Raw genomic sequence first — 54288 nt, 5'->3', positions numbered from 1 at the left:
GATCCAACACCCGTAACACCAACACCTGTAACCTCAACAGATCCAACACCTGTAACTCCAACACCTGTAACCTCAACAGATCCAACACCTGTAACTCCAACAGATCCAACACCCGTAACACCAACACCTGTAACCTCAACAGATCCAACACCTGTAACTCCAACACCTGTAACCTCAACAGATCCAACACCTGTAACACCAACAGATCCAACACCCGTAACACCAACACCCGTAACACCAACACCTGTAACACCAACACCTGTAACACCAACACCCGTCACTCCAACACCTGTAACACCAACAGATCCAACACCCGTAACACCAACACCTGTAACACCAACACCTGTAACACCAACACCCGTCACTCCAACACCTGTAACACCAACACCTGTAACACCAACACCTGTAACACCAACACCCGTCACTCCAACAGATCCAACACCTGTAATCCCAACACCCGTCACTCCAACACCCGTAACACCCGTAACACCAACACCTGTAACCCCAACTGACTCTCCAAGTACATAAAAATTGCTAATGGGGGTAAACAATGCTATGCAAACACCGAAGGCAGTACGTTTTGTCATAATTTTGCGTAATTCCTGTGGAACTTAGCTGCTCCAATGCAATAGCACAGAATTATGCTCGATTAAGGGCAGAACTATACAACTGTTACTGGCCGCCAAAGCAAAAAGTGATATTCCCTACGACCAGATAGCATCTGCTAACGCTAGATTAAATCAAGGACAGGACTTACACAGCGTTTCACCGGATATCCTTCTTATATACTTCAATCACGTTCTGTGTGTAAGTTCCCAGGAACTCACTTGTTGCTAAAGAGAACATAAACTTATGACTTTTGATTACGACCTGTTTGTAATTGGTGCGGGTTCTGGAGGTTTGGCGGCTTCCAAACGAGCGGCTAGCTACGGCGCAAAAGTGGCGATCGCTGAATATGATTTAGTTGGTGGCACTTGTGTGATTCGCGGTTGCGTTCCCAAAAAACTCATGGTCTATGGCTCTCACTTTCCTGAACTGTTCATTGACGCTTCAGGCTATGGCTGGAAAGTGGGTAAGGCTGAGTTTGACTGGGAATATTTCATTACATCTATAGATAAGGAAGTTCGGCGACTGTCGCAACTACACATAAGCTTCTTGGAAAAATCCGGAGTAGAACTATTTTCTGGTCGCGCCACATTGGTAGACCCCCACACTGTAGAAGTTGATGGACGTAAGGTTACAGCAGACAAAATTTTAATTGCTGTTGGTGGGCGTCCTGTCAAGCCAGATTTACCAGGGATGGAACATGGCATTACCTCCAACGAAATTTTTCATCTAAAAGAACAACCGAAACACATCGTTATTATTGGCGCTGGTTATATAGGCACGGAATTTGCTTGTATTATGCGCGGTTTGGGTTCTGAGGTGACACAAATTACCAGAGGTGAAAAGATTTTAAATGGTTTTGATGAAGATGTCCGCATAGAAATCGAAGAGGGTATGACGAACCACGGAATTCGTTTGATTAAGAATAATGTGGTGAAAGCAATTGAACGTGTCCCAGAAGGGTTGAAACTGACTTTATCAGAGGATGACCAAGAACCACTAATTGCCGATGTATTCTTAGTAGCAACTGGTCGGACTCCCAATGTAGATGGATTAGGTTTAGAAAACGCTGGGATTGATGTTGTGGCTAGTTCTATCGAAGGGCCTGGATACCCAACCACAAATGCGATCGCAGTCAATGAATATAGTCAAACTAGTCAACCGAATATTTTTGCTGTTGGTGATGTCACCGACCGAATCAATTTGACTCCCGTGGCCATTGGCGAAGGTCGTGCCTTTGCTGATAGTGAATTTGGGGATAACCGCCGCGAATTCAGTCACGAAACTGTACCCACAGCAATATTTTCTACCCCAGAAGCCGCAACAGTCGGCTGGACAGAAGCCGAAGCACGGGAAAAACTTGGTGATGCCGTCAAAATATTTCGCACTCGGTTCCGCCCCATGTACCACAGTTTGACTGGTAAGCAAGAGAAGACAATGATGAAGTTGGTGGTTGATGGCAACACCGACAAAGTTCTAGGCGCTCACATGGTAGGTGAAAGTGCCGCTGAGATTATCCAAGGTGTAGCGATCGCAGTCAAAATGGGCGCAACTAAAAAAGACTTTGATGCCACTGTGGGTATCCATCCCTCATCCGCAGAGGAATTTGTCACAATGCGCTAATAAAACTTAGGAGTAAGGAGTTCTGAGTTATGAATTATAAGTGATGCACAAAAAATGATAAATAAAAATTTATCAACACTCAATAATTTTTAACTCCTAACTATTTACAACTTTGGACTACATATATCTTCACGGATTTGCTTCTAGCCCTAAATCTGCTAAAGCACAGGATATAGGCGATCGCTTTACCCAAATTCAGACTAAGCTGAAAATTCCCGATCTCAATGCTGGTGATTTTTCCCAATTAACAATCACTCGTCAGCTCATTCAAGTTGCCGCAGAATTCAGCAATGATTTTACACCAGTAACACTAATTGGCTCAAGTTTGGGTGGTTTGACCGCTGCCCACTTGGGACAACAAAATTTGCAAGTGCAACGCTTAGTTTTGCTAGCACCAGCTTTTGGGTTTTTATCCCATTGGGTGCCCAAGCTAGGAGATGAAGAAGTACAGCGTTGGCAGCAAGAAAAATCTATCATGGTCTACCACTACGGGGAAGAGCGATTAATTCCTTTAAGTTACGATTTCGTCATAGATGCTGCCCAATACCAAGAAAAACTTTTGCAACGTCCTATCTCGACGCTAATTTTGCACGGCAAAAAGGATGAAGTCATTCCTGTCGAAGCTAGTCGTGACTTTGCGCGAGCGCATCCTTGGGTGGAGTTAGTCGAACTAGACAGTGACCACGCCTTGGGTAATGTTATGGAAGAAATTTGGCAGGCAATTCGCCTCTTTTGCCAATTACCTTAAAGTTGTAAAATATTAGACTCACACATAAATAATGTCCTTAGTCATTTGTCCTTTGTTAGTTACTAATGACCAATACTTCGACTACGCTCAGTACAAGTGACTAATGACCAATGACTAATGACTAAAACTATGCTTCCCTTCATCCGGTCAGATTTAGCCCAATTCACCGCCTATAAACCTCATCCTAGCAGCGATACAGCCAATTCTGTCGCCACACAGTTCGATCGGCTAGATACAAATGAAAGCCCCTACGATTTACCATTTGAGTTAAAAGAGAAGCTGGCGTGGACGTATCAGCAAGTCATTGAAACAAATCGTTATCCTGATGGCGGACATGAAATACTTAAGGATGCGATTGCTGAGTACGTTAATCAGTCAGCCATCCTCTCATCATCGTTATTTACTGCTGCCAATATTTCTGTTGGTAATGGTTCAGATGAACTAATCCGCTCTTTATTAATCGCCACCTGTCTAAGAGGAGAAGGGTCAATTCTCGTTGCTAATCCCACTTTCTCAATGTACGGGATTTTGGCGCAAACTTTGGGCATCCCTGTGGTGGCGGTGGGGAGAAATGAAACAAATTTTGAAATTGACATAAGCACCGCACAATCTGCGATCGAACAAACTCAAAATCCCCCTATTCGCGTAGTTTTCGTAGTCCATCCTAATTCGCCGACTGCTAACAGCTTAACTGAGGCAGAGTTAACTTGGTTAAGAAGCTTGCCACAGCATATTTTAGTAGTAATTGATGAAGCTTACTTTGAATTCAGTCAAACTACCCTAGTAGGTGAATTAGCACAGTATCCTAATTGGGTAATCTTACGCACTTTTTCTAAAGCTTTCCGATTGGCATCTCTCCGTATAGGTTATTGCGTCGCTCATCCCGAAGCGATCGCCATTTTAGAAAAAGTTCGCTTACCCTACAATCTCCCCAGTTTTTCCATAGCAGCGGCCTTAGTTGGTTTACAAAATCGTACACTCTTGCTGGAATCAATTCCCCAGACCTTGAGTGAACGAGCTAAACTCATCGAAATTTTATCCCAGCAACCGGAACTACAAATTACTCCAAGTGCTGCTAACTTTATATACCTGCGTCTTAAACTAAATGGCTTTAATTCACAAGAAACTGCTTTAAAAACTTTCCACCAGAAACTTAGAACACTCGGCACTCTTGTACGGCACATTAGCGGAGGATTACGAATTACTGTCGGAACGATAGAAGAAAACGCCCGCACCGTTAATCGAGTAAAAGCTGCTCTGGCAAATTTGTCATCTTAGCAATTTACTCAGTAATTAAACCTACTATTTACCTCACTGCCCAAACGGCGTACTACTCCCACTGTTTGCGGCAGCACACCTACTAAAAGAGCAAAAGCAACATCCGGCAAAAGAGCCACTATTTCTGGTGGAAAGTATTGTTCAAATTGATCGAGAATCTTTTGTACTCGCTGTCCAGGCAGTGGATTTTCTGTAATTTGTTTGATCAATCGAATCCACTGTCGCCTAATCAAGTAAGCCTTCTGGCGTTCTTCATTAGATTCAGGAGTTAATAAAGAAAGATTACCTATGGGCAGTGCCCTTTGGCAATCACAATCGTAATCCCCACCCACAGCAGCCCCAGGCCCAGCAAACTCTGCATGGTAGCGTTTAAAGAGTATTAATCCATTTCGCCTCCGACTATTGACGATGAAAACTTCTCCACTGTGCAAACGTGTAAGGATATCCGAGCCTTGCGATTGCTCAGTTCCGTCTGACATGACAACAGAGTCAAGGAAAGTAGTTTCAGGGTAATAAGTTGATACCATAGAGGTCTGATAGCGTCGATGCTGTTCGCTATCCATGTTTTTTAAACTTTTAATGAATGTTGTTGTAGTATGCACTTCAAAACGGAACTAGCTGTTATATCAAATCAAGTTTTTGAATTCTTTTATTATTCAGAACCTTTCTGGTCAATCCAAGTAAAAATAGCAATATATAGGCGTTGTTTGAGTAATTGAGTGATTATATTTTATGAGATATAACTAGATTTGTCTGTAAACTATACTAGTGTTTTCTTAAAGTTTTTATAAAGATGAATATATGAATTACAAAGTTATTATGAGGAAGTAATGATTTCTTTCAACGCGATTTTGCGTATATTCCCATTATAGTCCATTCTCATCTATATCGAATGCTTTAAAAAATTTTTTAACCATAAATAAATCCCAAAAGCTAAATTTAACATTTTTTAATATTAAAAATATTTACCAAAAAGGATAATTTGTTTATAGGGACGAGGGGATCTTTGGTAAAAAGTTTAAATCAAATATTCTTTTGAAAAAAAATATCAAAAGCTTTTTACTCACTTCGTAAATTAACAAACATGTTTGAGTTTTGATTTATTAAGACTCCTATTTGATTGCGTGAAAAAACTCAGTATAACTCAAAGATCCTTCTTTATCATTAGCTCTTGCCTGCTAAATCAAATAAGTCTTGGAAATCAAAGCGGATTTATATGGATATTTAGCTAATATAGGACTTACGCATTGACAAAAAGAATCATCTATGAGGTCTAGATAATGCCATCACTGCTAAGGTTTGCAAAAATATGCTCACGTACAACTAACGTGAACATATTCCGTTGTACTTCGTACCAATTGCTAATTATTTTTTCAGACCGCATAAACTCCAATCTAATAAAAGCTTGAAGTGAACAAAATACGTGAGTCTTGATTGCATAGGTATCTCTAACCATGAACCGACAAATTCCACATACTTGTTTTATAGCTCGAGAAAAGGTTTCAATCCCCCAATGGGTATCATGAATTGTGATAAATTCATTTCTGGTTATCTCCTTGATTTTTTCCTCATCTGGAATATACAAAATATAGTGCGGAGCCGGAGACGCTCCGCCTCCGATCTAAAGTCTTCTTTCTTGAAGTCTTTCCTAAACAACTTTATAAATCCAAATTCTTTCAGATGAGTTCTTAATCCTGACTCTGGAATCACCAAAGTAGTTACCTGGCAATACTTATGCGGCTCATTGAGACAGTTCTGTTTTTTTCAATCCCGAATTATTACCCAGTTTCTGGTTTTTTAGAAATTTTAAATTTTCTACTCCTGAATACCAACTATCTCCTGTTCTAATTCTTGGCTTGACTCCCCAGCTTATTATTTCACTCACCATTTCTCTAAAATAATCGTTTTTTGTTTTCTCCTCCTTTTTGTCATATATTCTGTAATTGATTGGGACTGAATTACCATTAATATCGCTGTAATATAAAGTAATTAAATTTAAGCCAACAATAGTTTTATGGGCTTTCCCTGACCAAAAATAACTGATTAATTCGGCATTTTTTGGGTCGCTGTAAATCTTTTCTATCACTGTATCGTCTACACTTAGTATTCCTCTTACCAAATTAATGATTTTCTCTATTATCTTGAATAAATCTTTCGATTCATATCTCTTTTTCAATAAAAAGCGATTCACACTATCATGTGAAACGTCTCCCAATATTTCTGCCAAACTACTGCACCCTCCAAACTTTGGCTCTGACAGCAAAAATAAGCTGTAGAGGTCTAGATTGCATTGTCCTGTCGATGGTTTAGTAATTTCTCTAATTGTCCGATACCTGTAAAGTAGACGACCCTTATTTATGAATTCACTATTTTGTTATTCTGTCAATGCGTAAGTCCTATAATATTGGCTAAATTTATAATTAAACCCCGTTCATTTGAAAATCTAGAGTTCTTAATAAGAGTATATTATCTAGTCCTGGCTTGAGTTTTGAGCTTTCTCTGAGTCTAAATAACTATGGTTCTCAAGGTAGACGTGGTTTAGCCTAGTTTGTGTTTGATTACCGTCATAAGTTACAGATTTTATCGAATTAATTGGAGCAAAATACAAAACTTGACAATTACCAAAACAAAACTCAGATAATAGAGTCAGCACTCAGGTGCTTGTGCAATAACATCTGGCTTGAGCGTCTTAGAAGAAATGTATTCCAATTAGATTCGACTTTATGCACTCGATATCCCAGCTTGAAATAAAGCTGTCGTGCTTGATGGTTATTTTCTAAAACATGGAGATATAAGTCTTGAAATCCCCACTCGCGAGAGACTTTTTCACAGCTAGTAAGTAATCCTGAAGCCACACCATGTCTACGGTATTTTGGGTGAACCGCTAAATTAGATAAGTAAGGAAAACCTACACCAACCTGGCTCCATGAATCACTACTGTAGCGTACACCCATTTCCACACTTCCTACTAAGTTATTAGCCTCACCAGTAGTAGCTTCAAGGGCAACTAAGCAAAGATGACGGGGCGCAGGTGATGCCATTCGATGCCTTAAGTCTTCGTAAATACCCAGACGTAGCAACGGGAAAGCCCATCCCCATATACCCTTGTGGGAGTGAAAGCTTTCAGTAATAATTTGAGCAACACCAATCAAATCAGCAGGTGTAGCTGTACGAATTTGGAATTGGCAGGAAGCTGGATCGATTGGCTGTTGGTGGTATGGGTGAAAAAACCGATATTTCAAGGCTAGTTTAGTATTGATTTTATTCAACAAAAATTTTCTCAAATATCCTAAAACAAGATTTAAACTAAATCAGAACTTATAGAGTTGCCCAGGAGATTTAACTGAACCAGTATTGCTAATTCGCTTTTGCTTGTAGATTAAACAAATTTTGACACTTTAGTTTGGAGTTTTATAACCTGCATTTTTAAAAGAGTATTAGGAGTTACAACTTCATAAATCTATAACCTTAAATTCAGTATATTCATTGCATCCCTTGTTTTAGGTAGGCAGAATCTCAAACTGATTGCCACAAAAACATTTGTAAAGTGATAGAGCTTTGAGCCAGTGGGCAGAAGAATAGCATAACTTGTCTGTAAGCAGCATCTCCAAAATTGTTAAGTAAGTACACTATTGGCAAACTCTGGTTTAAGACCACCCTTGGTTACACTACTTAACTTGTTTTTTGCAGTTACCGTTACACTAATACTACTTTGCTACTAAGTCATCCAAATAGGCTGTACAGTTACTGGGACAAGAATCTGTAAGGCTCCCTAATCCCTAATCTCTAACTCCTTAAGCACTACCACTTGTCTTAATGATAGTTCTGATTGCTAAATTAGAAAGAGGTATTTGTCTAATAGTATACTTTGGCTTTAAATCTTATTGTTTTAATTTCGCTGACTCTACCATGACTACCATAAATAAAATTTACCTGCAAGTGTTATTACAACAGCTGTGGAGGGAAAACTTAATATGCAGCTTTATCTGGATTTTTCAGCTGGCTATGAGCGCTGTATGTATTATCAGACATTGCTCACAGGAGGTGAAAAAGGATTTGGCAAGCAAGCGTCGACTCTGTAACACTAAAACTGACAATGAAAGCAATTACACTGCACCAACGCAAACGGTAATCGGCACAAGCAATTGAGACGAATTACTGTGAGTAAACGCTCCTACACTCAGCAGTCATGTAGCCAAGCAGCCCTATTGGTCGAAATGCTCTGCTCTTACCTGACTCAGAAAAATCCTTACCTGATCAGATTATTCTTTATCCGACTGCCGTTGCAGCAGGAAAGCGGTGCATGAAATCCCAAGCAAACAGTAAGCCTAAAATTTTGGTTGTCGATGATGAACCAGACAACCTTGACTTGCTTTACCGCACTTTCTATCGTGATTATAAGGTGCTAAGGGCAACCTCTGGCCCTGCGGCCCTCGATCTGCTGGCTCAAGAGGGAGAGATCGCGGTGATCATCTCCGATCAGCGGATGCCGATGATGAGCGGTACAGAATTTTTGAGCCTAACAGCAACCCAATATCCAGATATTATCCGGATTATTTTAACTGGCTACACCGATGTCGAAGACTTGGTGGAAGCAATTAACGCTGGTAAGGTATTTAAATATGTCACTAAACCGTGGGAAGCGGAGGAACTAAAAGCAGTGGTACGCCAAGCTTTGGACACCCACAATGTCCTCAAAGCTAGAACCCGCGAACTTACCCGCACACTCCGTCAAGAATCGCTGCTGAATACCGTTACCAATACGATTCGCAGTGCTTTAGACTACAGACAAATTTTGCAAGCAATTGTAGACACAGTGGGTCACATGTTGGAAGTGGATGTTTGTCTGCTACGTCCCTTCCAAGATGAGCAGTTGGCGGATAAAGGGTTTATCTATCAGAAGCCTCTTTCTGAAGAAACAGAGGTGCAGGAGATCGGAGCAGAAGTAGGAGTAAGTCTTTCCTCTGTGCCCGCTATATCCTCTGCAACTCCTCTGCCTCTTTTGGCTCAGACAGTGTGGGAAACCCGCGAAGTTCAAGTGATTCACGATGTGATTGATGATGAGCGCATTCACGGTAACACTCCCGAACTGCGTGAGCGGGGGCAAGCTTTTGCTGCTGCTAACATTTGTTCTAGTTTAGTTGTGCCATTGATCTGCCAACAAGAACTGATGGCAGTGCTAGCACTCCATCAGTGTTCTGTTCCTCGCTTCTGGGGTGAGGATGAGGTGCAGTTAGTGTTGATGGTAGCGGATCAGGCAGCCTTAGCTTTGTCTCAAGCTTATGCTTACGAACAAGTACGTGCTCTTGCCAAGCGGGAGAGCTTGATTAACACGATTACTAGTGCAATTCGCTCTAGCTTAGATCCTCAAGACATCTTTGCGGCAATTACCCAACAATTGGGACAAGCTTTACAAGTTGATGGCTGCGTGTTGTCTTTGTGGACAGAGGAAGATGAGTTTGTTGAGTGTGTGGGTTTGTATGACAGTTTTCAACATCTAGAAAATTTAAGAGCGCCAGCCCCAGACAATAATTCAAGTAGCAATCATCACCTACCAAACCAGAGATTACCCTATTCTCAGGCATCTATACAGGAGAATCCCATCCTCCAACAAATGCTACAGACACATGAACCTGTGGTAATTGGTAATGTGAGCCATTCTCCCTCAGATGTGCGGGGTTTTGATTTGCCTTTAAAAATGCCAGCGCGATCGCTAATGTTTGTACCATTATTAGCTGATGGTAAATGCATCGGTAGTATTACGTTGCATGAAGGTAAAAAAGTTCGCCAATGGTTGCCATCTGATATTGATTTGGCGAAAGCAGTGGCAGCGCAAGCCGCGATCGCTGTGCAGCAGTCACACTTATATCAAAAAACTCGCCAACAAGCTGAACGCTTACTGGAATTAGACAAACAAAAAACTGAATTTTTTCAAAATATTTCCCATGAGTTTCGCACACCGATTACCTTGATTCAAGGGCCTTTAGAGTCGGCAGTAGCGGCTGGTGAAGGATTATCTTACTCTCAAAGTGCGATCGCCCTACGTAACTCCCGTCGCCTGCTGCGACTGGTAAATCAACTCCTGGATTTACAACGCCTGAATGCCGGGAGAATGCAGCCTAGCTTCCATCCTTGTGATTTAGTCGAATTTGTCAGCCAAATAGTAGAATCTTTTCGTCCCTACTGCGAGAAAAAGAGACTGCATCTCGTCACCCAGCTAGATGAATGTTCGACGGTGTACTTGGACATGGAAAAATTTGACAAGGTGGTTTATAACCTCTTGTCAAATGCCATGAAGTTTACTCCCGAAGGTGGCACGATCGGTGTCAGACTAAAATCTGAGCGCGATCGCTGCATATTACAAGTGCAAGATACTGGAATTGGTATTGTTAAAGAACAAATTCCCCACCTATTTGAGCGCTTTCGCCAAGCTGAAGGTTCAGCAAACCGCTCCTATGAAGGCAGTGGTTTGGGTTTAGCTTTAGTTAAAGAATTAGTAGAATTACATGGTGGTCAAGTTACTGTGGAATCAGTTTATGGTGAAGGTACTACTTTTAGTTTATGGCTGGTGACTGGAAATGCTCATTTACCTGCACAGCAAGTACTAGAAACGCCTACCGAACTGAATACAAGCCGCGCTAGCGTAGAATTAGCTGATTTAGAACTAGTAGAGTCAACAACAGACAATATTGAAGATATTACAATAAACCTCTCCCCCAGTGTTGATACTCAAGACTCAGCACATAAGACTCAGCACTCAATTTTAGTTGTAGATGACAACCCCGATTTGCGAACCTATGTATCTGAAATTTTCCGCCGTAATGGCTATCATGTACAGACAGCTCGTAATGGTCATGAAGGGCACAGTAGAGCTAAGGAAATTCTACCCAGCTTGATTGTGACTGACTTAATGATGCCGTTAGTGAGCGGACTAGAGATGATTCAGATGATCCGCAATGAGGAGACATTGAAAGGAACACCAATCATTCTGTTGACAGCGAAAGTAGATGAAGAAACCCGCATCGAAGGTACAGAACATGGTGCGGACGCTTATTTAGCAAAACCATTCAACGATCGGGAACTTTTGGCAGAAGTTCGGAATCTTTTAGCATTGAAAGAAAATGAACGGCGAATTGTGGAGTTAAACACTTATCTAACAGAATCGGTGCTAAAGCGCTTTTTGCCTGCTGTATTGGTGCAAAAAGCCGCAACCGGAGATTTAACGTTAGATTTACGCCCAGAACCACGCTTAATTACAGTTTTGTTTAGCGACATTGTGGGTTTTACACAGCTAGCAAATACTCTCAGATCCCGACGAGTTGCAGAGTTGCTAAATGAATATTTAGAAGCCATGACCAAAGTTGTCTTTAGCAATGGCGGCACTGTAGATAAATTTATGGGAGATGCTATTTTAGCTTTATATGGAGCGCCGGAAGAACTAACCCCTAATGAACAAGTGCGTCGTGCCATTAATACAGCAAGAGCAATGCACCGCTCACTGGCTGACTTAAACCAGCGCTGGCGAGAGCAAGGTGTATTCGATAGCGACAAACTTACTAGCGTACAGTTCCGGTGCGGTATTCACCAAGGTACTGCTGTTGTGGGGATGTTTGGTAGCGCTGAACGCGCCGATTATACTGCTATTGGCCCAAGTGTGAATATTGCCGCAAGGTTGCAAGCTGCTGCTGTTCCCGGTACAATCCTGGTTTCTGCTGCCGTAGCAGATTATTTGCAGGAAGGAGAAATTACTAAAGGGAGTCCGCTAGAACTTAAAGGAGTAGATGAAACAGTTTTGACTTTCGCTGTTTCACCAGAGGTAATGGTTAATCGCTAAAATTTAGACTGGTATTTTAAAGCATTACCAATGAGTAAAAGTGCATAATCATATCCAGTTTATATAATATGACACCATCGGTTGCAGACAAAACTCCAATTCCAGCCAAGGTCTGGAGACGACACACCGATCCACCAGGTTTGTGGATTTTTGTCGTTGTCAGTTCAGTCTCTCTGCACTTGCTGGTGTTCTGGCTGATGCGCTCATCTAATGCATTTAGTCTGTGGTTTCCCCAGCAAAATCAATCTGCTGTTCCCGTTGAATTGATAGACATTGCTCCTAAAACAAAATCAATAATCAAATCAAAATCAACAGCCAAAATAATTTCGTCAAAGCCACCATCCTCTATTCAAAAGTCTGTACCAGCACGTTCATCACAAACAGCACGAACTACGCCTATAAATCAAGATTTTGGTGCAATAAATTCCCCTAAGAATCTCCAGAAAAAGAGCCCAATTTACGCCTCTCAACCTAATAGCGAACCTTATAGACAGCAGATAGTCCCCACGCCAATACCGAAACCTATAGCTAAAGCGACACCGAAACCGACACCGACATCGACACCTAAAGCCACGCCGAAACCTATAGCTAAAGTCACACCGACACCTACAGTTCCAGTCGGTAATTTACCTTGGAACCGTCGTCAAGAAATAAAACTGGGAAAGGGAACGCAACTACCAACAGGTATTCCATCAAATCGACCAATTTCAGAACCTGAAGATAGAGGAACTCCAGCGACTTCCAATAGAGAAACTCGACCAGTTTCCGAACCTGAAAATAGAGAAACTCCAGCGACTTCGACTAGAGAAACCTCACCGACTTCGACTAGAGAAACTCCAGCAACTTCGACTCGAGGAGCATCGGTAGCAATAGTAGCTCCCTTATCTAGAGATGAAGTGATTAGCTTGATACAATCAAAAGGATTCCGACAAGATGCTTTACCCGATGTTATCGCTTTATACAGGGGAAGCAACACAAAACAATTAGACCCAAGTTTTCTTGTCCAGAATTCGGAACTTGAGCCAGCACAACTCTTGGCTAGCTTGATAATTGATCAGAATGGCAACTTTCAACAGGCTGTAGTTCTAGAAATAGAACCAGCAAAACTGCAAAGTGAAAAAAGTACATACGAGCAAGTCCTGAGCGAAGTTTTCAAAACAGAAAACTTTCTTGCTGCCCACAATAACGATGGTAAAAAACCAGAATTGAGCAATTTGTATGTGAGGATCAAAATGCAACCCGCAAATTCCAACTAAATGCTTGAATTTTTACAGAAGCTGTGTTAGGCTTATAGGGTTGGAAATTTGCGGGCGTAGTTTAGTGGTAAAACTATAGCCTTCCAAGCTATTAATGCGGGTTCGATTCCCGCCGCCCGCTTAGAAAAAACTCTTAAATATACGAGTGCAAAAACCTAAGCCTAAATCTTAGTAAAATAATTATTTAAACAGCAATTCACAATTTTTTGCAGCGTGCAGAAATAGCTTGAAACTGAGAGTAGCCAAATTTAAGATATGATCAGGAATAAGCAACACTTTCTTCAACAACATCCGCACTCTGGCTACCCTTTATTGTTTGATAGTTGACAGGACTCTGAAAAACGCCTAATAAGTTTTGATTTTTTGAATTTAGAATTGCTACTAATTGAGATTTTCTAGACGAATGCGTGGATCGGCTGCTTTGAGCATCAAGTCGGCGATTAAATTGCCAACAATCAGCAGTACTGCACCCATTATCAAGCTTGCCATTAATAAATATAAATCTTGAGCTTGTAAAGCTTGTAAAGCCAATCTCCCTAAACCTGGCCAGTTGAAGAAAAATTCGGCGATGAAGGCACCATTTAATAAACCAGCTAATTCAAAACCTAATAAAGTAATTAAGGGATTTATAGCGTTGCGGAGTGCATGAACGTAGATGACGCGGTTTTCTGGCAAACCTTTGGCACGAGCGGTTTGGATGTAATCTTGACGCAGCACATCTAATAATTCGCCGCGAGTGATGCGTTGCAAACCAGCAAAACTAGTAATTGAGAGTGCGATGGTGGGTAAAATCATGTGCCAGCCGATATCTAAGATTCTGCCAAACCACGACAGTTCTGAGTGATTGATGCTAGTCATGCTACCCACTGGGAAAAATGGCGAGGTGATTTGGGCTAAAACCAGCAGCGCTAAGGCAGTGATGAAACTAGGAAAGCCTTGTCCTGCGTAACTAATCACCTGTAAAATCCGGTCTGCTGGCTTATTTTGTTTAACGGCGGCAAAGATCCCTAGAGGGATAGCGATCGCCCATGTGACAATTAGAGATGCGATCGCTAATAGCAAAGTCGCTGGTACTCGTTCCCACAACAGCGATGCCACTGAACGTTGATAAATAAAACTCGTGCCAAAATCCCCTTTGGTCAAGATTCGCCATAGCCACAGTCCAAATTGCTCTGGCCAAGACTTATCTAGACCAAACTGCCGTTTGATTTCCTCAATTCTTTCTGGGGATATCTTCGGATTTTGCCGCAGCGTATCTACATAATCACCCGGAGCGAGTTGAATGATGAAAAACGACAACGCTGACGCCAACAACAAAGTTAGCAGTGCCTGCAATAGTCGCTTTGCCACATAAACAAAAGTTTCGCTCGTGACTAGCCCGATTAGCCAATCCCGACCTGTTTCCAAGGGAATTTTCGTAGCTGTCATTTATATTTTGTCCTTTGTCATTTATATTTTGTCCTTCGTCCTTTGTCCTTCGTCATTTGCCAATTGTTTTTCTATTGACCAATACTTCTCTACGAGAGGCTGCGCCAACGACTACGCTCAGTACAAGTGACTAATGACTAATATTCAATTAAAGAGATAATCGGCACGTCCGGTAAATGTGTACGCCCTTGTAAATCCCGTAGCTCGATAATAAACCCAAATCCTACTAGTTCGCAGCCAATTTTCTGCACCAATTTAGCTGTGGCACTCGCTGTTCCACCTGTGGCAATCAAATCGTCCACAATCAAAACTCGGCTACCTTGATGTAAAGCGTCTTGATGCACTTCTAGGCAATCTGTACCATACTCTAGTTCATATTCAATTGAGTGAACGGCTGCTGGTAACTTTCCTTTTTTGCGGATGGGAATAAAACCAGCTCCTAATTTATAAGCCAGAGGTGAACCAAAAATGAATCCTCTCGACTCCATACCAATGACATAATCAGCTGTTATTTCAGCTTCATTGCATTTTTGTGTTAAAAAGTCAATAGTATAGCGCAGTCCCTCTGGATCGCGCAGTAACGTAGTAATATCCCGAAATAAAATTCCGGGTTTCGGAAAATCTGGAATGTCACGAACGAGAGACTTTAAATCCATAAAATGGGGAATAAAGGAGTAGGGAATGGGGAATGGGGCATGGGGAATGAGGTAAAAAAAATTAATAAGCAATGCCCAATGCCTAATGCTCAATACTTCTCTACGAGAGGCTGCACTTCGACTACGCTCAGTGACCACGCCAACGACTACTCTTTGAGACGCACTCGCGTTCGCGGTAGTTGAATCTCGACTTCGCTCGATTACCGCGCAGCGATGCACTGAGCGCAGTCGTTGTGTCGAAACTCAGTACAAGTGCCCAATTTCAGATACCTGAAAAATCGTACACTATAATGTCATACGCTGGGGGTCAAGTGAGGATAAAGGCTAAAGCTTCGCTCTTCATTGACGATAATTAGAATCTAAACCAAGCTATAAAAGGTATTTCACTAATAAATGAGGTGAATTTAGTTATGTTTTAAAATTTTGATTTCAATATAGGGAAAACTTTGAGTAGAAAGAGTTAAGTAATGTATATATCAGGTAGTCATGCTACTGGCTACCGATCTTAAATTTGTTTTATCTAGTCTGTTGGAACCGCACAAGGTATTTATAGAATGAATGTTTCAGCAAGTTTAACGCCGTTCAACAGTTCAACCCAAGACTCGCTGCCGATGATTTTGGATACTTTACCAGATCCTGCGATCGCTTCCAAAACGTGTCCTCGGAGAACTAGGCTGCAAATTGACCTGATTTTACTGGCAATTGAAGCTTTAGAACTTGGTGGTTCGGAAGCAATCCTGGCTTTTGCTCAAGAGTTGGATCTTAAAGGAATTGTTAAAGACAGAGTAAATTTATGGCGGATGCGTAGCTCTAACCCGCTACGAAGAGCGCACATGCGCCGTCCCTTAACTATTATGGAAGCAAAAGCTTTGGTGGTCATTGCTTGCTACATAGCACGGCGTTTAACTGTTGTCATCCGCCAGTTATTAATGATATGTCAACAAATGGAAGAAAAACAGATTCCATTAGAACAGAATTTGCGGCTATCTAATTATTTAGAGCGGTTTAGAGCGCATTTTAAAAGCCGGATGAATGCTCGACGTTCTGGTGTACTAGCATTAACCTCTGATGAAAAATTAGATGCGCTAGCAATAAATTTGTTAGGACAATTACTATTTTGTACTGGTACTGCTGGAATGCAGCGGTTCTGGATTAGTCTTTTTGACGGTGAAGTGGAATGAATATTCAACGTAAGTACAGTCTACCTAATTGTACTCTTCTTTTAGAAGGGTTAAGTGATGTCACTAGGGCTGCACAGTTCCAGGAAATGCGCCCAGAATTATCAATATTGGTAAATGCAGAATGCTATTTATCTGGTTACAATCAACCCCTAACCGGAGGGCGAGAATTTTTTGAAAGTTTGGTGAGGGCTGTTAGTGGTTACGCCCAAGAATTTCTAAGTACTGTACCCAATCCGCAAGCACACAACCAGGAATCGGAGCTAGTAGAGTTTCAAAAAATTGACGGCAACCGCCACAGGTTAATCATACATTCAGAGAATGCTCCAGAGGGGTTCGAGTCTCACTCTAATAATTCTAAACGTCCGCCTATTGAAATAGATTTGAATACGGTGCAGTTGTTTGATTTGGTAGAAGCAGTGGATCAGTTTTTTGCTGATACCCAGACTTTACCAGAATTATCTCTAGAGCTACAACCAGTTACTAGACGCTATGGCGGTGCTAGTCAGGCTGTAATTAGGCAAGCTGTTCCTGCGGCTGTGGGAGTATCGAGTTTAGCAGTAGCAGCGATCGCATTTAACTTGATTCCACCTCCCCAAATTCGTCCACCGCAGCCTAAGCCAGATGAGCAAACTAACTCTACAACAAAGAGCCTAAATCCTCCAGCATCAGCAGCTGCAACACCCATCGAGGCTGCAACACCTACAACACAACCCACAGCTAATGAAAAGCCAGTAGTTAAAGATTTAGAAGCACTTTTAAATACAGTTCCAGAAATTACCGATCCATCCCAGCTGCGTGCATTGAATCGTCAAGTGTATAATCAAGTTCATCCAGCTTGGACTAAGCGTTCAGGATTGCAACAGGATTTGATCTATCGTTTGGGTGTAGCTGCGGATGGAGCGATCGTTGGTTATAAAGCGGTGAATAAAGAGGCCAATCAAGGAGTCGGGCAAACTCCTCTACCTAACCTACTTTACAATCCTGCTAATCGCGCTCCCATTTCTAATGAACCGATAGCCCAATTCCGAATAGTGTTTACTACAAATGGTGTACTGCAAGTTAGCCCTTGGCGAGGATATGCTAAGACACCAGAGGTAGTCGGTGCAAAAATTACTGACTCTAATATCACTAAAGGTTTAAATAAAAAACTTTATAATACAGTTCGTCAAACCTGGAGTGGCACCCCCACCTTTACGCGAGATTTGAAATATCGGGTAGCAGTCAACAAAGATGGTGTAATTGCTGACTATGAACCACTCAATCAAGTAGCCTTTGATTATTTCCGAGAAACACCTCTTCCTAAGATGTTTAACGCCATCTATGGTTCTAATGTAGCTGCTCCCAATGACAAAGAACCTCTAGCTCACTTCCAAGTTATATTCAAGCCTAACGGCAAGCTCGAAGTCACTCCTTGGAAGGGATATCAATAATTGGGCATGGGGTATGGGGCAAGAGAATTAACTTGCTATTCCCTGTGCCCTACTCTGAGCAATAACATACCTGACAATTTAATTTTCTACCTATCTCTGTAAGTTTGCGATAATATGGCGCTAACCTGAGAAATTTAGATTTATGACTAGGATTTTGCCCTTTTAAAGTGGATATACAATGCTTTTGACCCATTTGCCCCTTGCCCCCATAAATAGAATTTAGGGGCTTCTACGGCGCCAGAAATTTGGTGAAGTTTAAATTTCCAAAGTAATGAATGCAGGGGAAATAAAGGTATTAAATATAGATACACAACCTCATTCCTAACGTATTAAATCAGCACGGGGTTTAAAGGTTTCAATTTGCCGTAACTTTTCGTAAAGCTCCCGTTCTTCTTGACTAATATTTTTCGGTGTAACTATTTGAATTTCTACTAATTGATCGCCACGTTTACCGTCATCGTTAGGATAACCTTTATTACCTAGTCGAAATTTTTGACCAGACCTAACGCCGGGAGGGGTGGTCATTTTCACAGGGCCATCAAGAGTAGGTGCTTCTACCTGTCCTCCTAAAACTGCCTCGCTGGGGGTAACAGGGACTTGGCAGACGATATTTAAACCTTCTAATTTAAATAATGGATGAGGTTCAACGGTAATTTTTAAGTATAGATCGCCACCACCAACGCCTTGGTTCCGCAAACGGATGGTTTGACCTGTTACCATCCCTGGAGGCATATTAACTTCTAGCGATCGCCCATCTTCTAAACGAATCCGTTCATTACCACCTTGATAGGCTTTTTCTAGTGGAAGCGTTAATCTGGCTTCTATATCTCGACGGGTTGTGCGAGGTGGAGTGTTAACTGTGTAGGCAACTTTTGTTCTGGGGGAACGAAACGGATCGCTATTATTGCCATTACTGGAGTTATTTGCTGCACTCTTATTTTTAACGCCAATAACTTGATTAATAAAGCTTTCAAAGTCGGAGAATTGGCTAGGATCTACGTCTTGGTTGCCGTTGCGATCGCTAGCGCTACTTTGCCAAGTTTTAGCCTTTGGCGTTTGTTTGTTGCCTGCAAAGCCTTTTTGCTTCCAGTAGCGGCTAAACTGGTCGTACTGCGATCGTTTGGCTAGATCGGAAAGAACTTCATAAGCCTCGCCGATATCCTTAAATTTTTCCTCAGATTCTTTGTTACCCGGATTTAGATCGGGGTGATATTGCCTTGCTAACCGCCGATAAACCTTTTTAATTTCCTCAGCAGAGGCATCTTTAGATACTCCTAAAATCTCATAGTAATCGCGAAAGTTCGGCAAATTTTGCATAGTTCAGTTATTTAAATTTTAGATTTTAGATTAATTAAGAGTTATGAGTTATGAGTTAGGAGTTATGAGTTGAAAGATTTATTCTTAACTCCTAACTTCTAACTCCTAACTTTTCTTATAACCAATCATTGTCTTCTTCATCATCCCAGTTATCTTGGTAGCTGGGGCGGGATTTGCGTGGAGGACGGCTTTCATAAGAGGAAGAACGATTATCGCGGCTATAATCTCTGTCATAGTCTCTACCGTAATCTTTGCCATAGTCTTTACTGTATGAGTCGCGTTCTCGATATGTATCTCTGGGAGATTCGCGTTCTCGTTCTTTATCACCGCCAGTAAAGATGTCACGGATAGTTCCAAACAAGTCGTCATCTTCATCTTCAGCATAAGTCTGGCGGACTTCCCGATTTAGCTCATAGAGAGCATCTTGCAAGTCGGCGTAGGCTTGATCGATACCGCGATCGCTATTTTCCTGAAGACTCTCCTTCAGTTGTCGGCAAATATTATCAATTCTTTGGCGGCGGCTGCGGGCAAACTGCATCCCAAATTCCAGGGCCACTTCTCTAAGTTGTCGTTCTGCTTGGAAAATCAACGCCTCAGAACGAGTCCGCTTTTCTATTCTCTCTTTACGTTCGCGATCGACATCGGCGTATTTTTGAGCGTCTTGAATCATCCGATTCACTTCCGACTCGTTCAAGGTGGAAGCGCCTTGAATGGTGATACTCTGCTCACGCCCTGTGGTTCTATCTAGGGCTGTTACCTGTAAAATCCCATTAGCATCAATATCAAATGACACCTGAACTTGAGGAATTCCTCGTGGTGCTGGTGGGATGCCATAGAGCTTGAACCGCCCTAAAGACTTGTTGCTTGCCGCCATTTCCCGTTCGCCCTGGACTACGTGAATTTCCACAGTGTTTTGGTTATTTTCAGATGTGGAAAAAATGTCAGAACGGCGTACTGGAATAGTAGTATTGCGGGGAATAAGTTTTTTCATCACGCCGCCGATGGTTTCCAATCCCAAAGAGAGGGGTGTGACATCCAAAAGCAGCACATCTTTGAGTTCGCCTGCAAGAATTCCTGCCTGGATTGCTGCACCCACTCCCACGACTTCATCAGGGTTTACGTTTTCGTTCGGTTCTGTGCCAATTAAGTCCCGCACAAGCTGCTTCACCATTGGCATTCGTGTAGAACCGCCAACTAATACAACTTCTTCAATATCTCTAGGTGAAAGTCCGGCATCTTTGAGGGCGCGTTTCACTGGTGTCCGCAATCTTCCCACCAAATCACCACACAAACCTTCAAACTGGGAACGAGTTAAACGAGTTTCGAGATGTTTCGGGCCATCTTCCGTGGCAGTGATGAAGGGTAAATTAATGTCGGTGACACTGACAGCAGAAAGCTCAATTTTGGCTTTTTCCGCCGCTTCCATCAGACGTTGCAAAGCTTGGCGATCGCGTCTTAAGTCTACTTCTTCTGTTTCCAGAAATTGCTCTGCTAACCAATCTACGATTATTTTGTCAAAGTCGTTCCCACCAAGTTGCGTATCGCCACTGGTAGCTTTGACTTCAAATATCCCATCGCCAACTTCTAAAATCGACACGTCAAAAGTACCACCGCCCAAATCAAAGACTAAGATAGTTTCCGTGTCACCCCGATCTAATCCATAAGCCAAAGATGCCGCAGTCGGTTCATTGAGAATCCGCAGCACTTCTAAACCAGCAATTCTGCCAGCATCGCGGGTTGCCTGCCGCTGAGAATCATTAAAATAGGCGGGTACTGTAATCACTGCCCCTGTAACTGGTTCGCCTAAATAGCGACTAGCATCGTCTGCCAATTTCTTCAGCACCATTGCCGAAATTTCTTCTGGGGCGAAATCTTTATTCATACGAGGACAGGCAATTTTAATATTACCTACTTCGTCTTTGCGGATGGTGTAGGGCACACGCTTAGAATCTGCATTAAGTTCGCCATACTTCCGCCCAATGAAACGTTTAACTGCAAAAAAGGTATTTTGAGGATTGAGGACGGTTTGTCGCCGTGCCATTTGCCCAACCACCCTTTCACCTTCTTTGCTGAAGCCAACTACGGAGGGGGTTGTTCGCATTCCTTCTGCATTGGCAATCACCACCGGCTTGCCACCCTCCATAACGGCGACTACTGAGTTGGTTGTACCCAAGTCGATGCCGACTACCTTGCCCATGCGTTACTCTTCTCCTAAAGTGTCTTATATATTTATTATGATTGGGCGGAACTACCTCTAGCTTTGTGCTACAAGATAAAAACACCTCAATGTATAATACTCATCATTAAGGCAGTAAGCTAAGAAGTGCAGCTAGAGGAGATAGTTGCAAGACTAGGATAGCATTGAGACGGTTGGTGTGCCCAAGCAGCCTCAATTCTTGATATCCGCCTACTTCTGTTTAAGTTATCTGCAAATTGGTAAGTTAACTTTAATAATGCTTGCTCTGCTTTTTTGAGTGCCTGAAAATTCTAATATTATTGCTACTACTTAAAAGATTTGAATTTAACAGAGCGATTACAGACTTCCCTGAGTGCGATCGCGCGAGAACGCGATCCTTACATGGCAACGGCTGGGCATTTTTTTGTCCAAGAATACATCCGCCAGGAATTTTCTCAATGGGGGAGTGTGGAAATCCACACCTTTGAAGTCAGAGGTAAAACTTGTAATAACTTGATATTAAATTTACCATCCCAAGCTAAAGGGCAAAAAAAGGATTTACTACCAATTTTAATTGGCGCTCATTATGATGGCGTTCCGGGAACAGTTGCGGCTGATGATAATGCTACAGGTGTTGCAGTGTTGCTGGAATTGGCGAGAAAATTCGCTGCCGAACCTGTCAGATATCCCTTAAGACTGGTTGCTTTCGATATGGAAGAATACGGCTTACTGGGTAGTGCTGACTATGCAGCGCTGTTGCATCAACAAAAGCAACAGCTACGCTTAATGATCTCCCTAGAAATGCTGGGCTATAAGGATTCTACACCTGGTTCCCAAAGTTACCCCCCTCCTCTGGAACGCTTCTACCCAGATACAGGTGATTTTATTGCTTTAATTGGTAACTTGCGGACATTGCCTGACTTAATTGGGATGAGCCGTAATATTCGCAAAGCTGGCGTATCTAGTCAATGGCTACCCGTGCCGAATCGAGGTTTAATCGTTCCCCAAACCAGACTTAGCGATCATGCACCTTTTTGGGATTTAGGTTATCCGGCAATGATGGTGACAGATACGGCATTCTTGCGAAATCCACATTATCACAAAGCTAGTGATGCGATCGCTACTTTGGATTTAGATTTTCTGACTCGTGTATGTGAAGGGTTAGAAATTGCGATTAGATGGTTGTGATTTATACATTTGATGCGTGGGTATTGCATTTTTTACCTCAGTTTCTTGTTGCAAACTGCTGTATATTTTTTATTAATCAATATCTTCAAGTTTTTTCAATTGGTTATACTATCTTGTTGATGCGATCGCGCATTAGGAGTCAAAGTAATTAAATCGTCAATATTGCGCTTCATTGTTTCACAAATTGCGTCTAATGGTAAATCATTAGCGTCATAACCAAAGGGGTTTTCTATTTCTAAGCCAATGGCTTCAATGCCAAACAAAGTGAAGCCAACCAAAGCAGAAACTAAACCTGTCCACCAACCGAGACTGTCTACTATTTGAAATGGTAGCAAAAAGCAATATAATATCAGTAATTGCTTCAAATGAATAGCATAAGCAAGCGGCATAGGCGTTTTTAAAATACGTTCGCAAGCACCTAAATTATCCACAAGACTATTCAATAATTCTTGCATTGATGTTAGCTGGTAGCTATTAAGACAATTACGATCGTACTGTTCCTGTAAATAATCTCCTATCCAAAAAGCAACCTCTATAGGAGGATTATTCATAATCTTCAATTTTATGTACTTAGTAGATGGCATTAAGTCTTCTAACTCGCTATTGACACCTTCTCCTCGCAAATGTAGTTTAGTTGTTACAGCAAACGCTACCAATAAGTTTAATGCTGTAATTTTATTGTCTTTATCTCCTGGTGAAATTTCATCAACTGATACCCAAATTTGCCTCGCTAAATTTCGGACGTGATTTACTATAGAACCCCAGCATTTTCTCCCTTCCCAAAATCGCTCATAAGCAGTGTTTGTACGAAAGACAAGTAACAAACCTAAAACAATACTAGGAATCACATTAACTAAAATAGGCTGGGATACAGGTTTTTCAAAATGGTGAAGCAGAGAAATTAAAACTCCAAAAGCTCCACACCATAAAACATGTTTGGAAATTGCTTTTATGACTGAACCTCTAGGTTGTAATGCTGTGCTGAACCATTTAATTTTTTCGTTTATCATGTATCCACCCTAGTAAAATATTTATTGAACTGACAAATTCGGCATTTGTTAGCTTAAAAATAATCATTATAAAAATAGCACAATTAGCAAAGAGATACTTGAAAAACTATTCTTGCTAAGAACATTATGTACTGACGACTATGTATTGTATTCTAGTTGCTGTTATAAAATTTCGAGCCAGGTTAAATACTTATTATTAATACTGAGGCAAAAAGTTTTTTGATCGTCAATTAGGTAAATATTATATAAAAGTCAAAAGCGATGCCTACAAGGCAATTGTAAAGAAATGTAGAGATTTTCCAGTGGTTGCATAAATCCGCCACTTCATCCCGATAAATCTATGGAAGAAAAGGTATATTCCTATCGATAATGTCCATACAACATTAGTCGGTATCATGTACCCCAGTAAATCAAAAAGTTCTAGCCTGTAAAAATCCTGCCCTGTAAATTAATGTCTAGACATAACTTATTTGGTTATGTCTTTTTTATTGTCGTGAGTCTCAAAACGTTGGATTTCAATCAAATAACCATCAGGATCGCGCAAAAAGCAGTGGTAAATATTGTACTTTTCATTTAGTGTAGGTGGCTTTTCAAATTCGACGCCACGTTCTTTGAGATATTTAAACCATTCATCCACCTGCTGTGTTACTAGGGTAAAAATGACACTTGAGTCTTTATCGGTTGGAGGAGTTGATTTTTCGCTTGCTTGACACAATCCTAAGTATCCAGAACCACTAACAGTATAAATTCGACAGGTTACTTGGTCAAGCCATAACTTCAAACCTAGTTTTTGTTCGTAGAATTCTGTAGATACATTGAGATTATGGGTAGAAAGGAAGGTAATTTGCTGGTCTATTTGCGGATAAGTAGACATAAAACACATTTGAGTATATACCCTAACGACATCGAGCGATCGCAGATGTAAAAATTGATTGATGTTAGAAACCTGTTACTGCTCCAGAATGCCTTAAGTGCATCTGGAGTTTCTTTTTGGAAAAAGCCATAAAAATTTTCCCAATCATCCTGATATGGCAAAACATAGCTGAATAAGGATGCATACTGAATTATCTATATTTAAACACGGGCATCACTTATTGATGTACCCTTCCTGCCAAACAACTCTCGCAAAACAGCCTCAGCTTATCTGGGGCTGTTTTGCGTTACTTCCCACAGAGAAGGAATTGTAAACAAGAATCCTCAAACACTTTTATCCACATTTGAGTGTATACCCTGATGACGTAGGATTTTCTCAGGGTGAAAATTTGGTATAGGTAAATGCGTATCTTTCCTGACTCCAGATTTGTCACAAACATTTCTGGAGTTTTTTCATTACTGAAATTTGAAATTAGCAATTTAATCTAAACTCTAATGAATATTTTATTTTGATTATGAACGCGTATGTACTACTAATTAACGATCAAACTGTGCCAGTTGCGTAAGTCTTGTGGAATTAATACCTAAATAGTATTAATTATATATGTATGAAGTTGGATGTAATTAAGAAAAAAATTAAGAAATCAAATTTATCTAATCACTCAAAAGCTTTACCAGTAAAGGTTTAAAATAGGTACAACCATGAAAGGTGATTGCGTGGTCGAAGTCAGCGCAATCACCCTTAGTTTACATATACCAGAACTTCAAATGAGTAACTTCAATTTCTCTTTTTTCAGTTAGTTGGTGAAGAAAGTACAACCAATCTTTCAAATTCGAGCAATCGTCGCTGTTCGTTGGTTAAAAAAATGTACCCAGTGATATAATTATGTCCATTATAAAGTGGGTAAAATCTGCCGCCATTAGACACAGTTTTATCAACTACTTGTAGGATTAAACTAAATAGCCTGCGAACATCGAGCAAATCATCTTTAGACTCAAGCTTTGTACTATATATTTTGCCATTAACTTTAAAAGAAACTTCAGCAGTTTGGTTATTTTTCCATTCAAATAAAATATCAGTTGGAGCAAAATTACCTCGTGAAACATTTGCAAATTTATGGATAAGCCGCTTATAACTATCTTCTCTAGAATTGGCTTCCAAATCAATAGTAGGAACAAAGGTATCAAAAACTTGCAATAATTGATAGTAGTTAGTAATATAACTTTGTCTAATGTTCTCTTTATTTACATTTATTTGTTGAGGTGTTAAGTGATTCAATAATCCAATTTTACCTAAAAATACAATAACTTCTTCTATCCGGTTTGTTGTTAATTCTTTCTCTTGTTCGTTAAAACTATTTAGATTAAAAATATATGATTTATTTAAAAATAATTTAAATTGCTTGTTTGTAAGTGCAATAAATCCAAAAGTATTACTATTTTCTAGCGCTGATAAACCTATTAGTTGGTCACTAACAACTCCTATATCATAAAGTCGATACGACGAACCCATATCCCGCAGTATTTTATTAAATAAGAAAAAAAATTCTCTTGTATCAGCGATAGGTATAGAAAATTCGTTTTTGATAACTGGATATAAATTATATTGATATTTTCTCCTATTTGTATATATTGAAAACATCATTGGCTCATCAATAGAAAAGCTATCAATTTTAATGTTTGCTATGCCTGATTGATGCAGCATACTAACAATGCATTGATAAATGGTTGGTAAGTACTCATATAATTTTTTAGAGTAATCTTTGAGGTCAAAAATTACTGCATTATTAAAATACTTAAATAACTGAATATTACTAGCAATATTTTCTGCTTGGATATCTTGTATTAGTTTGGTATAACCATCAGCAGACAATATACTACTAGAACGCAAGGTTTTAAGGTGAGGTTCTAAATCCTTCAGTTGTAAATTCTCATAAACCCTCATTTGATTTTCAGCTTGCTGAAATAAATCGATATCCATTTTGATATAACTAGCTTTAACCTCTGTTTCTAGTCGTTGATAAACACGTTCGGTAATAACTCCCGACTGTTTGAGACCATGCAACAATTGGAGTAGTTCTAAGCGCATTTCCTCAGTCAACTCAGTGGGGGGTTCAAATACAATAGCAACTCTAAATAACTTAGGAAAATCAGGGCTAAGTCGGCGCTTTCTTGCCTCCTGTGCAAGTTCATCAAGCAACATCGAACGGCTAGGTATTTCACCTTCTGTCATTGAAAACTGTATCTGCTGGTACGTTTCTTCCGATATGAAGTTTAAGTTACGAAGGTTACGTGCTATGTCTGATATAGACACCATATTTTTAGAATTAGCATTATGGGATTGGGCAATTAGTTGATTAAGTGGAAATACTGTAAAAATAATTATTAATAAAACACTAAGCAACTGCTTAATAAACCACCATGTTAAATAATTTTTTTTTGCATTAGCTACAGATTCCAAGTGTATGCAATGTTTACTAATACGTTTATAACCAAGTTTTATTATTACCATTTTTATTATATGGATTTTTATTTTATTACGTGAATAAATCAATAATAGCAATATGAAGTAAATTAGAAGTGAGTCTGCACCTATCCTTATTGATTCGGATCAGAAGAAAATAGTTAAGCGATCGCACTCAAAGTATTGACTAAATCAAAGTGCGATCGCAGTAAATATAAATGTTTATTTCGTTGTATATGTTACAAAAATATCCTTTTTCATTTCAACTTCTGCCGGTGCTTCTGGATCGTAAGCTGGTGATAACAAAAAACTAGCAAACGACGGCAAAGGAACTCCAGTTTTAGAACTACATGAGGGATAAAATAATGTGTAAAATGGCTCGGCAACAGAAGGAGTACCAAGTTTAACTTCCATCGCAGTTGCTAAAGCCTGAGCGCGGCTTTGAGCATCTTTCATGGCTGATTGATAAACTGAACTCTGCAAAGCTTGACAGTTATTTACTGCATACTCAACACCCACACTCTTGACAGAAAGGTTTTCAATTTGGCTCGTGGACTTATTCGCTGTAGCAACAATTTCCTGAACGCGATCGCGCGTTGGTTTTTCTAGTTTCACCAATACCTTGGCGTTATTTTCACTGGAATTCGGATTAATTTGCACTTGAATTTTATCAGCCCTAATGCCTTTAGCAACTAAGCTATCCACTACAGGCTGAAGAGTTGCTTTAGTTAGGGATTTTTTGTTTGGTAAAGGTTCTGCTGCTGTTTTGTCATTTAAGAGTAAAGTTGGTGAGGATAGGCGGCGAGTTTCTGGGAACGCTGATGGTTGCGTTTGTAACTCATCATTGCTACCTCCACTACTGAATACTAACTCAATATCCGCTGTATCGGCTGGCACTCTCACAACCCCTTGACCGATTACCATTAATGAATGGCGATCGCTTGCTGGTGGGTAAAACAGTTGGGCATTAGTGACTTTGGGTGTTAATGCTCCTACTCCGACAGTCACGGAAATACTTAGCATTAGAGCAGTTATTTTTCTCATATCCTGGGAATATCCTTAGAAATTAGTGATTGTCAAAGTTTACACCTCAAGAGGAATCTACTTAAAAAAATATTGAGCTAATCCCACAGCCTTTAGTCGTGGGATTAGCTCAAAAATTCAAAATTCACTGCGGGCGTTATGATATCTCAGTAGAGAGCCAAATCTAGTTAGAACTATTAACCAAACCAGTGAGAAGGTTCACAAGCTGGTTGAACTGTTTCACAAACACGATGGCTAATCCAATCTGACTTTTCTTGAACAATTAGACAAATGCCTTGGTGAATCAAATTCTGTAAATGTAGTTGCTGCTCTAAGGGTTTACGAGGCAATTTGTAATAAGCCAAGCTTCCTTGTTCAGCCTCCGCTGGAATCTGTTCGTCAGACATGACGCTGTAAAAGGAGGGAATGCGGTTGAGGACGAAAGTAATTAGCTCTTGGCGTAAATCAGGAATCGCAAAGGCTTGTTGATATGGATGGGATGGATATGTATTCAAAATACTTTCAATTTCTCCCACTATTGATTGTTGTGTTAAATTGACTACCGTTTTCATGGTTTTTAAACTCCTTTTTTAATCAAATCAATGCTTGGCGGAGAAAATAACTTTTTTAGATGGCAACGTCGTGATGACAATCAGTTAAAAGTAACTCAACTTACAGATGCAATCAATCCCGAAACTAGCCTCTAATCTTGGTACAATCTCAGACATTTGGCTTTGCTTATTTTAGTTAAAGTTTATACTGTCTCACAGCATGACTTATTAAAACAGCGTCCAATAAGCTGGTAATTTACCGACATTTTATATTTATAATCCTAATTATTTCAAATTTCTGCTCTTTTGGCAGAAATCTACATAAAACGCAGCATAAAGGCTAGGGGATCAAGATTAACAGCAATAAAACCACTTGAATTAGGAACAAGTTTTTAATGAAGTTAAGCTTTTTGGCTAATTGGCATCACTTTTTAGGTTCGCAGCAAAATTTGCTATTTCATCTAAAAAACTTATTTGTTGCACTTTGATTTAGTCAGTCAGAAAAATAGCGACTCACGATAGTGCAGGATCAGTCTAGCGACAGATGAAATGATCGGGCAAAAACGTTTAAAAAGTTCACATTATCGAAAAGTAAATGACGTAACTGATTATTAATTTCATCAGCCGCAGCTAATCCAGAAAGCATCGCACCTTCGACAAGATTGCCGCCACACCAATCACCACAGCAAACTAAAGGTAAGGGAGTATCGGTAGACAAAAAAGCTTCGTGCCAAGGACGGCTAGGAAAGGCATAACGCCAACGATGTACTTGCATCCATTCGGGAGTATTCAGCCAAGGAAGGGACAGAGATTCAGCTGCTCGTTGCAACATATATTGTCCGGCAGGTTGTAAATCCTGTGATTCTAGATGACGTTGAGCAAAATCAGCGCTACTTTGCACCACAAAATGTGGTTGTTGAGGGTTAGGACGCTTGCTACTGTCCAAACCAATCCATGCTAAATCAGCATTATCTACAAAAGTTAGGGCTTTCCATTGAGGGAGGGGTTGAGATGTAGAAGGATATCCAGCGATCGCACTAATTGAAGGATAAAATTCTACAGAACGCAAGTTATCCAGAAAGGCTCCATCCAATACACTCTCATCCAAAGATTCCAACAACATCACAGCTTGGGGTGCAGGAATAGCGACAACTATAGCTTTTGCAGTTAATTCTTCATTACTAGATTCGAGAGTCAAACGCCAGCTATTTTCGGGAGTTGGGGTAATAGCTATGACACGCTGATTCAGTAATATTTCTAAACCTGGGGCGAGGGATTTAGCGATCGCACTCATTCCCCCAGGCGCAACATAACGCGGACTGCGGTTTTTCGGTTCAGATAAAGGAGCGCCTGTTGTAAGTTCGTAAACCTCATCTGTCCAAACTTCCAAGATATGGCGATCGCGCAATATCTCCACAAAACGTCTAAATAATTCACCCTTTGGTTTCAGGTAACAAGCCCCATGATCTGCCAAAGTTCCATACAAGCGGCGTGTAGCTAGTCTTCCTCCCAAACCACGCGACTTTTCCACCACTACCACCGAATATCCAGCTTGACTTAACTGCTGGGCGCAGACTAAACCGGCAATTCCGGCACCAATCACTGCAATATCAGTCATGAGTCAATAGTCCTTAGTTAGTTATTGGTCATTAGTTATTATCAAAGGACAAAATTACTACTAATGACTGCTGAAAGCTAATAGTAGAATAAGGTACAGAAAGCTGCACGGAAGGGAGGAAGGGAAATTGGATGAAATGAGGGCGGCGCTAGAGTTAGCGACCGAAGAAGAATTGCAAGATTTAACGGCAATTCTATTTAGTCGTAAGTTCAATCCCTTAGACTATGTACACACACCCGAACCCATCGAAGTACAAAGCCAAGACCGCAAAGCTTGGTTAGACGCACTAGAAGGTCGCTTTCGTTTTTTGGCCGCAGATGGAATAACAGTATTACGGGGACGCACAGGCCAGGTAACTTACCGACAAGCCCTCGTTCAAGTATGTAAGTATCTAAAAATTCCCTATTCTAATCAGCTGGCAACTATTGATTTAGAAGCAGAAGTATTTTTGCATCTACTAGGACAGGTGTGGAAAAAATTGCCAGAACAAGAAAAACAAAAATTGACTATACAGGTGCAGCGCCAGCTGCTTAAATCAGAACTAAAACAACCCCTACCACTTTTATTACAACGTGACCCCTTGGGGTTACTTTTCAAAGGCGGTAGTGCGATCGCGGTTACTTCTCTTCTCCAGCCGCTTGTACTTAAGCAAATTGCCCGTCAATTTGCTATTCACTTTGCTACTTATGAAGTAGCCAAACAAGCGGCAATTACAGGCTCAGAAGCAGCTGCAACGCAATTTCAAAGCTATGTAACGATGCAAATGGCGCAACGGGGTATGACAGTGAGTGCAGCTCGTTATGGAGCAGCCCGGACGATGTTTGCCGTGATTGGGCCAATGATGTGGACTTGGTTTATTGCAGATTTGGGCTGGAGAGCGATCGCTACTAACTATGGTCGAATCATCCCCACCATCTTCGCCTTAGCTCAAATTCGCCTCACCCGTGAGGAATGTTGGGAGCCAGCTTGAACAAGGTTTTTGACTATTTCAAATCTCGTTGGCAATCTTCTTGGAACTACTCTCTATGGGCACTGTTAATCTTCCCATTGAGTCCTTTAGTGGGGGCTGTGACTGTAGGTATTGTCTCATTAATAACTTGGCTGAAACAATCCCGCAAAATTAATCGCCGCCCCCTCAACTGGGGATTTGCCCTGTTGAGTATTTTACTGATCGTGAGTGCTGGCTTTGCCCAAGACAAAACAGCAGCTTTCCTCGGCTTATTTAATTTATTACCATTCTTTTTACTTTTCGCTGCCCATAGCGCTCTGATTCAAACATTTGCCCAATTGCGGCAAATGGCTTGGGCTTTAGTCATTGGTTCCATGCCAGTAGCAATTATGGGCTTGGGACAATTATTTTTAGGCTGGAGTTTCAAGTTCCAGTTTGTGTGGGTTGTGTTTAGTTGGACAATCAGACCAGGCGGAAACCCACCAGGTCGTATCGCTTCACTTTTCTTGCACGCTAACACCTTCGCAGCTTATGTAGTAATAGTTTTCATCCTTAGTCTAGGGTTGTGGATCGAACAATGGCGATTAGGGATGAGGTATTGGGGATTGGGCATAAGAGACAGAGGGGAAAGACTTACTGCGCCCCACTCTCCAGTTCCCTTTCTCTTCCTAACTGTCGCGGTGATTACGAATTTTATTACCTTGATTTTCACCAACTCGCGTAATGGGTGGGCGATCGCTATTTTTGCCTGTTTAGCTTATGCACTCTACCAAGGTTGGCGCATTCTTGTAGGTAGCGTTGCTGCGATCGTTTCTAGTATTCTTTTAGCGGCTTTTGCTCCCTCACCAGTCGCTCACATTTTTCGCTGGGTAGTTCCTGCCTTCTTTTGGGCAAGGTTAAATGACGATATGTATCCAGATAGACCAGTCGCTTTAATGCGAAAAACTCAGTGGGAGTTTGCCTGGTTTTTAGCTCAACAACATCCTTGGACTGGTTGGGGATTGCGCAGTTTTAGTACACTTTACAAAGCAAAGATGCAGATTCCCTTGGGTCATCCCCATAACTTATTTTTGATGTTATCTGCTGAAACTGGTTTTCCCAGTGCTTTTTTATTTTGTGGCTTACTAGCTTGGATTTTGATTATAAGTGTCCAACTACTGCAAAAGTCAAAATATATAAATACAGGAGACAAATTGATCTTTTTCAGTTATCTTCTGTCTTTTGTTGGGTGGATTTTATTGAATACAGTAGATGTAACCCTCTTTGATTTTCGTTTGAATACGCTTTCATGGCTAATTTTGGCTGCCATTGCTGGAGTAGTACATGGTTATCACGAAAAAGACAAGCTTGGATCTCGTGAAAATTAGCTATTAGTTTTTTCAGTGTATGCACTGGGGACATTGAGAGTTTCAAGTTAATAATATTGTTATATTCACGTCTGTGAGTGTGACTAGTACCTAATTAGTCACTGTTGCTGATTGTTGGGAAGGTGTAGGGACACCCATTTAGGGTTTTCCTGCATGACGGGCATCTCTTGTAGATGCCCTTTTGTATATTTATTATTTTTATTTAATTAAACACAATTCAAAGACAGGATTGACTAGGTATATATCAGAACTTAAGTTAACGACAAAATAATTGAGAGAAAGGGATAATATTAAATTAGATATTGTTATTAGAGGCGAGGAAATTTATATTATTAGAACTGGGATAGAAACGAACTCTGCTAAAATTTTTATTTTGGCTGCATCACTAGTTCAGGACTTTTCCAAGCTCATGATTATCGCTACAATTGCTGGTAAAGAAAATGTGGTTTTTTGTCGACTTTACGACGTGACGACTAAAATCAGGATTCGCTCTGAATGGAACAAAGAATGCTGATTGGACGGCAATTCTTGATAGTGTTCAAACTAAGTTGCAGATATCTCAAAATTCCCACATTGTCTCTGCTGAGGCAATACTGTTCTGAATAACTGAGGAATTTGGAAAAGTAATACCAGTTTTAGCTCTGGTAAATCCGAGGGTTGAAGACCGAAAATCTTTATTATGACTACGATCGCGCTCAATATTCTGATTGGCATTAAAGACTACGATAACCCTTATGGTGTAAGCTCTCGGTAAAATGGGTGTGTCGGTAACGAAAAAAAGACGCCTCCATAACCAACCTTATGCTCACAACAGCTAACTTTCTTCAGTACACCCAATGGTCAGGTATAGCTACCTTGGTATTTGCTGCCTTGACATTTTTGGCTTTTATTCTCAAATGGGGCATTCGCTTTCGGTTGGTGGGTACAACTGGCTTTATGCTGGTGGTGACTGCTGGTTTATTTGGACTCTCAATAGTCCCCTTGAGTCGGACTGTGATTCCCGGAGCAGCCCGATACACTCTAGTTTATGACAATGGCTCAACACAAGCGGTGATTGCCACATCACCCCAAATTACACCCACACAGTTAGAAGCAACTTTACGTCAAGCAGCTAGCAATCTCTTTTCTTATGGTCGTTCAGGTACACGGGAAGACGATAATTTGACAGTTCGCGCCCGTACTATTATCCACCCGGAAACAGGGATTTCTGTCCCAGTTTACTTGGGTGAGGTCAAGCGATCGCTCGTTTCTCATCAAAACTCCCCGGTAACAGTCAAAATTTACACAGACAATTTCGCCAAATTGCCAAAACCTACTGCTTAAGAGGCAGGAGGGCACAAGAAGCAGGGGAGCAGGGGAGCAGAGGAGCAGAGGAGAAGTAGCAGTAAGTCTTTCCCCTCTGTCCTTTGGCCACTGAGCGTAGCCGAAGTGATGCCCCTCCGCATCTCTCCTCTTGTGCCTCATGCCCAAAGAACAAAAGTAAATTACCTGTTATCAGGATGACAAACATTATTTTGTATTTACTGATACATTAATAGTTATTTTCAGATTAAGATATTCACACTTTAGTGGTTATACTGTGGGAAAAAGTTAATCAGCGTGGGGTAATGGGTACTGACAGTTGTAATTTGTCAGTTGTTGTCCTAATTGCCCCTGTTGCCATTTTCAAAATTCTTTGCAGCAAATCAAGGGGTTGTAGGGACATATATTTGCATATCTTTACATATATATCTGTAGCTAAAAATTGCATCAAATAGCACGATCGCCTACACGTTATCAATTCTCGATTGCTTTTCTTGAGAATCTGACAATGGTAATGTTAATTAATTATACGGTTATTCAAAACTTTGATAGTTCGGAATTTCAGGTCAATGGGTATTTATAGATTCAAGCAATGTCGTCAAACTACTCAATCAGTCGGCAACAGGACTTGTCTATTTAATTGCTTGGCTCAAATCCAGACGATCTGGGTGTCAGGTTAGAGCCATCCAAAAACCAGTTTGGCAACAAGTATCCTCGATCGCTAGTCTATATTATTAAGAAATATCAAGGTTTTGGTAAACGAGATTATATGCCCAATAATTTTTCTACTCAACCTTCTTTGTCTACTCAAACCTCTAACTCATTCTTTACGCTCACAGTTTCCCCCGCAAAAGTAATCCGTGGTTCTGGGGTGTTGCAAACAGCCGCAGCAGAGATTGCCTGTTTGGGAAGTCGTCCCTTAATTGTGGCAGGTAAGTCCACTCTTGTTATCAGCCAACATAATTTACAACCAGTTTTAGAAGCGCAGCAGTTACATACTGTCCAAGCTTCTTATGGTGCAGATTGCTGCGAAACTAGCCTGAAATCTTTACAGAAAAAGGCAAAAGAACATAAAGCTGATGTAATTATCGGTGTTGGTGGCGGTAAAGCCCTAGATACAGCGAAATTAGTCGCACAGCAGTTACATCTACCAGTGGTGACAATTCCTACTTCCGGCGCTACTTGTGCAGCTTGGAGTGCCTTATCAAATGTTTATTCGGAAGATGGGGCTTTTCTCTACGATGTAGGGCTATCTCGTTGTCCCGATTTATTGATACTCGACTATGACTTGATTAAAACTGCACCACAACGTACCCTAGTAGCTGGAATTGGTGATGCGATCGCTAAATGGTACGAAGCCTCAGTTAGCAGTGGACACTTGCAAGACACTTTAATTATTGCTGCGGTGCAACAAGCACGAGTTTTACGAGATATCTTGTTGCAAAAGTCAGCCACCGCCCTCGAAGAACCAGGTAATGAGGTTTGGCGAGAAGTGGTAGATGCCACTGTTTTACTCGCTGGGGTAGTTGGGGGACTTGGAGGGGCGCAGTGTCGCACAGTTGCCGCCCATGCCGTGCATAACGGTTTAACTCATATTTCGGGACATGGCAGTATTCATGGCGAAAAAGTTGCTTTTGGGATTTTAGTGCAACTGCGTTTAGAAGAAATGCTACAAGGCAATCAACTCGCAGCATCGGCACGACAACAGTTGTTAAAGTTCTACACAGAAATTGGACTACCCCAGAAATTAAGTGATTTGGGATTGGGCAATATTACATTAGGTGAATTGCAAACAGCCGCCGAAATGGCTCTAGTTCCTAATTCTGACATCCATCGACTACCGTTTAAAGTCGCGCCGGAACAGTTGATGGCGGCAATGGTTTCTACCACTGCACCTATAGATAGTAGAGATACTGCAAATCGAGTTTCGCCCAAGGGAATGAGTGACGAGGTTTTATGAGTTTAAATTGGATTGTCCCAGCAGAACGCATACAAAAACTACCACCTTATGTATTTGCCCGTTTAGATGAACTGAAAGCTAAAGCACGGGAACAAGGGTTAGATTTAATTGACTTGGGTATGGGAAACCCCGATGGTGCAACACCAGCACCAGTAGTAGAAGCGGCGATCGCAGCTTTAAAAGATCCCGCTAATCACGGTTATCCTCCTTTTGAAGGCACAGCTAGTTTCCGCCGCGCTATCACTAACTGGTATCGTCGGCGTTATGATGTGGTTCTCAATCCTGATAGCGAAGCCTTGCCATTACTGGGTTCTAAAGAAGGATTAACTCATTTAGCACTCGCCTACGTTAATCCTGGTGATTTAGTTTTGGTTCCTTCCCCCGCTTATCCGGCACATTTTCGCGGCCCGGCGATCGCTGGCGGCAAAATCCATAGTTTGATTCTCAAACCCGAAAATGACTGGTTAATTGATTTAGCTGCCATTCCTGATGAGGTTGCTAGACAAGCCAAAATGCTCTATTTCAACTATCCCAGCAATCCCACCGCCGCCACCGCCCCCCGCGAATTTTTTGAAGAAATCGTCGCCTTCGCCCGCAAATATGAAATTTTGCTGGTGCATGATTTGTGTTATGCCGAGTTAGCTTTTGATGGTTATCAACCCACTAGCTTATTAGAAATTCCCGGTGCGAAAGATATTGGTGTAGAATTTCACACCTTATCTAAAACCTACAATATGGCTGGTTGGCGCGTTGGCTTTGTCGTGGGGAACCGCCATGTAATTCAAGGTTTGCGGACGCTGAAAACTAACTTGGATTACGGCATTTTTGCAGCATTACAAACGGCAGCCGAAACAGCTTTGCAACTGCCAGATGTGTATTTACATGAGGTACAACAACGCTACCGTACCCGCCGCGATTTCCTGATTCACGGGTTAGGAGAGTTAGGTTGGGATATCCCTAAAACCAAGGCGACGATGTATCTTTGGGTGAAGTGTCCCGTTGGCGTTGGTTCCACAGATTTTGCCCTGAACGTGTTGCAACAAACAGGCGTTGTGGTTACTCCAGGTAATGCCTTTGGGGTTGCAGGTGAGGGTTATGTCAGAATCAGTTTGATTGCAGACTGCGATCGCTTAGGTGAAGCTTTAAACCGCTTCAAGCAAGCTGGCATCCGCTATCAGCCTGAAGCTGTAGTCCCTGCTTCAGAAGCGATCGCCGATCTGGTTAGTTGATTAGAGAAAAGAAAACCAATATTACATGACTAAAATTTTGGCTGACGATTTTTGAGATCGCGTAAAAAAGTAGAAAGAGTTAACAATCATTGGTACTTATATTTACATCAGTCAAGAAACTCAAGAATCTTGAATAGAAACTGTTGCTTTAAAAGAAGTATCTGTTGAAGAACTAGCTTCTTTTCTTTTGAGGACTACAGTGTACACACAAGTCCTAAAAACCTTGCTTGATAGAAATTTCCTCGTTCCCAGTTTCGGACTGGGAACGAGATAAACCAGGATATTGAATAAAGACGAAGGGCAGTTCGAGTTTACGGAAGACTGCCTTCTGCTTGCTGTCTTTCTTAATAAATACCTAATCTTAAATCCAAATATCTAATTTTTTTGCTATGGTGATCCCAAAGGAATTGTTAAGTGCTTACGAGATGTAAATTAAGTGATTAATTATTCATTGAGTATAATATAATACAAATAACTATAGATGATTTATCTGTACAATACATCTTTATTGTTACTTAGTAGGTTGGGCAATACGCGTTTCAATATCTTCTAATGTTTGTAACAATAAACGATTTGCCTGCAATTTCCAACCCCATTTCTGAATTCTGTAAGCTAATACAGTTCCAACTACAGACGCTAACAAGCCTATGGGTTGATTTAAAGAAATTCCTAGTAACAAACCCAATCCAGCAATTCCCCAAAATGGTAAGGCTATTGCTTGTCTTTGTTCTTCTACAACTTGGGTAATTATATTAGATTTCATCGTAGCAAGTAATGCCTCTTTTACTTGCTGCTGTTCTGTTATGGATACTGTTAAACCTATTTTACGGCGTAGTTTTTCTATTTTACGGGCATCAGTACTGTATTCAGTTAGTTCATCTTCTGCCATTTTCAGGAGTCTTTCTAGCTGCGCCATAATTTATTACATTCGGTATTTTGATCGAGTTATTAAACTGAATAATTGTTAATTTTTATTGCTTATAGTTTTGGATTTTATCGCCAAATATCAAACTACGCGACAGAACCAAAAATCTCAAGTTGAATATGGGAAAAATAAATATAGTAGCAGTTATGCACTTACAAATTGAGTATAAACTGAAAAGGTAATATTTATGGCTACAGTATCTAAAAGCACTTTATCTCTATCTGCCCAAGAGCGATCGCTCATCTTGTGGTTTGATGAAATTGGGATTGCTGATATACCTGTGGTTGGTGGTAAAAATGCCTCACTGGGGGAAATGATTCAACAGCTAACACCCAAAGGTATTAACGTTCCCACAGGATTCGCCACTACTGCTTACGCTTATCGTCATTTCATTCAATCTGCGGGGTTAGAAGCAAAGCTACGCAAACTCTTTGCTGACTTGAATGTTGAAGATGTCAAAAATTTACGAGAACGCGGCAAAAAAGCGCGATCGCTCTTAATCCACACACCATTTCCTGTAGAATTACGCGAGGCGATCGCCACAGCATACCATAGTCTCTGCAAACAATACCATGCAGACACAGATGTGGCAGTCCGTTCCAGTGCCACTGCTGAAGACCTTCCTGATGCTAGTTTTGCTGGACAGCAGGAAACTTACCTCAACGTTGTCGGTGTCGAAGGAGTTTTAGCAGCTTGTCATAAATGCTTTGCGTCTCTATTTACCGATCGCGCTATTTCTTATCGCCACGCCAAAGGATTTGACCACTTTAGCATTGCTCTGGCTGTGGGTGTGCAAAAAATGGTGCGCTCTGACTTAGCAACCTCTGGAGTGATGTTCTCCATTGATACAGAAACAGGTTTTAAGGATGCCGCACTAATTACAGCCGCCTACGGTTTAGGTGAAAATGTTGTCCAGGGATCTGTAAATCCCGATGAATATTATGTTTTTAAACCGACTTTAAAAGCTGGTTTCCGCCCAATTATCGATAAAAAATTGGGTAGTAAAGAACTGAAAATGATTTATGATGATGGCTCTAAATTTACGAAAAATGTTTCGGTTTCACCCAGCGAAAGAGGTAAATTCGCTCTGAGTGATGAAGAGATTTTACAACTAGCAAGTTGGGCGTGTTTAATTGAAGACCATTATTCCCAAGTCCACGGCATTTTCACTCCAATGGATATCGAGTGGGCAAAAGATGGGATTACTAACCAACTTTTTATTGTGCAAGCGCGCCCCGAAACCGTCCAGTCGCAGAAGACGGGAAATGTGTTGCGGAGTTATCGGTTGGTATTGGGGAATAGAGAATGGGGAACTTGTACTGAGCGCAGTCGAAGTATAGGCAATGGGGAAAATTCCCACTCCTCACTCCCTGATTCCCAATCCTTAATTCCCCTGGTTACGGGAAGTGCAATTGGGGAAGCAATTAGTCAGGGAAAAGCACGCTTAATTCTAGATGTTCAGAAACTAGAACAGTTCCAAGTCGGGGAAGTCTTGGTGACAGAGAGAACCGATCCCGATTGGGAACCAATTATGAAACGCGCCAGTGCAATTGTCACCAATTCTGGAGGCCGCACGTGTCATGCAGCAATTATTGCGCGAGAATTGGGTGTACCTGCGATCGTGGGATGCGGCAATGCTACGGATATCTTGAAACCTGGTCAAGAGGTAACAATTTCTTGCGCTGAAGGGGAAGAAGGAAAAGTTTATGCAGGCTTATTACCTTTTGAAGTTAAAGAAGTCCCTTTAGAAAACTTACCCCGCACCCGCACCAAAATTTTAATGAATGTGGGTAATCCCCAAGAAGCATTGAGTTTATCGGCAATTCCTAACGATGGCGTAGGTTTAGCGCGGACAGAATTTATCATTGCTAACCAAATTCAAATTCATCCAATGGCGTTGATTCACTATGACTCGTTAAAAGATGAATTTGTCAAAGCTAAAATTGCTGATATTACCGCACTTTACGACGATAAACCCCAATATTTTGTCGATAAATTAGCTCAAGGCATTGGTAGAATTGCCGCAGCATTTTATCCCAAACCAGTGATTGTCCGAACCTCAGATTTCAAAAGTAATGAATATGCCAATTTATTAGGTGGACGACAGTTTGAACCCCATGAAGAAAACCCAATGTTAGGTTGGCGAGGGGCAGCGCGTTACTACGATGAAGGCTACAGAGAAGCTTTTGCCTTAGAATGTCACGCCCTCAAACGGGTACGGGAAGAAATGGGTTTGACAAATGTCATCCCAATGATTCCCTTTTGTCGCACTCCTGACGAGGGGCGTTTGGTTTTAGCAGAGATGGCAAAAAATGGTTTAAAGCAAGGTGTTAACGGCTTGCAGGTTTATGTGATGTGTGAGTTGCCGAGTAATGTGATTCTGGCTGAGGAATTTGCTGAGGTATTTGATGGCTTCTCAATTGGTTCTAATGATTTAACTCAATTGACACTAGGGATAGACAGAGATTCAGCGTTAGTAGCGCGATTATTTGATGAACGCAGTCCAGCTGTTAAGCGAATGGTAAAAATGGTCATAGAAACAGCGAAAAAATGCGATCGCAAAATCGGCATTTGTGGGCAAGCACCCAGCGACTATCCAGAATTTGCCCAGTTTTTGGTGGAACAAGGAATTGACTCCATTAGTCTAAATCCTGATTCGGTTTTAAAGACGATGCTAGAAGTGGCAAAAGTCGAGAGTCCTGAGTCTTGATTGCAGTGGGTTTTGGTGTGTTAAATCGAGCGATGTCTACGACAGGCTACGCCTACGCACCGACGCAACAATGGTACTGGATCTTGGGCAATTGTCGAAAAGGAAACTATTCTTCTTAAACAATTGCCCAAAAAATGATGGTTTACCCACTCAAGATTATGAGGTAGGCTGGCACTTGTGGCGAGCTTCTCCTGTTCCAAATGTACCTGAAGAATAGAGGGGATGAGAGATAACGGAGACAAGGGAGCCTAATGCCTAATGACAAATGACCAATGACAAATGACCAATGAATAAAAAGTGGTTCCGAATTGGGATGGTGAGTGTATTTATTCTCTCACTTGCCTTACGGTTTTGGGGACTGGAGCGATTCAACACTCTGGTATTTGATGAAGTTTACTTTGCCAAATTTGGTAATAATTATCTTACGCATACGCCATTTTTTAATGCTCATCCGCCGCTAAGTCAATATATGATTGGCATCGGCATTTGGATTGGCAGTCACATTCCTTTTGGGCACGATACGGTAAATGGACTGACAGGTTCATTGCGATCGCCTTGGACTTATCGTTGGTTAAATGCCCTCACAGGCTCATTTATTCCTCTAGTTGTGGCTGCGATCGCTTATCAGTTAAGTTATCGTCGTACCTTTGCAATACTTGCAGGATTATTCACAGCTTGTGATGGTATTTTTCTAGTTGAGTCTCGGTATGCTTTAAGTAATATTTATATCGTCATTTTTGGTTTATTAGGGCACTGGTTTTTATTATTGGCATTAGATAACCAAAATCGGCGACGTTCTTTTTGGTTAGTTTTTGCTGGCATTGGTTTTGGTGCCTCAGTGGGTACTAAGTGGAATGGTTTATGGTTCCTATCAGGTGCTTATCTCATTTGGATAGCAGCTTGGGTAATTCATTTAATACATTCTTTTCCTAACTCCAAACTCTTTTTTAGATCCCCCTCATTAGAGCAGGGGGCAGGAGACAGGAGTCAGGTGGTCACTGAGCGTAGTCGAAGTGAGTCAGGAGGCAGGAGTCAGGAGGCAGGAGTTTCTACTTATTCTCCCTCACTCCTCTCATCTTCCTCATCCCCCTCATCTCAGACACCACTACAAAATTTAACTCAGCTAAATATTTTTCAGATGCTATTTTATCTAGGAATTATCCCAGCTTTTATCTATAGCATCATCTGGATTCCTCACCTTCAACTAGATAAAACTTATGGATTTATTGCAGTACATCAGCAAATTTTAAAGTTTCATTTACATCTAGGTGGTAATAGTCCTAATGTGCATCCTTACTGTGCTGCTTGGTATAAATGGCCTTTGATGACTCGACCAATGGCATATTATTATCAAACGGCTGAAAGTATCACCGAACCCTTACCTGTGATGGGCCCGCCTTTATCTGCTGGTGCTGGACAAGTTATTTATGATGTCCATGCAATGGGCAATCCATTTTTGTGGTGGTTTGGTGTCGCTGCCATGTTGTTTTTAGTAGGAATGCTGGTATCACAAGCAGTAATTCCTTGGGTGAAAGAAAAGCGTTTTTCTATGCCTGCAACTCTTAGTGTTGATACTTGGATTGCTTTGTATTTAGTTATAAATTATGCTGCGAACTTATTACCTTGGGTGAAGGTGACAAGGTGCGTTTTTATCTACCACTATATGTGTGCAGTCGTGTTTGTATTTTTAGCGATCGCTTGGTTTGTCGATCGGTGTCTTTGCAGCTATTATCAACAACTCCGGGCGCTAGGTGTCACCATTACTTTTATCATTCTGGCTGCTTTTATTTTCTGGATGCCTATTTATTTGGGTTTACCCCTCTCTCCTAACGGTTACAAGCTGCGAATGTGGTTCAACTCTTGGATTTGATTAAAGAAGAATTCAGCAGTCACAATCAAGCTGCTCTGGGGCGATCGCTGCACTATCTGCCATTTACGCAGAATTAAATTCTGAATTCTGGCTCACCTCTGGTAGAGAGGCTGCGCCAACGACTGCGCTCAGGACAGGCTCGGCAACCACCTGGCTCCTGAATTCTGTTCTTAACATAGCTACACACATATAGAATTGTTTAATCAGACGGTTTTTACATTTCTTATCGCTATGTAACTTTAGCGACTGTTAGACTTTTCAAAGTGCAAGCAGATGCAACTAAGGCTGCAAAACGCAACACCAGGGCATGGGAAATTAGATACTAAGTAAAAATGATGAATGGAAATTATAAAATTTTTACATTCATCATTCTGCATTATTATAGATACTCTAGTTTTGATGCTCCCGGACAACACAGGAGGATCGTCATGGAAATGAACTTACAATTGCCAGGTATTAATTTAACTAGCTTGAAAGAGGCACCGATTCATATTTCTAGCCAAATTCAGCCTCATGGTGTCCTGTTAGTTTTAGAGGAGCCTGAGCTAAAAATATTACAAGTTAGCACTAATACATTAAAAATTTTCGGTATTGCTCCCGAAAATATGTTACACAAAAAGCTAGAAGATTTACTCGACCCATTCCAAATAGAGAGAATTAAAACAGGACTATCTGGCGAAAATCTTGATTTCATCAATCCTACCAAAGTCTGGGTGCGAAAAAAAGGTGATGATTACATAGTATTTGATGCAATATTTCACCGCAATACAGAAGGATTTTTAATTCTGGAGTTAGAACCTGCTCTTACTCAAGAAAATATTCCATTTTTAAGCTTTTATCATCTAGCTAGAGCATCTATTAATCAATTAGAAAAAACAGCAAATCTCCGTGACTTTTGTCAAGTTATTGTTGAAGAAGTTCGTAAAATAACGGAATTTGACAGGGTAATGCTATATAAATTCGATGATGATGGGCATGGTTCCGTTGTCGCTGAAGAAAAACTAGAAAGCCTAGAACCATACTTAGGGCTGCATTATCCAGAATCAGATATTCCCAAACCAGCGAGAAAATTATTTGCTGCCAATTCGATCAGAATCATCCCAGATGCTTATTCTCACCCAGTAAAACTGTTTCCTGTCAATAATCCCATTAGCGATCGCCCGATTAATTTAACCAACTCTATTCTCAGAAGTGCTGCTTCTTGTCATACAGAGTACTTGCATAATATGGGTGTTGGTGCCTCGCTGACTATCTCTTTAATTAAAGACCAAAAACTCTGGGGGCTAATTGCTTGTCATCATCAGTCCCCTAAATATGTTTCATACGAATTGCGTAAAGCTTGCGAATTTTTGGGGCGAGTAATATTTGCAGAAATCTCAGCTAGAGAAGAGACAGAAGATTACTATCACCGGATAAATCTGACACACCTTCAATCAATCTTGATTGAATACATGTCTCAAGAAGAAAACTTCATTGATGGTTTAGTTAAAAACCCTCAACATCTTTTAGATTTGGCGAGCGCTCAAGGTGCAGCCGTGTGTTTTGGGGGAAATTGCACAGTAGTTGGTGAAACCCCTAGAGAAGAAGACCTGAACTTTCTAGTTCAATGGCTCAAGAATAATGTTGAAGAAGAAGTCTTCTCTACAGATTCTTTGCCGCAGATTTATCCAGATGCCGAAAGTTTTAAAAATGTCGCTAGCGGTTTGTTAGCGATTCCGATCGCCAAGCGAAATTATGTTTTGTGGTTCCGACCAGAAGTAATTCAAACTGTAAATTGGGGTGGCGATCCTAATAAGGCGTTTGAAGTCAACCAGTCAGAAGGAAATGTCCGTCTGTGTCCGCGTAAATCATTTGAATTGTGGAAGGAAACGGTTCGCTTAACATCTTTACCTTGGAAAGATGTAGAAGTAAAAGCAGCATTGGAACTGCGGAAAGCAATTGTCAATATTGTGTTGCGTCAAGCTGATGAACTAGCCCAGTTAGCCCAAGATTTAGAACGTTCTAACGCTGAACTGAAAAAGTTTGCCTACGTCGCCTCCCATGACTTGCAAGAACCACTTAATCAAGTTGTGAATTACGTGCAGCTGTTAGAGATGCGGTATAGCGAAGAACTTGATGAAGATGCTCAGGAGTTTATTAGCTACGCTGTACAGGGAGTTAGCCTGATGCAGACGTTGATTGATGACGTGCTGGCATACTCAAAAGTGGATATGCAAGCGATCGCATTTCAAATGACCGAGGTAGAGAAAGCCTTAAATCGCGCATTGGGCAATTTGCGTCAACGCATTAATGAAACTGGAGCTATTATCACCCACGACCCCTTACCAATAGTCATGGCTGACAGCACCCAACTGATGCAGCTATTCCAAAACCTCATCGGTAACGCCATTAAGTTCCACAGTGACCAGCCGCCACAAATCCATGTGGGAGCAGAAAGGATAGAAGATGCATGGTTGTTTTCAGTTCGGGATAATGGTATTGGCATTGATCCGAAATTTAGCGATCGCATTTTCGTCATTTTTCAGCGCTTACACACGCGGGATGAATATACTGGTACAGGTATGGGTTTAGCCATCTGTAAGAAGATTGTCGAATGTCACCGGGGGCGGATCTGGGTAGAGTCAGAACTAGGTGAAGGCGCAACCTTCTACTTTACGATTCCAGTTGGAGGACGCGAACTTGAGCGTAGAAACGGGAGAAAGACACAAAACCATCTTTTTGGTCGAGGACAATAAAGCTGATATTCGCTTAATCCAAGAAGCGTTGAAAAATAGTTCAGTTCCCTACCAAGTGGTAACGGTCAGGGATGGTATAGATGCTATGGCTTATTTACGCCAAGAAGGTGAATATGCTGATGCATCACGCCCTGACCTCATTCTATTGGATTTGAATTTGCCTAAAAAAGATGGCCGAGAAGTGCTGGCAGAAATTAAAGCTGACCCAGTACTAAAACGCATTCCAGTTGTTGTGCTAACAACCTCAAAAAATGAGGATGATATTTTTCACAGCTACGATTTACATGTGAATTGCTATATCACTAAATCTCGCAACCTCAACCAATTATTTCAAATCGTCAAGAGTATTGAAGATTTTTGGCTTTCTACTGTGACACTACCATCAGAGTGAGGCAGGGGGCAGAGAGAGACAAGAGGACAAGGTGAAAAATGACAAATGACAAATGACAAGATAGAGAAGCAATAGGGGGTGAAACCCGAAGATTATGGTTGTGAGCTACTCAGTAAAAATCTTGTTAATTGAGGATAACCTAGCTTCTGCTAGGTTGTTACAAGAGTTTCTAACACAAGCGCAATCCCAAGATTTTACTCTGGTTCATGTGATGCGATTGGGGGAAGCGCTTCAGGAATTAAGTCAATGTAATTATGATGTTATTTTATTAGATTTAACTCTACCTGACAGTCAAGGATTGTCATCTCTACCTCCTCTGATCGATCGAGCGCCAAGTACACCGATTGTTGTCTTAACCAATACAAATGACGAAGAACTGGCAATTGAAGCAGTGCGTCAGGGGGCACAAGATTATCTAGTCAAGCGCCAGGTAAATGTAGATGTGTTGGTTCGCTCTTTGCGTTATGCGATCGAGCGTAAGCAGGTTTTAGAATCATTACGCACAGTCAATGAAACGTTACAAACTAGGGTTGAAGAACGAACTGCTGAACTGGTAAAAGCCAATGAACTCAACCAGTTCAAATCTGAATTTGTCTCAATGCTCTCCCATGACATCCGCAACCCCCTAAATACTATTCTGTTGGCTGCTGGATTACTACAAAACCAAGATGAAAGATTGACCAAAGAGAAAAAACTGAATCATTTACAAATGATTCGCTCGGCAATCAAAAACATGGCGAAGCTATTAGATGAAGTTACATTCATCGGCAAAGCTGATTCTGGTAGATTAGGGTGTGACCTCATCTGCTTAGATTTAGAAGCTTTTTGCCGCCAAATGGTCGAAGAAGTTCGATTGCTTGCAAATGATAAGCAACTGACTTTGGTATTTGCCAGTTTTGGGCAATTAAGCGAAGCCCTGTGGGATGAAAGTTTGCTGCGCCACATTTTGGGCAATTTACTTAGCAATGCTATTAAATATTCACTATCGGGCGGCATAGTGCGCTTTGAACTAATTGGGCAGGAAAAAGTAGTAATTTTCCGAATTCAAGATTGGGGAATTGGTATTCCTAAAGAAGACCAAAAGCGACTGTTTCAGCCTTTCCGACGTGCAGACAATGTGGGAAATATTCCTGGTACTGGCTTGGGACTAGCGATCGCCAAAAAGTGTGTCGATGCACAAGGAGGTGAGATTGTAGTCAATAGTCAAGTTGGAGTAGGTACAACCTTTACCGTTACCCTTCCTTTACTAGAAGTTTAAGCGGTTACAGCAATTTTCATATCTGAAGAATACAGTTCACTTTTAGGGCACAAATATATTGTGCCCTTACGTATGTGGTCTCCCAAACGAATTTTCATCTGTGATAATGGCGACTCCGTTATGAGTATTTTTTCTCTACTCGCCAGAAATTCATTTTTACAAAAAGGTTACTAAAACTTAGTAACTATTTTCGGAATTTATAAATTTGGTGTTGTAGCCTAATCTACTGTCACAAAAGGAATATTTAAAAAACAAATATACTACTTAACTAATTTATTTTTTGCATAAAATAAAAAACAAATCGTAAGAAGTATTACATCATCAAAAAAATTAACTTTTGCAATATCTCTACCTATAGAGATATTGCAAAATTCTGCATCGTTCATAAGACATTTGCGTGTCTACAAATCTAGTTAATTATACTTATATGTCCGACTGTCAAACGAAAATTGAAACAAGATACATAAATGTAACTAACAGAAAGTATTTAACCTCATTTCAGCGGAAATTACTGTTAGCAAGTTTGGAAAAAATTTTACCGGAATCTTACCGACAACGTATTGAAATCATGTTGTTGGCAGATGAGGGAAAAACCCAAACTGAAATTTGTCAAATTTTGGGGTGTTGCCCAGCAACAGCAAGGCATTGGATGCACATAGCCCGGACAGGGATGGCGCACCAATGGCAAGATTGCCCCATTGGTCGCCCGAAAGCAGTAAATGAACAGTATTTAGAACGTTTGAAAGAACTGATTAAAAGCAGTCCCCGCGATCATGGCTATTCTTTTCGTCGGTGGACAACAAACTGGTTAGGGAAACATCTAGCGAAAGAATTTGGGATTGAGGTGAGCGATCGCCATCTCAAGCGACTGCTCAAACAGATGGGATTATCCACACTACCAAAACCCAACAATTCCAAAGCAAATAGTACCGAACAAGCTCAGGGTTCCAAAATTTTAATTAGCGATCTCAAATCGGCAGCTATTCCAGATGAGACCGAATTTTTATCTATTAACTTTCCAAAATTAGGAAAGGATTCAGACATTTATGGCGCAAGATATATCTGCTCAGTTGATTTCTCTGGAACAGTTCAACAATACTCTGGGTTATTCTCTTTCGACAGAGGAATTTCAACACTATCTTCAACAAGTTAAATTTATTAACCCGAAAGTCGGCAAATTCTGGCAAGGAACTGATGTCCAACCAGGAATTTATATTGCGATCGCTGGTAAGGTCAGGTTGCTAGATAGCGCCGATGAGTTAATCGCCACTTTAGAGGCAGGTGACTCATTTGGGGAATTTACCTTGTTTAAGGAGGGAGACTTTAAAGCCTATGCTGCTAGAGCTTCAGTCAACTTACAACTATGCTTTGTTTCGCGTGAAGTGCTATGGCCATTGATGGCTAAATATCCCCAAATTCGGAAGCATTTGTGGGCTAAGGCGCTATCTCGTAATCCCCAACAGGTGGACTCGGATAACCCCCCAGTACTGCGATCTGACTCAAAACGGATTCATGAAACAAAGATTTTGTCAACGCCAGCAGTAAAGCCACGCGAGAAAAAGATTAGCAAAGCCTATTTTCCCAACTCCACGCAGCGAGTCGGGCATTTATTACAGCGTGTGATTCGGCGCTATCCGTTTTTTGCCCAACAGAGTGGATCGGATTGTGGTGCAGCTTGTTTAGTAATGGTGTCTCGCTATTGGGGGAAAAACTTTAGTGTAAATCGCCTGCGCGATATCGCCAATGTTGACCGCAATGGCTCATCACTGCGAGGGTTATCGGCTGCGGCGGAAAGTATTGGGTTTTCCACGCGACCTGTGAAAGCGAGTCTTGACCAATTAGCGAAGCAAAAATTGCCTGCGATCGCCCACTGGGAAGGCAAGCATTACATCGTTGTCTACGAAATTACCCCCAAATACGTCATTGTCGCCGACCCCGCCATTGGGCAATGCAGCCTCAGCCACGCCGAATTTAAAGCCAACTGGACTGGCTATACACTGCTGCTGCAACCCACAGCCATGCTAAAGGATACCAAAGAGACTTCTACTCCTTTTTGGCAATTCTTTGAATTGATGAAGCCTCACTCTTTAGTAATGCTGGAAGTGTTTATTGCTTCCTTATTTATCCAGATTTTTGGACTTGTTACTCCCTTATTCACGCAGTTAATTTTAGACCGCGTAGTGGTGCAGCGGTCGGAACTAACCTTAACAGCGGTGGGGTTAGGGTTACTGATTTTTAGTTTATTCCGTGTGGCAATGACAGGGTTGCGGCAATATCTGTTAGACCACACGGCGAATAAGCTCGATTTAGCACTGATTGTCGGATTTATTCGCCATACCCTGCGGCTACCCTTGAGTTACTTTGAGTCGCGTTATGTGGGAGACATTATCTCTCGTGTACAGGAAAACCGTAAAATTCAACGCTTCCTCTCCGGTGAGGCGTTGTCCATCTTGCTAGATTTAGTCACTGTCTTTATCTATTTAGGATTGATGTTTTGGTACAGTTGGAAAATGGCGTTGTTGGTGTTGGTGATTATACCGCCTTTTTTCCTTCTGGCATTGATTGCCACACCTTTTTTACAAAAGATTTCTAGAGAAATCTTTAATGCTGTTGCTAATGAAAGTAGCTATCTGATTGAAGCCCTTTCTGGTGTACGAACAGTTAAATCTACAGCAGTAGAACAGACAGTGCGTTGGCATTGGGAAGAGTTATTAAGTAAAGAAGTAAAAACTAACTTCTCTGGGCAAATTATCAGCAATCGCCTGCAAATATTTAGCAACACAATTGAAGCAGTGGTAACTACCATCTTGCTGTGGTTTGGTGCGTACCAAGTGATTCACAATCAGCTAACCATTGGGCAATTGGTGGCATTTAATATGTTGTTGGGAAATATTATTAGACCCTTCCAACGATTAACAGTTTTATGGAATCAATTGCAAGAAGTGGTCATCGCCGTAGAACGCATTAATGATGTATTAGATGCAGAACCAGAAGAGGATTTGCAGCATCAGGTGCGGCAATCTTTACCACCCATTCAAGGTAACATTCGCTTTGACAACGTGACATTTCGCTATCATCCTGAAAGCGATATAAATGTTTTAGAAAATCTCAGTTTTGAAGTACACAGCGGGCAAATGGTTGCCTTGGTGGGGCGGAGTGGTTCGGGTAAAACCACAATTTCTAAGCTGGTTTTGGGGTTGTATCCGCCTACAGATGGCAAAGTGTTGATTGATGGACAGGATATTACCAGTCTTTCGTTGCGTTCTCTACGCGAACAAGTTGGGGTAGTTGACCAAGATACCTTTTTGTTTGGCGGAACGATTCGGGAAAATATTAGCTTGGCACATCCTGGGGCAACTTTAGTAGAGATTATTGAGGCGGCGCGATTGGCGGGTGCTGATGAGTTTATTAAAAAGTTACCTATGGGTTATGAAACCCAGATTGGTGAGGGAGGGGGGATGTTGTCTGGAGGACAGCGACAAAGAATTGCGATCGCTAAAGCATTGTTAGGCAATCCCAAGCTGTTGATTTTGGATGAAGCGACTTCCCATCTGGATGCAGAGTCAGAAAGGATTATTCAAACGAACTTAAACACAATTCTCAAAGGCAGAACCACCTTAGTAATCGCCCATCGCCTTTCAACTGTGCGGAATGCAGATTTGATTTTAGTGCTAGATCGCGGTGTGTTAATTGAGAGTGGGACTCACCGAGAGTTGATGGCGAAGCGGGGACATTATTTTTATCTCAATCATCAGCAGATGGATGTTGCGGGGTGAAACAAGAGGATAAGCAGAAAGCTTTCGTCGTCTCCCAAAATCCCAAATTGATATCAGGAAAAATCATGCCAAACACATTGAATGGAAGGGTTAAAACCCAAATTTATGAGGTAGAACAGGGCGAGGAAATTTTAACAAAGCAAACACCAGCCATATCAACTGATGATTGGGCTTATGCAACCAAGGATTTACTTGATAGCTTGCCCCAGGTTTGGACAAGGGGATTGCTGTATTTTTTGGTGGTGTTTGTGTCGATTATTTTACCTTGGGCGATGCTATCTAAGGTGGATGAAACGGGTACAGCCAGAGGGCGACTTGAACCAAAGGGAAAGACGGTTAGGCTGGATGCTGCTGTAGCAGGTACTGTTGCCGAAATTCGGGTAAAGGAAGGTGATTCGGTTAAAATTGGGCAGACTTTATTGGTGTTGGAATCAGAATTAGTTAAGGCAGAAATGCGGCAGGCACAGGAGAAGTTGGAAGGACAATTAAATCGACTTTCTCAGTTAAATTCATCTAAGAGTCAGTTAGTTGTATCTTTGACAACACAACAGCAACAAAACCAATCTCAACAGCTAGAAAAGCAGGCTCAAATTGACCAAGCGCGGCAGAATATGAATGCTCTAAGGAATTCTTATGACTTACAAAAAGATGAAAAATTAGCTCAAGTGAATCAGGCACGGCAAACTCTTGAGCATAGTCAAACAGCTAATAAGTTAGTAAACAGTAGTTTAGCGAGTACCGAGCGGGAAGTTGAACGCTATCGCAGTCTTTGGCAGTCAGGGGTTGTTCCAGAAATTAATGTTGTGGAGAAGCAAGATATAGCTAAAGACAAGCAACAGTTATACGAACAAAATCAGTCAGATATTCAGCAAGCTAAATTACGTTTAGTAGAACAACAGAGTAGTTATGAGCGGACTATTCGGCAAGCCAATGCAGATATTGAGCAGGCACAGTTGCGACTGAAAGAACAGGAAAGAAGTTATCAAACCTTAACTCGTTCCAGCAAGCTAGCTCTGCTAAAAATTGACGAACAACAGAAGAATTTGGAGACAGAAATTACTACACTTCAGGCAGAAATTGCTCAAAGTAAGAGTCAGATTGTTTCCTTAAAGTTTCAGTTAGGACAACGAGAGTTAAGAGCCACTGTGAATGGTAGAGTATTTCAGCTACCAATACAACGGGCTGGGTCTGTAGTGCAGCCAGGAGCAATGATTGCGGAGATTGCACCCCAAGGTTCGCCTTTAATAATTCGGGCGCAAATGGCGACAACTGAGAGTGGTTTTTTGCAAAGAGGATTGCCAGTAAAGTTAAAGTTTGATGCTTATCCATTTCAGGATTATGGCGTGCTGGAAGGAGAATTGTTAGAGATTTCTCCTACTACCATAGAGGTGGATACACCTAATGGAAAGGTGGCAGCTTATGACTTGGAAATTGCCCTAAAACAAAATTGTATTGCCTCGGCTAATAAATGTATTGCTTTGCATCCTGGGGATACGGCGACAGCTGAGGTAATTGTGCGCCAGCGTCGGATTATTGATTTTCTGTTTGACCCGTTTAAGCAGTTGCAGCAGGGTGGGGTGAAATTGTAGAAAACCCAACCCCCTTCCCTACGTCCAAAGGATATGGGAATTGGGAATGTAGAGACGTTACATGTAATGTTTCTACATCCAGCTAATAAGTTATGCTCTCATGTTTAATTTTGCTAACCAAATTTAGGATAAATATCATGTCAACATCTATCACCATTACCAACGAAGACATTCTTCACCAAGTTAAGGTATCTTGTAAAATTCCTGAGATAGTTGAGCAGATTGTTACCCGCAAGGTGATTATAGCGGCCGCTGAAGAAGCTGGGATAAAAGTAGAGGTTGAGGAACTTCAGAAAGCAGCAGATCAAATACGGTTAGCTAATAAACTCGATAGTGCTGATGATACCTTGAAATGGTTAGAGAAACATGGTTTGTCTATAGATGATTTTGAAGAAATCGCTTACATCAGTCTTATCTCTGGTAAGTTAGCTAGCCATCTTTTGGCTGATCAGGTTGAACCCTATTTTTTTGAACACCAACTAAATTATGTTGGCGTGGTGATGTATGAAGTTGTTCTGGATGATGAAGATTTAGCCCTAGAACTCTTTTATGCTATTAAGGAAGGTGAGATGAGTTTCTATGATGTTGCTCACAAATATATTCAGGATGTAGAATTGCGTCGCAAAGGTGGATATTTGGGAATAGTGCGCCGCAAGGATTTAAAACCAGAGATTTCTGCTGCTGTTTTTACTGCTAAACCACTTCAGGTTATTAAACCAATTGTGACTGCTAAGGGAATACATCTGATTTTAGTAGAGGAACTAATTCAACCAGACCTAAATGAAAAACTCCGCACAAATATCATTTTAAACTTATTCACTCAGTGGCTTAACCAACAAATTGAACAGTCTGAAATAAGTAAGTCAACCTAATTACACATAAATTGCTTTGATGTTTGTAGTAGCGCTTTTAGCACTATAGACGCAGACTGGGTTCTGCCAGAGTAGCGCTACTACAAACGTTTTAATTTTTTTAGGTTTAACTAAGTAGGTCGGCGCAAATAAACGGTACTACGAATAAAGAACAGCGCTAACAGCCAACCCAACTGTGAAACCAACTATGACACCAGCAGTAAAAACGGGAGTCATACCACCTTTAGTGATATCCAGTTCGCTATCGGTCAAATCATTCATAAAGCTTTCAGAACCATAGAACAATTCAGCACCAGCAGGACGTAGTTCAGAGATTAAGATGTTAGCCATTGTGAAATTACTCCTAAGTAAAGTTAAAGTTTTTTCAGTTGGAATTAGACTTTTAAGTTTTCTACTCCATTAATATAATGTGTTATTTAATCTAGAACTTCAATGTTTATATTACTAACAAATAGTCCATAAATAATGCAGTTATAGGTTTGTTTATTCTCAAGTTTATTGCGTTATTTTGCTGTAAATACAAATATTATATTTATTTGGACAAAATACCTAAGTTTTAATGACATATATAAAACATTTATGACCTTTTTCCTTTTTCACTGCTTACTTATTTTCTACAAATTAGAAAAGCCAATAAAAAATCAGTCCAAGAATCCTCTTGGGCTGAACGATAAAAATTTAGAGCTATTTCATTCTGATGGTAGAAGCAAACCCCATACTATCCGCTATGAACTGTCGAACTCAGGTGAGACGTGCTGCAAACTGCGCGATCGCTTTCCACAGCCGCTCTTAAATCTACTCTCTCGTTAATCCCTGAGAGTCGCAGACGCTCTGCGTCGGTATCCAAACTCTAGGCTGATCAACAGATATTAAACATGATGCGATCGCAGTTCCTAATGCAAAGAAACAACCCTGCTTAATCAATATAATCACTAATAAATATCCTCTGAATTAGCATTGAGATAAGGGCGCTGCAAGTCAATCTCCAAACAAGAAAATTGCCTAAGGATGGACTGCATCCTCTCCTCAATTAATTCATCTCCTTGATACCAAGCTTCCAGTAACCCATTCGCCACAATCTGACAGCGATTCATA

General features: G+C 41.0%; 39 protein-coding genes, 1 tRNA gene and 1 pseudogene (1 of these 41 cut by a window edge). 24 read left to right on the top strand and 17 right to left on the bottom strand.

Annotated features, from left to right (window positions below):
- The coding region (locus V7K53_RS15445) for a hypothetical protein (protein ID WP_335198385.1) at positions 1-587 on the bottom strand (587 nt) is incomplete at its 3' end.
- Positions 588-852: 265 nt separating this feature from the next.
- On the opposite strand from V7K53_RS15445, the gene gor reads away from it, so the two are divergent.
- From gor to V7K53_RS15430, 3 genes are all read left to right on the top strand, one after another.
- Positions 853-2229 (top strand): glutathione-disulfide reductase, encoded by a 1377-nt coding sequence (gene gor, locus V7K53_RS15440; RefSeq protein WP_335198384.1) that lies wholly within the window; start codon positions 853-855, stop codon positions 2227-2229.
- A 112-nt stretch (positions 2230-2341) separates the two neighbouring features.
- Positions 2342-2977, top strand: coding sequence for a YqiA/YcfP family alpha/beta fold hydrolase (locus tag V7K53_RS15435; protein ID WP_335198383.1), 636 nt, complete (start codon positions 2342-2344; stop codon positions 2975-2977).
- 129 nt (positions 2978-3106) lie between these two features.
- A complete protein-coding gene (locus tag V7K53_RS15430) occupies positions 3107-4255 on the top strand; it encodes a histidinol-phosphate transaminase (protein WP_335198389.1) in 1149 nt (382 codons plus the stop codon).
- 8 nt (positions 4256-4263) lie between these two features.
- Here V7K53_RS15430 and V7K53_RS15425 read toward each other — a convergent pair whose 3' ends face one another.
- The 3 genes and pseudogenes from V7K53_RS15425 to V7K53_RS15415 all read right to left on the bottom strand — a co-directional run bounded on the left by V7K53_RS15425 (position 4264) and on the right by V7K53_RS15415 (position 7527).
- Positions 4264-4818, bottom strand: a complete 555-nt coding sequence (locus V7K53_RS15425) for a hypothetical protein (RefSeq protein ID WP_194043947.1) — start codon at positions 4816-4818, stop codon at positions 4264-4266.
- 710 nt (positions 4819-5528) lie between these two features.
- Positions 5529-6578: pseudogene (locus tag V7K53_RS15420) on the bottom strand (IS701 family transposase).
- 310 nt (positions 6579-6888) lie between these two features.
- A complete protein-coding gene (locus V7K53_RS15415) occupies positions 6889-7527 on the bottom strand; it encodes a GNAT family N-acetyltransferase (protein WP_334900201.1) in 639 nt (212 codons plus the stop codon).
- Between the two features lie 1031 nt (positions 7528-8558).
- On the opposite strand from V7K53_RS15415, the gene V7K53_RS15410 reads away from it, so the two are divergent.
- From V7K53_RS15410 to V7K53_RS15400, 3 genes are all read left to right on the top strand, one after another.
- Positions 8559-12089 carry a response regulator gene (locus V7K53_RS15410; RefSeq protein ID WP_335198382.1) on the top strand — a complete coding sequence of 1177 codons (3531 nt, stop codon included), beginning with the start codon at positions 8559-8561 and terminating at the stop codon, positions 12087-12089.
- A gap of 68 nt (positions 12090-12157) precedes the next feature.
- Positions 12158-13345, top strand: coding sequence for a hypothetical protein (locus tag V7K53_RS15405; RefSeq protein WP_335198381.1), 1188 nt, complete (start codon positions 12158-12160; stop codon positions 13343-13345).
- 50 nt (positions 13346-13395) lie between these two features.
- Positions 13396-13466: transfer RNA gene (locus V7K53_RS15400), tRNA-Gly, on the top strand.
- Between the two features lie 260 nt (positions 13467-13726).
- Here the strand turns inward: V7K53_RS15400 and V7K53_RS15395 are convergent.
- Together V7K53_RS15395 and V7K53_RS15390 are read right to left on the bottom strand one after the other, a co-directional pair.
- Positions 13727-14773 (bottom strand): ABC transporter permease, encoded by a 1047-nt coding sequence (locus V7K53_RS15395; RefSeq protein ID WP_335198380.1) that lies wholly within the window; start codon positions 14771-14773, stop codon positions 13727-13729.
- A gap of 137 nt (positions 14774-14910) precedes the next feature.
- Positions 14911-15429, bottom strand: a complete 519-nt coding sequence (locus V7K53_RS15390) for an adenine phosphoribosyltransferase (RefSeq protein WP_335198388.1) — start codon at positions 15427-15429, stop codon at positions 14911-14913.
- A gap of 554 nt (positions 15430-15983) precedes the next feature.
- On the opposite strand from V7K53_RS15390, the gene V7K53_RS15385 reads away from it, so the two are divergent.
- Complete coding sequence (locus V7K53_RS15385; RefSeq protein WP_292738464.1) at positions 15984-16610, top strand: DUF3038 domain-containing protein; 627 nt, start codon at positions 15984-15986, stop codon at positions 16608-16610.
- Complete coding sequence (locus tag V7K53_RS15380) at positions 16607-18040, top strand: DUF4335 domain-containing protein (protein ID WP_335198379.1); 1434 nt, start codon at positions 16607-16609, stop codon at positions 18038-18040. The genes V7K53_RS15385 and V7K53_RS15380 overlap by 4 nt, the downstream gene beginning before the upstream one ends.
- 321 nt (positions 18041-18361) lie before the next feature.
- Here V7K53_RS15380 and V7K53_RS15375 read toward each other — a convergent pair whose 3' ends face one another.
- Both V7K53_RS15375 and dnaK read right to left on the bottom strand, forming a co-directional pair.
- A complete protein-coding gene (locus V7K53_RS15375) occupies positions 18362-19357 on the bottom strand; it encodes a J domain-containing protein (RefSeq protein ID WP_335198378.1) in 996 nt (331 codons plus the stop codon).
- Positions 19358-19472: 115 nt separating this feature from the next.
- The gene (gene dnaK, locus V7K53_RS15370; protein WP_335198377.1) at positions 19473-21554 is read right to left on the bottom strand and encodes a molecular chaperone DnaK; all 2082 of its coding nucleotides are present in this window, start codon (positions 21552-21554) and stop codon (positions 19473-19475) included.
- A 318-nt stretch (positions 21555-21872) separates the two neighbouring features.
- Here dnaK and V7K53_RS15365 point away from each other — a divergent pair, with 318 nt between their 5' ends.
- Positions 21873-22721 carry a M28 family peptidase gene (locus V7K53_RS15365; protein WP_335198376.1) on the top strand — a complete coding sequence of 283 codons (849 nt, stop codon included), beginning with the start codon at positions 21873-21875 and terminating at the stop codon, positions 22719-22721.
- A gap of 95 nt (positions 22722-22816) precedes the next feature.
- Here the strand turns inward: V7K53_RS15365 and V7K53_RS15360 are convergent, their stop codons facing one another.
- From V7K53_RS15360 to V7K53_RS15335, 6 genes are all read right to left on the bottom strand, one after another.
- Positions 22817-23731 (bottom strand): bestrophin family protein, encoded by a 915-nt coding sequence (locus tag V7K53_RS15360; protein ID WP_335198375.1) that lies wholly within the window; start codon positions 23729-23731, stop codon positions 22817-22819.
- Positions 23732-24197: 466 nt separating this feature from the next.
- Positions 24198-24605, bottom strand: coding sequence for a VOC family protein (locus V7K53_RS15355; protein WP_335198374.1), 408 nt, complete (start codon positions 24603-24605; stop codon positions 24198-24200).
- 792 nt (positions 24606-25397) lie between these two features.
- On the bottom strand, positions 25398-27116 hold the full coding sequence (locus V7K53_RS15350) for a hypothetical protein (RefSeq protein WP_335198373.1): 1719 nt from the start codon (positions 27114-27116) through the stop codon (positions 25398-25400).
- A gap of 174 nt (positions 27117-27290) precedes the next feature.
- Positions 27291-28091 carry an SIMPL domain-containing protein gene (locus V7K53_RS15345; protein ID WP_335198372.1) on the bottom strand — a complete coding sequence of 267 codons (801 nt, stop codon included), beginning with the start codon at positions 28089-28091 and terminating at the stop codon, positions 27291-27293.
- 197 nt (positions 28092-28288) lie between these two features.
- A complete protein-coding gene (locus V7K53_RS15340; RefSeq protein WP_334900225.1) occupies positions 28289-28663 on the bottom strand; it encodes a hypothetical protein in 375 nt (124 codons plus the stop codon).
- A gap of 508 nt (positions 28664-29171) precedes the next feature.
- Positions 29172-30260 (bottom strand): NAD(P)/FAD-dependent oxidoreductase, encoded by a 1089-nt coding sequence (locus V7K53_RS15335; protein ID WP_335198371.1) that lies wholly within the window; start codon positions 30258-30260, stop codon positions 29172-29174.
- A gap of 127 nt (positions 30261-30387) precedes the next feature.
- On the opposite strand from V7K53_RS15335, the gene V7K53_RS15330 reads away from it, so the two are divergent.
- The 5 genes from V7K53_RS15330 (at position 30388) to V7K53_RS15310 (ending at position 37067) form a co-directional block, all read left to right on the top strand.
- Complete coding sequence (locus tag V7K53_RS15330; protein WP_335198370.1) at positions 30388-31230, top strand: hypothetical protein; 843 nt, start codon at positions 30388-30390, stop codon at positions 31228-31230.
- Positions 31212-32576: an O-antigen ligase family protein gene (locus V7K53_RS15325; protein WP_335198369.1), complete on the top strand. Its 1365-nt coding sequence runs from the start codon at positions 31212-31214 to the stop codon at positions 32574-32576. The genes V7K53_RS15330 and V7K53_RS15325 overlap by 19 nt, the downstream gene beginning before the upstream one ends.
- 801 nt (positions 32577-33377) lie before the next feature.
- Positions 33378-33899 carry a Ycf51 family protein gene (locus V7K53_RS15320; protein WP_335198368.1) on the top strand — a complete coding sequence of 174 codons (522 nt, stop codon included), beginning with the start codon at positions 33378-33380 and terminating at the stop codon, positions 33897-33899.
- Between the two features lie 748 nt (positions 33900-34647).
- Entirely contained in the window at positions 34648-35838 is a 1191-nt protein-coding gene (locus V7K53_RS15315; RefSeq protein WP_335198387.1) for an iron-containing alcohol dehydrogenase family protein, read from the top strand.
- Positions 35835-37067 (top strand): aspartate aminotransferase, encoded by a 1233-nt coding sequence (locus tag V7K53_RS15310; RefSeq protein WP_335198367.1) that lies wholly within the window; start codon positions 35835-35837, stop codon positions 37065-37067. The genes V7K53_RS15315 and V7K53_RS15310 overlap by 4 nt, the downstream gene beginning before the upstream one ends.
- A gap of 511 nt (positions 37068-37578) precedes the next feature.
- On the opposite strand, the gene V7K53_RS15305 is transcribed toward V7K53_RS15310, so the two are convergent.
- A complete protein-coding gene (locus V7K53_RS15305) occupies positions 37579-37983 on the bottom strand; it encodes a hypothetical protein (RefSeq protein WP_335198366.1) in 405 nt (134 codons plus the stop codon).
- 196 nt (positions 37984-38179) lie between these two features.
- Here V7K53_RS15305 and ppsA point away from each other — a divergent pair, with 196 nt between their 5' ends.
- The 9 genes from ppsA to V7K53_RS15260 all read left to right on the top strand — a co-directional run bounded on the left by ppsA (position 38180) and on the right by V7K53_RS15260 (position 53193).
- Positions 38180-40702, top strand: a complete 2523-nt coding sequence (gene ppsA, locus V7K53_RS15300) for a phosphoenolpyruvate synthase (protein ID WP_335198365.1) — start codon at positions 38180-38182, stop codon at positions 40700-40702.
- A 286-nt stretch (positions 40703-40988) separates the two neighbouring features.
- The gene (locus tag V7K53_RS15295) at positions 40989-42572 is read left to right on the top strand and encodes a dolichyl-phosphate-mannose--protein mannosyltransferase (RefSeq protein WP_335198364.1); all 1584 of its coding nucleotides are present in this window, start codon (positions 40989-40991) and stop codon (positions 42570-42572) included.
- A gap of 428 nt (positions 42573-43000) precedes the next feature.
- Positions 43001-45307, top strand: coding sequence for an ATP-binding protein (locus V7K53_RS15290; RefSeq protein WP_335198363.1), 2307 nt, complete (start codon positions 43001-43003; stop codon positions 45305-45307).
- Positions 45252-45698, top strand: coding sequence for a response regulator (locus V7K53_RS15285; protein WP_100900409.1), 447 nt, complete (start codon positions 45252-45254; stop codon positions 45696-45698). Before V7K53_RS15290 ends, V7K53_RS15285 begins: the two co-directional genes overlap by 56 nt.
- A 94-nt stretch (positions 45699-45792) precedes the next feature.
- Positions 45793-46956, top strand: coding sequence for a hybrid sensor histidine kinase/response regulator (locus V7K53_RS15280; RefSeq protein WP_335198362.1), 1164 nt, complete (start codon positions 45793-45795; stop codon positions 46954-46956).
- 523 nt (positions 46957-47479) lie between these two features.
- Complete coding sequence (locus tag V7K53_RS15275; RefSeq protein WP_442940494.1) at positions 47480-48109, top strand: helix-turn-helix domain-containing protein; 630 nt, start codon at positions 47480-47482, stop codon at positions 48107-48109.
- Positions 48003-50732: a peptidase domain-containing ABC transporter gene (locus tag V7K53_RS15270; protein ID WP_335198360.1), complete on the top strand. Its 2730-nt coding sequence runs from the start codon at positions 48003-48005 to the stop codon at positions 50730-50732. Before V7K53_RS15275 ends, V7K53_RS15270 begins: the two co-directional genes overlap by 107 nt.
- Before the next feature lie 65 nt (positions 50733-50797).
- A complete protein-coding gene (locus V7K53_RS15265; protein ID WP_335198359.1) occupies positions 50798-52321 on the top strand; it encodes an HlyD family efflux transporter periplasmic adaptor subunit in 1524 nt (507 codons plus the stop codon).
- A gap of 137 nt (positions 52322-52458) precedes the next feature.
- Entirely contained in the window at positions 52459-53193 is a 735-nt protein-coding gene (locus V7K53_RS15260) for a peptidylprolyl isomerase (protein WP_335198358.1), read from the top strand.
- 138 nt (positions 53194-53331) lie between these two features.
- Here the strand turns inward: V7K53_RS15260 and V7K53_RS15255 are convergent, their stop codons facing one another.
- The gene (locus tag V7K53_RS15255) at positions 53332-53523 is read right to left on the bottom strand and encodes a hypothetical protein (protein ID WP_335198357.1); all 192 of its coding nucleotides are present in this window, start codon (positions 53521-53523) and stop codon (positions 53332-53334) included.
- 249 nt (positions 53524-53772) lie between these two features.
- Between V7K53_RS15255 and V7K53_RS15250 the strand changes: the two genes are divergently transcribed.
- Positions 53773-54003, top strand: coding sequence for a hypothetical protein (locus V7K53_RS15250; RefSeq protein WP_335198356.1), 231 nt, complete (start codon positions 53773-53775; stop codon positions 54001-54003).
- A 122-nt stretch (positions 54004-54125) separates the two neighbouring features.
- Here V7K53_RS15250 and V7K53_RS15245 read toward each other — a convergent pair whose 3' ends face one another.
- Positions 54126-54288 carry the final stretch of a T3SS effector HopA1 family protein gene (locus V7K53_RS15245; protein WP_335198355.1) on the bottom strand. It continues 938 nt past the right edge of the window, so 163 of the gene's 1101 nt are visible here — the last part of the coding sequence; its start codon lies off the right edge, out of view; its stop codon occupies positions 54126-54128.

It is taken from the genome of Nostoc sp., from assembly GCF_036917355.1.
Taxonomy (GTDB): Bacteria; Cyanobacteriota; Cyanobacteriia; order Cyanobacteriales; family Nostocaceae; genus Nostoc.
This window is presented reverse-complemented; position numbering and strand designations above follow the sequence as displayed.

What these genes read in the sequence shown, in the direction of transcription:
- gor (WP_335198384.1), top strand. Translation starts at nt 853, where the DNA reads ATGACTTTTGATTACGACCTGTTTGTAATTGGTGCGGGTTCTGGAGGT.
- V7K53_RS15430 (WP_335198389.1), top strand. Translation starts at nt 3,107, where the DNA reads ATGCTTCCCTTCATCCGGTCAGATTTAGCCCAATTCACCGCCTATAAA.
- V7K53_RS15425 (WP_194043947.1), bottom strand. Translation starts at nt 4,818, where the DNA reads ATGGATAGCGAACAGCATCGACGCTATCAGACCTCTATGGTATCAACT.
- V7K53_RS15410 (WP_335198382.1), top strand. Translation starts at nt 8,559, where the DNA reads ATGAAATCCCAAGCAAACAGTAAGCCTAAAATTTTGGTTGTCGATGAT.
- V7K53_RS15405 (WP_335198381.1), top strand. Translation starts at nt 12,158, where the DNA reads ATGACACCATCGGTTGCAGACAAAACTCCAATTCCAGCCAAGGTCTGG.
- V7K53_RS15395 (WP_335198380.1), bottom strand. Translation starts at nt 14,773, where the DNA reads ATGACAGCTACGAAAATTCCCTTGGAAACAGGTCGGGATTGGCTAATC.
- V7K53_RS15390 (WP_335198388.1), bottom strand. Translation starts at nt 15,429, where the DNA reads ATGGATTTAAAGTCTCTCGTTCGTGACATTCCAGATTTTCCGAAACCC.
- V7K53_RS15385 (WP_292738464.1), top strand. Translation starts at nt 15,984, where the DNA reads ATGAATGTTTCAGCAAGTTTAACGCCGTTCAACAGTTCAACCCAAGAC.
- V7K53_RS15380 (WP_335198379.1), top strand. Translation starts at nt 16,607, where the DNA reads ATGAATATTCAACGTAAGTACAGTCTACCTAATTGTACTCTTCTTTTA.
- V7K53_RS15375 (WP_335198378.1), bottom strand. Translation starts at nt 19,357, where the DNA reads ATGCAAAATTTGCCGAACTTTCGCGATTACTATGAGATTTTAGGAGTA.
- dnaK (WP_335198377.1), bottom strand. Translation starts at nt 21,554, where the DNA reads ATGGGCAAGGTAGTCGGCATCGACTTGGGTACAACCAACTCAGTAGTC.
- V7K53_RS15360 (WP_335198375.1), bottom strand. Translation starts at nt 23,731, where the DNA reads ATGATAAACGAAAAAATTAAATGGTTCAGCACAGCATTACAACCTAGA.
- V7K53_RS15355 (WP_335198374.1), bottom strand. Translation starts at nt 24,605, where the DNA reads ATGTCTACTTATCCGCAAATAGACCAGCAAATTACCTTCCTTTCTACC.
- V7K53_RS15350 (WP_335198373.1), bottom strand. Translation starts at nt 27,116, where the DNA reads ATGGTAATAATAAAACTTGGTTATAAACGTATTAGTAAACATTGCATA.
- V7K53_RS15345 (WP_335198372.1), bottom strand. Translation starts at nt 28,091, where the DNA reads ATGCTAAGTATTTCCGTGACTGTCGGAGTAGGAGCATTAACACCCAAA.
- V7K53_RS15340 (WP_334900225.1), bottom strand. Translation starts at nt 28,663, where the DNA reads ATGAAAACGGTAGTCAATTTAACACAACAATCAATAGTGGGAGAAATT.
- V7K53_RS15335 (WP_335198371.1), bottom strand. Translation starts at nt 30,260, where the DNA reads ATGACTGATATTGCAGTGATTGGTGCCGGAATTGCCGGTTTAGTCTGC.
- V7K53_RS15325 (WP_335198369.1), top strand. Translation starts at nt 31,212, where the DNA reads ATGTTGGGAGCCAGCTTGAACAAGGTTTTTGACTATTTCAAATCTCGT.
- V7K53_RS15320 (WP_335198368.1), top strand. Translation starts at nt 33,378, where the DNA reads ATGCTCACAACAGCTAACTTTCTTCAGTACACCCAATGGTCAGGTATA.
- V7K53_RS15315 (WP_335198387.1), top strand. Translation starts at nt 34,648, where the DNA reads ATGCCCAATAATTTTTCTACTCAACCTTCTTTGTCTACTCAAACCTCT.
- V7K53_RS15310 (WP_335198367.1), top strand. Translation starts at nt 35,835, where the DNA reads ATGAGTTTAAATTGGATTGTCCCAGCAGAACGCATACAAAAACTACCA.
- V7K53_RS15305 (WP_335198366.1), bottom strand. Translation starts at nt 37,983, where the DNA reads ATGGCGCAGCTAGAAAGACTCCTGAAAATGGCAGAAGATGAACTAACT.
- ppsA (WP_335198365.1), top strand. Translation starts at nt 38,180, where the DNA reads ATGGCTACAGTATCTAAAAGCACTTTATCTCTATCTGCCCAAGAGCGA.
- V7K53_RS15295 (WP_335198364.1), top strand. Translation starts at nt 40,989, where the DNA reads ATGAATAAAAAGTGGTTCCGAATTGGGATGGTGAGTGTATTTATTCTC.
- V7K53_RS15290 (WP_335198363.1), top strand. Translation starts at nt 43,001, where the DNA reads ATGGAAATGAACTTACAATTGCCAGGTATTAATTTAACTAGCTTGAAA.
- V7K53_RS15280 (WP_335198362.1), top strand. Translation starts at nt 45,793, where the DNA reads ATGGTTGTGAGCTACTCAGTAAAAATCTTGTTAATTGAGGATAACCTA.
- V7K53_RS15270 (WP_335198360.1), top strand. Translation starts at nt 48,003, where the DNA reads ATGGCGCAAGATATATCTGCTCAGTTGATTTCTCTGGAACAGTTCAAC.
- V7K53_RS15265 (WP_335198359.1), top strand. Translation starts at nt 50,798, where the DNA reads ATGCCAAACACATTGAATGGAAGGGTTAAAACCCAAATTTATGAGGTA.
- V7K53_RS15260 (WP_335198358.1), top strand. Translation starts at nt 52,459, where the DNA reads ATGTCAACATCTATCACCATTACCAACGAAGACATTCTTCACCAAGTT.
- V7K53_RS15255 (WP_335198357.1), bottom strand. Translation starts at nt 53,523, where the DNA reads ATGGCTAACATCTTAATCTCTGAACTACGTCCTGCTGGTGCTGAATTG.
- V7K53_RS15250 (WP_335198356.1), top strand. Translation starts at nt 53,773, where the DNA reads ATGACCTTTTTCCTTTTTCACTGCTTACTTATTTTCTACAAATTAGAA.